The sequence below is a fragment of the Rhizobium indicum genome (genome assembly GCF_005862305.2).
In the GTDB taxonomy this organism is placed as follows: Bacteria; Pseudomonadota; Alphaproteobacteria; order Rhizobiales; family Rhizobiaceae; genus Rhizobium; species Rhizobium indicum.
Genome location: NZ_CP054021.1, coordinates 3,373,653 through 3,431,323 on the forward strand (window position 1 = coordinate 3,373,653; position 57,671 = coordinate 3,431,323).

Genomic DNA, 57,671 nt, shown 5'->3' on the forward strand with positions numbered 1-57,671 from the left:
AATCGCGCCGAGTACGGCGCCGACGAGGATGACGGCATAGGCAAGGCCGCCGGGTATGCCACCGAAGAGCTTGCCGGTGCCTTCGAGCAGGTCCTCGGCCAGGCCGCAGCGCTCCAGCACCGCGCCCATGAAGGTGAAGAAGGGAATGGCGAGCAGGAGGTCGTTGGAAAGGATGCCGAAGAAGCGCAGCGGCAGAGCCTGCAGGAAGACCTCGCCGAAATGACCGGTGACGATGCCGATGATGGCGAAAAACAAACCGACGGCGGCGAGCGAAAAGGCGACCGGAAAGCCGTAGAGCATGAAGATGATCATGCCCAGGAACATGGCCGGCGGGATGATGCCGAAATCAAACAAATCCGTGTCTCCCAGCCCGCGTTACTGCAGCGGCTTTTCGTATTTCGTATCGATGCTGATATAGCCGGTGAGCGCTGCGATCCGCTTGACCAGTTCCGAGAGGCCCTGAAGGGAGAGCAACGCGAAGCCGGCAACGAGGATCAACTTGACGGGCCAGCGGATCAACCCACCGGCATTGCCCGATATTTCCCCCTGATGATAGGAGAGCGCGAAGAAGGGCCAGCACAGCCAGGTGAGATAGACGCACGCGGGAAGGAGGAAGACGATGAGGCCGACGATGTCGATCCAGATCTTCGCCCTGTCGGAAACAGAACCATAGATCAGATCGACGCGAACATGCTCATTGTTGCGCAGCGCATGCGAGGCGCCGAGCATGACGACGAAGGCGAAGAGATACCACTGGATCTCCAGCCAGCCGTTCGAACTGTAGTTGAAGGCATAACGGACGATGGCGTTACCGGCGCTGATCAGGCAGCAGAACAGCACCATATATTCGGAAAGTTTGCCCATGAACTGACTGATCGAATCGATCAGCCGGCTTGCGGCCAGAAGTACCGACATTCGCCTCCCCTTGTTCTTGTCCCGCCGGTTTTCCGGCAGTTTTCCCACTTGCAATCGATGTAGACCACGGCCTTTGAAATTGGAAGGATAAATGCCTCGCGTTGGAGTATAGTCTTAGACGCATCGGCCTCGCCGTAGGGCCGTCAAATATTTCAACAACCCAGGCGTGGATAAATTATTTCAGTAATCTCGCCGGTAGGCTGCATTAACTCGCGTAGGCTGTGCAGTTCACCCTATGGTTTTAGAAAATTTGACCAAATGTTTGATTCCATTGAAATCAATTTTTAAAGGGTTGGGCTTAGAATTCCCGCGCACAGGGAAAGTGTGGATGAAGCCAGATAACCCGAACAGGGTCCCAATAGATGTGTATCTGTCGTTTGTGAGTTCCCTCTCCGGGAATCGCATGACGCTTCTTGTTGGCGTGATTGTACATGTTGCGACGTGCCTTGCCGTGGCTGCCAAGACACAATACTCCATCTACATCCTGCTGTCGGTCGCCTTCCTTCTGGTCTTCGGCGCTCGCATGGCCGTCTTCCGGCAGTTCGATCGTGTCGACAAGCAGAGCCTGTCGCACGCCGGAATCGAACGGTGGGAGCGGGTTCTCGTTGCCAGTGGAGCCTGCACCACGGCGCTCCTCGGCATCGCCAGCGGCTACGCCATCTTCGTCGTGCGCGATTCCTTTGCGGAGCTTGCCTGCATTTCCGTCACCATGGCAACCATGGTTTCCGTCGTAGGCCGCAATTACGGTTCGCGCTTCGCAGTCGACCTCCAGACGTTCTTCTGCTGCCTGCCGATGATCGTCTGCAGCCTGCTGGTGCTAGATTTCTATCGCGGCGTGTTGTCGATCCTCCTCATTCCTTTCTGGCTGACGACGCGGGCCATGGCAAACGGCGTGCGCGATTTTCTCTATGAGAACGTCATTGCGCGCCGGGAAATCACCATCATTGCCGACCGTTTCGATACGGCGCTCAACAACATGCCGCACGGCCTCGTCATGGTCGATGCCGAAAACCGCATCCAGGTGGTCAATCGCAAGGCCTGCGAGCTTCTGAAGATCGGTGCGCCGGAGCGGCTGAAGGACCGCGACCTCGGCGCCGTGCTGCGCTACGGCGCGCGCTACAGCTTCATGGATGCCTCGCAGCCGGAGCTCATCCTGCGCCAGCTCACCCAGGTCGCCGAGGGCAGCCTGTCGCGCACGCTCATTCATTTTCCCGAGAGCCTGTCGCTCGAATTCTCCGCCAGCCGCAGGGCCGACGGCGGCGCCGTGCTGATCTTCGAGGACGTGTCAAGCCGGGTGAAGGCGGAGCAGAAGATCCTGCACATGGTGCGCTTCGACGCGCTGACCGGCCTGCCCAACCGGCAATATTTCGGCCAGTTGGTGCAGGAGTATTTTGCCAAGTATCCGAAGAAGAACGGGCCGCTCGGCTTCATGGTGCTCGATATCGACGAGTTCAAACATGTCAACGACATGCGCGGCCATGTGACCGGCGACCATCTGCTCTGCGCTATCGCCGCCCGCATCAAGCAGGCTTCCGGTAATGCCATCCTCGGCCGGCTGATGGGCGATCAGTTCATTCTGTTCTTCCCGCGTGCGAAGGAGCAGGTCTCGCTCGACCGCGAAATCCGCCGCGTTCATGCCGCGATTCAAGGTAACTACGAGGTCGACGAAGTGACTTTTCTCGTTTCGCTCAGCGCCGGCTACGCGATTCTCGAAAGCGACGCGTTCGCGATGGACGAATGGAGCGTCAAGGCGGATCTTGCTCTGTTCGAAAGCAAGTCGCGCTTCAAGGGCGGCATCTCAGGATTCGAGCGGGAGATGGACGGCCGCTATATCGAGCAACAGAAGCTGAAGGCGGATCTGCGCGACGCGGTCTCGGCGCAGGCGCTGCATCTCGTCTTCCAGCCGATGTTCCGGGCCGACGGCTCGCGGATCGAATGTGCCGAGGCCTTGGCGCGCTGGGTGCATCCGGAGAGGGGCTCGATCCCCCCCGATGTCTTCATCCGGCTCGCCGAAGATATGGGCATCATCTCCGACATCACCCGCTTCGTGCTGTTCAAGGCGTGCAGCGAATGCATGAACTGGCCGGAACATATCGCCGTTTCGGTCAACCTTTCGGCGCGGGATCTGCGCGATGCCGACATCCTTTCGGTGGTTGCCGAGGCGCTTGCCCATTCCGGCCTCGCCGCGGCACGACTGCATCTCGAAGTCACCGAGAGCTGCCTGATCGACGAGCCGGCGGCGGTGCGCGCCATCCTGGCGGAGCTCAGGTCCCGCGGCATCACCATTGCCATCGACGATTTCGGCACCGGTTTCTCCAGCCTCAGCTATCTCGACACGCTGCCGCTTGATATCGTCAAGATCGACCGGTCCTTCGTGCGCAACATCGTCGAGGATGCGCGCCGCCTCAAGCTCTTGCGCGGCACAGTCAATCTCGCCCGCGAACTGGGCCTGAAGATTGTCATCGAGGGCGTTGAGACCGAGGAGCAGCTGGCGCTGCTCAACAAGCACCGCAGCGCCGATCTCGTGCAGGGTTACGTTTTCTCGCGGCCGGTGCCTTCCCAGAACATCACGCTGCTACAAGAGGGCATCGGCCGCCGCACCGTCCAGCGCCGTCGCAACAAGGTCGCCTGAGCCGCCTGCAAGTGACTGGTTATCCAGCCGAAAATCTTGCGCCCCGTTAACCTTAATAATTTAAATCCAACGCAAATTCTTAGATTTTCTTGCCTATATGCCGCCGGTATATGATTAATGATCCGTTAACGAGCGGATCGAGAGAATGTCAGACACACTTTTTACGCGTGGCGATTTCAGCAGGAAAATCCTGGAAATTCTGGATAATGTAGAGTATCGCCGCGTCGAAAGCGGCGAAGACATGGAGGAAGTGGAGCGGCTGCGCTACAAGGCCTACAGGGCCCACGGCGCGCTGTCGCTTGCCCCGGAAGGGCTATTGGATGATGTCGATTTCGACAGCCATGCCTATATCTTCGGTCTGTACTATTATGGCGAACTGGTCAGTACGATCCGAATTCATTATGTGACGCCGGAGCATCGTATCAGCCGGTCCGGAGAGGCCTTTCCCGAGGCGATGGATGAGCTTTTGGACGCCGGGCTGACCTTGATCGACCCGGCGCGTTTCGCGGCCGATCCGGAGTTCACCGCCGACATGCCATGGGTTCCCTATCTGACGCTGAGACCCGCCATCGTTGCGGCAGCGTATTTCCGGGCGGACCGCGTTATTCAGTCCGTCCGGCCCCCGCATGCCGCCTTCTACAAGCGGGTCTTCTATGCCGATACCATCGTGCCCGGCCGGCTGGCGGAGAGTTACGGGGTTGACGTGACGCTGATGGCGACGAACGTGATCGAGGTCGGGCGCAAGCTGTTGACGCGCTATCCTTTCTTCATCTCCAGCGCCAGCGAGCAGCGCATGATGTTTTCGCGCAATCCCAACGACACGCTGCCGCCGCTCACCATCATTCCGACGGCGCGTTTCGTGCCGCCAGGCGAACTTGGCACCGATCTGCCGCTGTGATTTCCCTTTCTCCGCGATAGAGAGGCGATGCCGTCAGGGCAGATGAGGGGTGGACGACAGGCGAAAACCGCATCTGTCGCCGGATCTCCTTTCATCCGACCGTTGAGGTCGTCTTCTCGTCCGGATGAGGTCGCTGCGAGGCGCGCCTGCGGCATTCTCATGCATTGCGCTTTCGCCTGTCATTGTGTAATCCCTGCACGTAGGGATTTCCCTCGCCTAGAGGGAAATTAGGCAGCGCAGAGGCATTTCAGGGAGACGATATTTATGGCCGAACATCATACCGGACCGGTCGAGACCGGCGCGCCGATGGATTACAAAGAACATGAAAAGACCTACGACATGTTCATCGCCAGCGCGAAATACGGCTCGATGCTTCTCATCGTCCTCCTGCTTGCTATGACCGCCGGTTTCTTCGGCGGCGCCGGCCTTCTCGGCGGTCTCTTCGTCTTCATCATTCTACTCGCTGCCGGCATCTTCCTGCTCCGCTGATCGCGTAGATTCAGAGGGTCAGAGCGTCCTTTGTGCGTCCGAAAGGACGCACGGCGCTTTGAGGGGAGGAGAGCTTCTCCGAAGCTTTTTGAATGAGGTGCTTGGCCTGCGCAGGGAAGCCTGCGGCGGTCTGGCTGACCCGGAGGAGGGGGCAGTTGGGCAATATCGTTTTCGTTGCAAGGGAAAACACGGGCGAGGAGACGCGCGTCGCCGCCTCCGCTGAGACCGTGAAGAAGATGAAGAGTTTCGGCTTCGACGTCGTCGTCGAAGCCGATGCCGGTGCGGCTTCGCGCATTCCCGACGGGGAGTTCGAGGCCGCCGGTGCCAGGATCGGCAGTTTTGCGGATGCAGCCTCGGCCGACGTGGTGCTGAAGGTGCGCCGTCCCAGCGGATCGGAAATCTCCGGCTATAAAAGCGGCGCCGTGATCATCGCCATCATGGATCCCTACGGCAATGACGAAGCGATCGCGGCACTGGCAAGTGCCGGGCTTTCGGCTTTCGCGATGGAACTGATGCCGCGCATTACCCGCGCCCAGTCCATGGACGTGCTGTCGTCCCAGGCCAATCTCGCCGGTTACCAAGCCGTCATCGAGGCAGCGGCGGTTTATGACCGCGCCATGCCGATGATGATGACGGCAGCCGGCACCGTGCCGGCTGCCAAGGTCTTCGTCATGGGCGCCGGTGTCGCCGGTCTTCAGGCGATCGCGACCGCGCGCCGCCTCGGCGCGGCGGTCTCGGCCACCGACGTTCGCCCTGCCGCCAAGGAACAGGTCGCTTCGCTTGGCGCCAAGTTCATCGCCGTCGAGGATGAAGAGTTCAAGGCGGCGGAAACGGCCGGCGGTTATGCCAAGGAAATGTCCGCCGACTATCGGGCGAAACAGGCGGTTCTGGTTGCCGAACACATCGCCAAGCAGGATATCGTCATCACCACCGCGCTGATCCCCGGTCGTGCGGCGCCGCGCCTCGTTTCGCGCGCCATGCTCGCCTCGATGAAATCAGGTGCGGTCGCCGTCGACCTCGCGGTCGAGCGCGGCGGCAATATCGAGGGCGTCGTCCCCGGCGAGATCGCCGATGTCGAAGGCGTCAGTGTGATCGGTTTCGCCAACATGCCGGGCCGGGTTTCGGCCAGTGCCTCGGCGCTCTACGCCAAGAACCTCGTGACCTTCCTCGAGACCATGGTCAACAAGGAAACCCGGAGCGTCGTCGTCAATCTCGACGACGAACTCGTCAAGGCGACGATGCTGACCTATGCCGGCGATGTCGTTCATCCCGCCTTCGGCGGCGCGAAGAAGGGAGACATGTGATGGCCAGTGAAGCAATGGACAGAGCGCTGGAGCAGCTCGACCAGGCGGTGACCGCCGTCATCACGGCGGCGGCCCAGGCACCGGAAGCGGCAAGTGCTGCGACCGGCGGGGCGATCGATCCCTTCGTCTTCCAGCTCGCGATCTTCGTATTGTCGATCTTCGTCGGCTATTACGTCGTGTGGTCGGTGACGCCGGCGCTGCATACGCCGCTGATGGCCGTCACCAATGCGATCTCCTCCGTCATCGTCGTCGGCGCGCTTCTGGCGGTCGGCATCTCGACCAGCGGGCTTGCCACCGGCTTCGGCTTCGTCGCCCTGGTGCTCGTCTCGGTGAACATCTTCGGCGGTTTCCTCGTCACGCAGCGGATGCTTTCGATGTACCGCAAGAAGGACCGGTGAGGGACTGATGACCAATATCGCAGCCTTCCTCTACCTCGTCTCCGGCGTGCTCTTCATCCTGGCGCTGCGCGGCCTGTCGCATCCGGCCACCAGCCGCAAGGGCAATCTCTACGGCATGATCGGCATGGGGATCGCGATCCTGACGACGCTGGTGCTGGCAACCCCTGACTTCGGCGGTTTCGTGCTGATCGTCCTTGGCCTTGCCATCGGCGGCAGCGTCGGCGCCTATGTCGCCCGCACCATCCCCATGACCTCGATGCCGCAGCTCGTCGCCGGTTTCCATTCGCTGGTCGGCCTCGCCGCCGTGCTGGTCGCAGCCTCCGCGCTCTATACGCCTGCTTCCTTCGGCATTGGCGAGATCGGCCAGATCCACACCGAGGCGCGCGTCGAGATGGCGCTCGGCGTGGCGATCGGGGCGCTGACCTTCACCGGCTCGATCATCGCCTTCCTGAAACTCGATGGACGCATGTCCGGCAAGCCGATCCTGCTGCCCTACCGGCATGTGATCAATGCGAGCCTGCTGGTGCTGATCGTGCTCTTCATCATCGGGCTTGCCGCCACCGAGAGCCATTTCGACTTCTGGGCCGTCGTCGCGCTGTCGCTGGCGCTCGGCGTTCTGCTGATCGTGCCGATCGGCGGGGCCGATATGCCGGTCGTCGTGTCGATGCTGAACTCCTATTCGGGCTGGGCCGCGGCCGGCATCGGCTTCACGCTCGGCAATCTGGCGCTGATCATTACGGGCGCGCTCGTCGGCTCCTCCGGCGCGATCCTCTCCTACATCATGTGCAAGGGCATGAATCGTTCCTTCGTCTCCGTCATCCTCGGCGGTTTCGGCGGTGAGACGGCGTCCGGCGGACCGGATACATCAGACAGGGCGGTCAAGCTCGGCTCGGCCGAGGATGCGGCCTATCTGATGGCCAATGCATCGAAGGTCATCATCGTGCCGGGATACGGCATGGCGGTCGCCCAGGCCCAGCATGCGCTGCGCGAGCTCGCCGATAATCTCAAAAAGAACGGCGTCGAGGTGAAATATGCAATCCACCCGGTCGCAGGCCGCATGCCCGGCCACATGAACGTGTTGCTCGCCGAGGCGAATGTTCCCTACGACGAGGTTTTCGAGCTCGAGGACATCAACTCGGAATTCGCCCAGGCCGACGTTGCCTATGTCATCGGTGCAAACGACGTCACCAATCCGGCGGCGCGCGACGACAAGACCTCGCCGATCTACGGCATGCCGATCCTCGACGTCGACCGGGCAAAGACCTGCCTCTTCGTCAAGCGCTCGCTCGGCTCGGGTTATGCCGGCATCGACAATACGCTGTTCTACAAGGACGGCACGATGATGCTGCTGGGTGACGCGAAGAAGATGACCGAGGATATCAACAAGGCGCTCGCGCATTGATCTACGCCAATGCAGCCGCCCTTCGGGCGGCTGTTTGATTTATGCGGCACGCCACTGCTGTCTGCCTTCTGGCCGGCCGCTTTTTGTCAGGTCTCTCCCGGCACGAGTGTCATCTTTTCGACGCCGATCGCCAGGTTCAGGCCTTCCTGAGCCTGGACGTTCAATGGCTGCAGCATGAAGGCCTTGTCGGTGCCGCCGGCGATGATCTTGGCGCCGGCGCCTGCACCGATGCTCGCATCGGCGCCGATCCCGTAATATTCGCCGGCAAGGGCGAATTGCGGGATATCCGTGCCGGTCTTTGCCAGCACCTGCCAGATCATGACGCTCTTGCCGGTCTGGCCGATATCGAGGCCGAATTTCTCGATTTTGCCGGCATAGACTGCCTTGGCGCCGCCGGCCGCCGACGTGTAGGTGCAGATAAGGTTCTTCTGCGAGGTGACGATCAGACCCTGGCCGCCATCCGATCCACAAACCAGACGGCCAAGCGTGACATAATTTTCCGCGCCCGCCGGGCTCGCCCAGGCAGCGGCTGTCAGTGCCGCGGCTGCGATCATCGTTTGCTTGAACATGGTCTTTCTCCTTTGGAATGACCTGTCCGAAACGGGTGGAGGTAGCGATTGTTCCGAGGCTTTTATTCCCGCTCCAGCGTGGCGCGCTGCGCCGTCAGCACCCATAACAGGCCTTCCGGCCGGAAATCGATCTCAACCGTGCCGCGGAAGGCGGAGGCGGCATGAGCCTTGATAACGGTCGTGCCGAAGCCCGAGCGCGACGGCTCGGTGACCGGCGGGCCGCCGCGTTCTTCCCAGGTGAAGCGGAGCAGGGCATCCGGCTTGTCTTCCTCGCTGACATCGCGCCATTCGAAGCGGACACGGCCTTGCGGTACGGAGAGCGCACCGTATTTCACCGAATTGGTGGCGAGTTCGTGCAAGGCGAGGCCGAGATTCTGCACGGCATCCGGCTTCAGCACGAAGTCTTCGCCGCTGATGTCGATCTGCTCGCGCGATTGCGGGAAGGCGTGCAAATGGATGTCGACGACCCGCCGCAGCGACACGCCTCCCCATTGTTCGCTGGTCAGGAGCTCGATCGAACGCACCAATCCTTCGAGGCGGTCGGAGACGGCGGCGCGGAAGGTCTCGACGCTGTCGGACTGCTTGGCGAGCTGGCGCATCATTGCCTGGGCAAGCGTCAGAAGGTTTTTGGTGCGGTGGACAAGCTCGTGCATGACGAAACGGAGCCGGTCCTCGGTCTCGCTGCGATCGAAAGAGGCATTCGAAAGGGCAATCGCCACCTGGTTGGCCTCGATGACGCTGGTCTCGACCGGCGAGACGATATGGCCTTCGCCCATGCGGTTCGCCATGTCGGCGATATCGCGGATGGTGGTGCGCACCTGTCTTGCGACGGCATAGGCACCCAGCACGGCGACGAGCACCAGTGCCACGCCGCCGATGATGAGGAAACGCCAGGTGCTGAGGATCGAAGCCTGGGCGATCGGTCCCCAGATCACCGTCTTCCAGGACCAGCCGGGGATCTGGGCATAACCGAGGAGCATGTGCGGCAGGATCGTCTCGTCCTGGAAGACACCGCGGGACGCGATGAGTGCCGGCAGAATGCGCGGATCGAATGGCGTGCCGGGTTCGAGATTGGCGGGGCCGGTGGCCGCGACGACGTGGCCGCTTTCATCGATGACGGCGGCCGACCAGCCGGAGGCAAGACCCTCGGTGGTCACGAGCTTGCCCAGATCCTTCGCGTTTTGCGTGATGATGAGGGCTGCGACGGGCTCATTCTTCCGCGGCAGGGTGACGTTATAGACCCATTCGCCGCTGGTCCGGCCGCGAAAGACGTCGGAGGCTTCGATGCGACCGGACGCCATGACCGCCTCGAGGGCGGGGATGTTCGCCGTCTTGCCGAGCGGTGTGCCGAACGCACGGCGCGTGTTCAGGAGCTGCTGGCCGGTGTGGTCAACGGCGATGACGAAAAGCGTATTGTCTCTGAGGGCCGTTTCGGTGCGCTCGTGGAAGGAGGCGAGATTGCCGTTTTCCAGCTCCGGTGAACTCGAAAGCAGCCGTAGCGTCGTTGCCATATCCTGGAGCTGGCGGTCGATGATGCGCGAAAGGGCGAGAGCATCCTGAGCCGTTTCGCGCCTCAGCGTCGAGCGCTGGTTGTCCTCCAGCTGCAGCAGAAGCAGCGTCACAAAGGCGAAGATCGGCAGTGCGATTGCCACCGCCATGGCGACGAGGTAGGTGCCGATCGAAGCCTTGGGAAAGAACAGCGCAACCAGCTTCATCTGCCGACCCACATGGCAGGCGCCACTGCAAAATCGCTTGAATCGAAACGATTTAAGGGTGAAATTGTGCAGGGATTCAAAATGTGACAGCGCCCTTCGCGCTTCAGAAAAGACGCGCGGCGCTGTAATGCGCGTGGCCCGCAACGGTTTTCGCTTGCGGCCAGGAAAGCAAAGATCCGCATCTCTCGCAAACCGCCCCCAACACGTGTTCGAACATCCGATAGCGGGCTATCGAAGCAGGTCCATGTTAGGGGGAGCAGGAGCAGGTTGCAACACACTATGACAGCCATCGACGATGATGAACGCTTTTTCGGCTTCGCTTTGCAAGGCATTACGGCCGGCTTTGCGGCAGCGTCGTTTCCTCCGCCCGGCAAGGCACGATTCACCGCGATGATATCTAACGGCCGGAAGATTCGTTTAAACCATCAGAGACTTGGCCGCAGCCCCAATGGTTGGCGCGACCGGCAAGAGGCGGTTGCGAGCCGCCCGATGCTTCGGGCCGCCCGATGATGTCCTTAGCCGGCTGGGGCGACGCCGACGCGAGCAAGGCCGTCACGAGCCGGCTGGTACTTGGGATCGAGGCCGATCGCGTGACGATAGGAGCGGGCAGCCTTCGCCTTGTCGCCGCGGCGTTCGTAGACCAGCGCCTGGTTGGCCCAGGATTCGGCGATGTTGCCGTTAAGCTCGATTGCATGGTTGAAATCGGCAAAGGCGTTGTCGTCGTCGTTCAGCGCGATATAGGAAATGCCGCGGCCATTATAGGGCTCGGCCGAATTCGGCGCGAGCGAGATCGCTTTCGAGAAATCGTCGATCGCCTTATCCTGCTGATTGCGCTTCTGATAGATCAGGCCGCGATTGTGGTAGGCGCGGCCATCGGTCGTGCCGAGCTGGATCGCCTTGTCGAAATCGTTGAAAGCCTGATCATCCTGGCCGGCCATGCGATAGACATTGCCGCGGCCGATATAGGCGACGTCGTAGCTCGGATTGATCTGCAGGGCGGCATTGTAATCGGAAATCGCCTGGGCCTGCTGGCCCATGTTGCGATAGACGAGAGCGCGGTTGGCGTAAGCCTGGAAAAACCGCGGATTGATCTGCAATGCCGTGTTGAAATCATTCAGCGCCGGGCGGAACTGGCCGGCGCGGCCATAGGCGGAACCACGGACGTTGTAACCTTCGGGATCCCTCGGATTGGCGTTGATGACCGCCGTCAGCGACGCGATGTTCTCTTCCGAACCCTGCGCCTTGTCGATGCGGATTACGGCATCCGTGGTATTGGTCGTCTCGCAGCCGGCGAGGCCAAACATTGCCGCCAGCGTCAAAGCGGGCAGGAATGCCGTTTTCTGCAAGCGCAAAGCGCGGGACGGATTAAAGGTGTTGACAGCCATTCGGGCTCGCTTTCCCCATGCGGCATATCCGGTGCGCGGATATGCGATCTCTCAGCGGCAAACTAAAAAAGGCGGCGGCGAACCGATCGCCCCCGCCACAATGCATCTGAAAACGTCGAAAAAACGACGGAAACGCTCAGCGTGCTGCGACCAGACCTTCGCGCTGGGCGCGCTTGCGGGCCAGCTTGCGAACACGACGAACAGCCTCGGCCTTTTCGCGAGCACGCTTCTGCGACGGCTTCTCGTAATAGTCGCGCATCTTCATTTCGCGGAAAATGCCTTCGCGCTGCATCTTCTTCTTGAGAGCGCGGAGAGCCTGATCAACATTGTTATCGCGGACAAGTACCTGCACGAGAATCACGTTCCTTTGGTTGGTTGATGCCGGAGGCGGCGCAGCGGCCTGAGGCAAAACAATAACGTCCGCGCGGCCGGAGCCTTGCGATTGGTGATGCGAAATAGCAGATCGGGTACGGGAAGTCCAGATGGATATGGAAGGCGGGCGGAAAAATCACGCTTCGCCTGATCCAGTCATGATCCGGCCGGTTCGGGCGCGGCTTCATCCAGCGCGGCGATTGCCTCCTTGAGAGCCGTCCTGACCCTCAGGCGATCGGCAGACTCAACCCGGCTCATATCCAGGTGCTCGCTGAGGACGCGGCTCTTGTGGTCCGCACCGAGTGTCAGCCCATCCACCATAGGGCACGATCTCGCGCTGTATGCCCTTCATTGTGATCGGCGGCAAGGGGTGAGCGTAGACGATTTCGTTCACCAGCGCATAGGTTTCGTAGCTCAGGATGCTGAAAAGACAGCGTCCCTGATGCATCTGCGAATGGCGTTTGAACCGAAAGCGGCGTAGCCTGTCTGCCGGCAGGTGCGGGCCGTTCTGTCGGCCGTCGGGGGGCAGCCGGTGAGATCATGACGCGCGTGCAGCAAATCGGTGTCGTTATCGGCCTGGCGATCGTGGCTATGCTGACGATCCTCCGGGCAGGCGATCCCGGGATTTTCAAGCTGATCCGGGGCGTGACTTTCGACGAGTATCAGCGGCTGGTTCCCAGGACCTTCGAGCCGATGCCCGTCCGCGTGATCGACATCGACGAGACGTCGTTGCGCGAATTCGGCCAGTGGCCGTGGCCGCGGGACCGCATGGCTCTGCTGGTGGACAGGCTTTCGGAGATGGGTGCCTCAGCCATTGCCTTCGATGTCCTCTTCGCCGAGCCGGACCGGCTGTCGCCGCGCAACGTTGTGCGCGACGTTGCCGGTGTGGATCCTTCCTTGGCCGAGAAACTGCCCGACAACGACGAGATATTCGCCCGTTCGATTGCCGAAAAACCCGTCGTGCTCGGCTTCGGCCTTTCCAACGAGGGCAACTACCGGCCGCCCGTCAAGGCGGGCTTCGCCTTCACCGGCGAAAGTCCTGTCTCGGCTCCGCCTTATCTCGGCGCCTCGACGCCGCTCAGACCGCAATTGGAGGCCAATGCGGCGGGGCTCGGCCATATCAGCCTCAACCCCGGCAATCCCTCGCCGGTGGTGCGGGCGGTGCCGCTGTTCCTGACAGACGGTGAACAGCTCTATCCGAATCTCGCGATCGAGGCTCTGCGCGTGGCGCAGGGGGCGTCGACCTATGTGCTATCGGGCGCGCCCGATCGCGCCGGCATCATGACATCGGCAAAGATAGGGGATTTCGTCGTGCCGCTGACGGCGGCGGGCGAACTCTGGCTTTATGTCAGCCCCGACCGGGCCGAGCGGTACATATCCGCCCGTCAGGTGCTCGCGGTCGACGGGGCCTCTCCCGAGGTCGCGGCCGCCCTCGACGGCAGCATCGTCTTCATCGGCACATCGGCGGCCGGCTTGCAGGACATCCGCGTTACCGCGCTTGGCGAGAATGTTCCGGGTGTCTCGCTGCATGCGCAGGCGGTGGAGCAGATCCTCTCCGGCCATTTCCTGTCGCGGCCCGACTGGGCCGACGGGCTGGAAATCCTGCTGATCGCGGTGCTCGGCTGCCTGCTCGTCGTGGTGACGACCTTCGTCAGCCCCGCCGTCGCTCTGATCTGCGGGCTGCTGATCACGGCCATGGCGCTGGTGGCGTCCTGGCTCTCGTTTCTTTATGCAGGGCTTCTCTTCGATCCACTGGCTCCGATCGTCAGCGGATCGATCATCCATTTTGCCGCGACCTCGTTCAAGATCCTGGTGATCGATCGAGAGCGACGCGAGGTGCGGCGCGCCTTCGGACATTATCTTTCCCCAGCGCTGCTCCACCGTATCGAGCATAATCGCGACGCATTGCGTCTCGGCGGAGACGACCGCGAGTTGACGATGATGTTCGTCGATGTCAGGAATTTCACCGAAATGAGCGAGCGGCTGGCGCCGACGGATGTCGTCGCTTTCCTGAACACGCTGCTCGATGCGTTGAGCCGCCATGTCGTGGCGAATGAGGGCACGCTCGACAAGTTCATCGGCGACTCGATCATGGCATTCTGGAATGCGCCCGTCGATGTGGCGGATCACGAAGTTAAGGCTGTTCGCGCAGCGCTTGCCATGCGCGAGACACTCGCCGAATTGAACGCCGGCGACGCCTTTGGCTTCGGGCCCGATCAGCAAGTCAGCATCGGCATCGGCATTCATACTGGCCTTGCCTGCGTTGGCAATATGGGCGCCAAGACCCGCTTCAACTATTCGGCTGTCGGAGATGCCGTCAACGTTGCGGCTCGAATCGAGTCCTCCTGCAAGGAGGTCGGCTTCGATATCCTCATTTCCGACAGCACGGCACGGTCAGTGCCGGGAATGGCGCTGATCGAGGCCGGCGCGCTCCCGCTAAAGGGGAAGAGCAGCCGGACACAGATCCTCGCCGTTGTCGGCGATGAGCGGGTCGCAGCATCTCTGGAATTTGCCGCGCTCAAGGTCGTCCACAATCAGTTGATGCAGGCCCTGCAATCACACTCAAGGAATAGCCGAAAGCTTATCGGTACGGCAAAGCTCAGGGCTGTGCAGGTGATCGGCGGTCTGGCTGAGTTCTACGAGCGCGTATCCCGCAGAGCCGATCATTTCCGCGAGGTGCCGGAGGAGGTCGAAAAAAGCGCCGCAGATTGACAGGGCTCAGCGACCGCGATTGAAATTATGACCCCTGTCGCGGTTCCGATCGTTGTCGTGATCTCGATCTCGATCATGGTGGCGCTCGTGCCCCCGATGATCCAAACCGTGATTTCCGGGCTTGCCATCATTGTCATGCCGGCCGTGGCCATCATGCTTGTCGGGCCTATCCGGCTTGTCATGATGGGGCTTATCGTGGTGCGGCCTGTCATGATGAGGCTTGTCGTGATGCGGCTTGTCGGGTTTGTTCGGCCGCTCCTTTTGCGGCTCGGCCTGTCTCTGTGGCGGATCCTGCCTTTGCGGAGCAGGCGCAACTGCCGGCGGAGGCCGCGTCCTGTCTTTTCTTTCCGGCGCGGCTGAGGCCATATTGCAGCCGCCGAGCATGCCGATGCCGCCCGCAAGTCGCTGATTGCCGGAGAGGAAGGGTAGGGCGCGCTGATTTCCGAGCGTCGCGAGGATGCTGGGGTCGACCCGGCGTGCCGCGGACATATCGCCATTCGGCTTGGCCACCACGCAATCGCAGCGTTGCTGTAGTTGCCGGCAGCCGCCCGGGCCGCAGAAACGGGCAGCACCATTCAGCAGCACGACGGCGGTCGTACCATCCGGGCCGACGTAGAAATCGAAAGCGGTGCCACGCACGCCGATCGTGCCGGCGGGAGTCAGGATCTGGTAGGCCGAGGAATTGGAATTGCCGCTGACCCAGCGGAATGTGCCCTTTGCCGCCCTGATCGTCAGTTTCTTGACCGATTGGGAATCATCGAAGACATATTTGTCGATCACGACCGACGAACCCCAGCCGACCGCGAGCTTCGTGCCGTCACGAAACACGAATTGGCCAAGCCCCGATTGCGATGTCTTGATGCGTTCGTTGCGATGGACGCGGGTGTCGACCTCGATCGGCCCGCTCTGTCCCGTCACCTGTGTCTTGATGACGACGGCCTGGCCGACCGGCTCGGCGGCGAGCGCCGGCCATGCGCCGTTTAACGCGATGCAAAGCATCGCGACCGATACTGCGCGCCAACCCCACATGATACACGTACCCCCGGGAACAGGCGATTGTTAACATTTTAGCAATTGCTTGTCTTCTAACCCTCTTGGGTTAGGGCCGGGCCGGCGGCTAAGCGGAAATGCAGACGCTTGGGTCATCGGCCTGGAAGGGCATTCTCATCAGCGTGTCGAAAGCAAAGCTCTCGTGCGTCGCAAAAGAACCGTTGTGCCGCATTTGGATTTGCGATTTGTATGAGCGCGGAGAACAGGCCCTTTCCCGAAGGAGAAGAAGGCGGATGCGGAAATATTCGGTTTTTGCCGTGGCACGGGAGGCCCTTCGCGGCCACAAGGGCTGGGAGAAGCAGTGGACTTCGCCTGAGCCGCGCGCCGAATATGACGTCGTCATCATCGGCGCCGGTGGCCACGGGCTGGGTGCCGCCTATTATCTCGCCAAGGAGCACGGCATCACCAATGTGGCGGTGATCGAGAAGGGCTGGCTCGGCGGCGGCAATACCGGGCGCAACACCACCATCATCCGCTCGAACTATCTCTACGAAGAGAGCATGCACATCTACGAGCATTCGATGAAGCTCTGGGAGGGGCTATCCCAGGAGCTCAACTACAATGTGATGTATTCGCCGCGCGGCGTAATGATGCTCTCGCACAATATTCACGACCAGCAGTCCTTCAAACGACATATCCATGCCAACCGGCTCTACGGCATCGACAATGAATGGCTGACGCCGGAGCAGGCGAAGGCCTATTGTCCGCCGCTCGATATCTCGGCCAGCGCGCGCTACCCGATCAACGGCGCAGCCCTGCAGCGGCGCGGCGGCACGGCCAGGCACGACGCGGTTGCCTGGGGTTATGCACGGGCGGCCTCAGACCGCGGGGTGCACATCATCCAGAATTGCGAAGTGACCGGCATCCGGCGCGGTCCGGACGGACGGGTGACCGGGGTTGAGACCTCGCGCGGCTTCATCGGCGCCAGGAAGGTCGGCGTGTCGGCGGCCGGCCATACGACGACAGTCATGCAGATGGCCGGCGTGCGCGTGCCGCTGCAATCGAGCCCGCTGCAGGCGCTGGTTTCCGAGCCGCTGAAGCCGATCTTTCCCTGCGTCGTCATGTCGAACACGGTGCATGCCTATATCTCCCAGTCCGACAAGGGAGAGCTCGTCATCGGCGCCGGCACCGACCAATACAATTCCTATTCCCAGACGGGCGGGCTGCAGATCATCACCCATACGCTGGATGCCATCTGCGAGCTCTTCCCGATGTTCCGCCGCGTCAAGATGATGCGGCAATGGGGCGGCATCGTCGACAATACGCCGGATCGTTCGGCGATCCAGTCGAAGACGCCGGTTCCCGGGCTTTACGTCAATTGCGGCTGGGGCACCGGCGGCTTTAAGGCGACGCCGGGCTCGGCCAATCTCTTCGCCCATCTGATTGCTCGCGACGAGCCGCACAAATTCAATGCCGGGCTGACGCTGGAGCGCTTCCGCAGCGGCCGGCTGATCGACGAGGCGGCGGCGGCGGCGGTGGCGCACTGATGTGGACGGCGGCTCTCCTGACGATCGGGATCAGCGGCGCGGCAATGCCGGCCGGTGACGTCTTTCCCGGCGTCGGAGATTTCCGCCTGCAGAAGATCCACAGGGCCGCCGGCGAAAGCGAATGGCCCTTCGTTGCCGAGAGCGGCACGCTGCTTTGCGCGATGGTCCTGCGCCAACCAGCCGTCTATTTCGTGCCCGAGGTCGCCGGAACGCCGGGACGTGCCTTCGTGATCGACAACGATATCACCATGATGGCTTTTGCGAATATCGGCATGACCGGTGTGCTGGAGCCCTACGACAATTTCGAACAGCTTCTCAAGCGCCTCGTTCCCTATGTGACGATGGGAAAGCGCCTTTGCAATCAACCTCCCGGAACCAATGTTTCCGGATCGGAACTCTAAGACGGGTAACACATGCTGCTGATCTATTGCCCCTACTGTCAGGAAGAGCGCTCCGAGCTCGAATTTCGTGGCGCGGGTGACGCGCATATCGCGCGGCCCGCCGATATCGCCTCGATTTCGGACGAGGACTTCGAGTCCTATTTCTTTATCCGCGACAATCCGAAGGGGCTGATCTTCGAACGCTGGCGGCATATTCACGGCTGCGGGCGCTTCTTCAATGCGGCGCGCGATACGGTGACCGACAAGTTCATCGTGACCTACAAGGCGGGTGAACCGAAGCCTGAGATCGGTGCGGCGGTCCAGCAGCATGGGCCTGTCGAGACATATGAAGCCGTGGAAGGAGAGGCGCAATGAGCGGCGCGAACCGTATCGCCGGCAAGGGGCGCCTGACACCGGCCAGGACCGCGCGCTTCAGCTTCGACGGCAAGAGCTATACAGCGCTCGAAGGTGATACCGTGGCCTCGGCGCTGATCGCCAACGGCGTGCATCTTCTGGGACGTTCGTTCAAATATCACCGGGCCCGCGGTATTCTGTCGGCAGGGGCCGAGGAGCCGAACGCGCTGATCGACGTTTCCCGCGATGCGGCGCGCAAGCAGCCGAACGTGCGCGCCACCGTGCAGGAAGTCTTCGACGGCATGATCGTCAGCTCGCAGAACCGCTGGCCCTCGCTTGCCTTCGACATCGGCGCGGTCAACAATCTGATGTCGCCGTTCTTCGCCGCCGGTTTCTACTACAAGACCTTCATGTGGCCGCGCGCCGCCTGGAAACACGTCTACGAACCGCTCATCCGTCGCGCTGCCGGCCTCGGCGTCGCACCGACGGAGGAGGACCCTGACCATTATGCCAGCCGCTATGCCCATTGCGACGTGCTGGTGGTCGGCGCCGGTGTTGCCGGGCTCTCGGCGGCGCTGGCTGCGGCCGAGACCGGCGCGCAGGTGATCCTTTGCGACGAGCAGGCGGAAGCCGGCGGCGCGTTACGCTACGATCTCGGGGTAAGGATCGACGGACAGGACGGCAATAGCTGGGCACAGAAGGCTGTGGCGCGTCTGAAGGCGATGGACAATGTCGAAGTGCTGGTCCGCACGACCGCCTTCGGCTACTACAACCACAATTTCGTCGGTCTTGCCGAGCGCGTCACCGATCATATCGCCAAGCCTTCGCGCGATCTGCCGCGCGAGCGGCTTTGGCAGGTCCGGGCCAAGCGGGTCATCCTTGCCACTGGCGCGATCGAGCGGCACATGGTATTTCCGAACAACGACCGGCCGGGCATCATGCTCGCCTCGGCGGGGCGGATGTATCTCAATCATTACGGCGTTGCGGTCGGGACCAAGGTCGGCATCTACACGGCGCACGACTCGGCCTATGAGGCGGCCTTCGATCTGAAACGATCAGGTGTTTCGATCGCTGCCATCGTCGATAGCAGGCAGGCGCCGGGAGCGGCAGTGCTGGCAGAGGCGCGGGCGCTCGGCATCGATGTCCTGGCCGGCCAATCGGTCGTCAACACGTCGGGGCGACTGCGCATCTCGTCGATGACGGTGGCGCGCAACGGCGGCGGTTCGCCGCGCAAGATCGCGGTCGATGCGCTGCTGGTTTCGGCCGGCTGGACGCCGTCCGTCCATCTGTTCTCGCAGTCGCGCGGCAAAGTGGCCTTCGATGCAGAAAGCCAGCGTTTCCTGCCCGGCTCCTATGCGCAGGACTGCCTCTCGGTCGGTGCCTGCAACGGCACCGACGATCTGCAGCGGACGATCGAGGAATCGCTTGCCGCCGGCGAGCTGATGGCGCAGGCTACCGGCAGAAGCAGCGGCGAGAAGATCGCAATTTCGGCCGAACAGGCCTATGACTGGACGGGCGGGATGATCGGCGCTGCCGAAGGCGCCGGGCCGAAGACCAACGCCAAGGCCTTCATCGATTTCCAGCATGACGTCTGCGCCAAGGATATCCGCCTTGCCGTGCGCGAGGGCATGCATTCGATCGAGCATATCAAGCGCTTCACGACCAACGGCATGGCCTCGGACCAGGGCAAGCTCTCCAACATGCATGGCCTGGCGATTGCCGCCGAAATGCTCGGCAAGGAAATCCCGCAGGTCGGGCTCACCACTTTCCGTGCGCCCTATACGCCGGTCACCTATGGTACGCTGATCGGTCATTCACGCGGAGAGCTGTTCGATCCGACACGCAAGACGCCGCTGCACGGCTGGGAAGAAGCCCATGGCGCGGTCTTCGAGGATGTCGGCAACTGGAAGCGTGCCTGGTTCTATCCGCAGGCCGGCGAGACCATGCACCAGGCGGTCGCTCGCGAATGCCGAACGGCACGCGAGGCGGCCGGTATCTTCGACGCCTCGACGCTCGGCAAGATCGAGGTGGTGGGGCCGGATGCTGCGGAATTCCTCAACCTCATCTACACCAATGCCTGGGATACGCTGAAGCCCGGCAAGGCCCGCTACGGCATCATGACCCGCGAGGATGGCTTCGTTTATGACGATGGCGTTGTCGGACGCCTGGCGGACGACCGTTTCCATGTGACGACGACGACCGGCGGCGCGCCACGTGTTCTCCATCACATGGAAGATTACCTGCAGACGGAATTCCCGCATCTGAAGGTATGGCTGACCTCGGTGACCGAACAATGGGCTGTCATCGCTGTGCAGGGACCGAAGGCGCGCGAGATCGTCGCGCCGCTGGTCGAAGGGCTCGATCTTTCGAACGAAGCCTTCCCGCATATGAGCGTTGCCGAGTGCACGGTCTGCGGCGTGCCGGCGCGGCTCTTCCGCGTCTCCTTCACCGGCGAAACTGGTTTCGAAATCAATGTGCCGGCCGATTACGGTCAGTCGGTGCTCGAAGCGGTCTGGGCCAATGCCGAGCCGCTCGGTGCCTGCGTCTACGGAACGGAGACGATGCACGTTCTTCGCGCCGAGAAAGGCTACATCATCGTCGGGCAGGATACGGATGGGACCGTGACCCCCGATGACGCCGGACTTTCCTGGGCGGTTTCGAAGAAAAAGACGGATTTCGTCGGCATTCGCGGGTTGAAGCGGCCGGATCTCGTCAAGGACGGGCGCAAACAGCTCGTCGGCCTCGTCACCACGGACCCGAAGCTGGTGCTCGAAGAAGGCGCGCAGATCGTCGCGAGCCCGAACGAGCCGAAGCCGATGACCATGCTCGGCCACGTCACGTCAGCCTATTGGTCGGAAAATTGCGGCAGGTCGATCGCCTTCGCGCTGGTCGCCGGCGGCCGGGCGCGGATGGGCGAGACGCTCTATGTGCCGATGCCGGACCGGACGATCGCCGTCGAAGTGACGGATCTGGTATTCTTTGACAAGGAAGGGGGCCGCATCCATGGCTGATGTCGCAATTCGCAAACCGGCGATTGCCGGACGTCTCGGCGGCTCCGCAGCGGTACGGCTGACGACCGCTCCCACTGCCAGCCGGGTGGCGCTGCGCGCGCCGGCGGGATCGCTGGCAGCACTTTCCTCTGCTCTCGGCCTGCCGTTGCCGGATGCCCCGAAGACATCCGGCCGGGCCGGCGCCCGATCGGCGCTCTGGATTGGCCCGGACGAGTGGCTGGTGATCGACGGGGCCGGCGCCGATCTGATGGCCGCACTTTCCGGCGCCGGTACGCTGCATTCGGCGATCGACGTTTCCCACCGCAATGTCGCGATCATCGTCTCGGGACCGGGTGCCGAGGCGACGCTTTCGGCCGGCTGCCCGCAGGATCTGTCGCTTTCTTCCTTTCCGATCGGCGCCGCATCGCGGACGATTTTCGGCAAGGCGGAAATCGTGCTTTTCCGTACGGAAGAAGACACGTTCCGGGTGGAGTGCTGGCGGTCGTTTTCGGATTATGTCTTCGGGCTGCTGAACGAGGCGGCTGAAGACGCCGGTCATTGAGTCTCAGCAAATCGCGAGCGTGCGCTCATTCAAGAGGTAAGCGAATGCTGCACCATGCCTCCCTCGGCGTTTCCGACATTGAGCGGTCGGCGGCATTTTACGATGCCGCCCTTGTCGCGCTCGGTTATATCAGGGTCTGGGACGATATCAGGCCGGGGCAAACAGGGCAGGCGGTCGGCTACGGCCCTCCTGGCGGCGGGGACAAACTGGCGATCAAGCATCGCCCGGACGGCCAGCGTGCGCCCGGCCCGGGTTTTCATCTGGCGTTTGCCGCGCCGAGCCGCAAGGCAGTCGATCAGTTTTATGTGGCGGCAATCGCGCAAGGCGGCAGTGACAATGGCCGTCCCGGCCTGCGGTCCCATTACGGTGAGCATTATTATGCGGCGTTCGTCATGGATCCCGACGGGCACGCTCTCGAAGCCGTGTTCAATTCGGCTGAGTAACAAAAGCAGTTTTGCTTAGACGTCCTCGGGACGGTCCTTTGGGTCGAATTGGATGATGGTGATCCATTTTGCCGTCAGTGCCGGCTTCTTCTCGTTTTCGATCTCGATCGTGACGTCATAGGTGGTCATCAGCATGCCGGCGCCGCGGAAGCGGGCTTCGGAAAGCAGGAAGCGGCCGCGGACGCGGGCGCCGCTTTTCACCGGCGTCATGAAGCGGACGCGATCGAAGCCGTAGTTGATGCCGAGGGTCTGCTCGCGCACTTTCGGCAGGCAATTGTAGTTCATCGTCGACAGCAGAGACAGGGTCAGGAAGCCGTGGGCGATGGTGCCGCCGAACGGGCTCTCGGCCGCCGCGCGCTCAGGATCGACGTGGATGAACTGATGGTCGTCGGTCGCCGACGCGAAGGCGTCGATCATCGTCTGGTCGACGGTGACCCAATCCGAAAGGCCCGTTTCCATGCCGATCAATCCCCGCACGTCGGAGAGTGAAATTTCCGTGACCATGAATTCCTCGTGAAACAAGCCGCCGCGGCAAAGCCTTATCGTGCATTTGTGACGATTGCGACAAGGATTTGCGCGAGGGAGGGGAGGCGGTCAATTTTCTACGAAAAAGGCAATCGAGCGCGGCTCGACGGTTGCGCGGCCACCGGTTTTATTTGCTCCATCAGGGGTCAACTGGCGCCAGCCCGGTTCGCCCTCAGAAGGCAGCGTGAAAAATTGGCGGCTCCCCGAGCGATTGAAAAGCACGCCGAGCCGGGTCTGCCTGCCGCGAGAGGAGCGGTCACCGGTCGATAACAGCATGCCGAGGGTGGAAAGCGACGGCGTCTCCCATTCGGCAACGGTCATCGGCTCGCCGGAGAGCGAAATCCATTCGACATCGCCGTTTCCTGACAGGAAGTCCGTTTCAGAGAAGACGGTGAAGCGGCGACGCAACCCCGCAACGAAGGCGGTGTGGGCGATGAGATCCCCGTCCAACGCTTTCCAGTCCAGCCAGGTGATCTCGTTGTCCTGGCAATAGGCGTTGTTGTTGCCGTGCTGGCTGCGGCCGCCCTCGTCGCCCGCCGTCAGCATGATGCTGCCGCGGGTGGCAAAGAGCGTTGAGATCAGCGCCATCACATCGTCCCGGCGACGCTTGCGGATCGTCGGATAGACGGTTTCCCCCTCGACGCCGTTGTTCCAGGAGTGGTTCTCGTTATGGCCGTCACGATTGTGTTCGCCATTGGCGTCGTTGTGCTTTCCAGCATAGGAGACGAGATCGATCAGCGTGAAGCCGTCATGGGCGGCGAGGAAATTGACGCTGCGCGTCTCCTTGCCGTTGTTGCGGGAGAAGATGTCGGAGGAGCCGGCGAGTGCGGTTGCAAGCGCGCCGGTCTTCCAATCGTCACCGCGCCAGTAGCAGCGCAGGTCGTCGCGAACCCGGTCGTTCCATTCAAGGAAGGGCGGCGGGAAATTGCCGAGCTGGTAACCACCCGGGCCGATATCCCAGGGTTCGGCAATCATGATCCGGTCGGCAAGCACATCGTCGGAGAGGATCGCGGCCAGTGTTCCGTCGCGTTCGAAGCCCGTCGCGGTGCGGCCAAGCACCGGGGCGAGATCGAAGCGAAAACCGTCGACGCCGGCGTTGAGCACGAAATGGCGCAGGCTGTCGATGACGAGGCGGCGAACCTCGGGATGATCGCAGGCGAGGGTGTTGCCGGTGCCTGTGTCGTTGACGAGTTCGCCCGGGCAATTCTGGGCGTGGCGATAATAATGCAGGTTGTCGAGGCCACGCAGCGACAGCGTCGCGCCGTAACGGTCGCTCTCGCCGGTATGGTTGAAGACGAGGTCGAGGATGACGGCGATGCCTTCGGCATGGAGGGCCGCGACCGTCTCGCGCAGCTCCGTCATGCCGCCGGGGACGAGCCGCGGATCGAGCGCCATGAAGGCGACGGGATTGTAGCCCCAGCCGTTGGTGAGGCCGAGCGGCGGCAAATGGCGTTCGTCGATCCAGGCAGTGATCGGCATCAGTTCGACGGCATCGACGCCGATCCGCTTCAGATGCGCGACGACGGAGGGATGGGCAAGGGCTGCGACCGTGCCGCGCTCAGCCTCCGGCACGTCGGGATGAAGAATGGTGAAGGGCCGCACCGCCACCTCATAGATAAAGCCGCCCGGCTTGAACAGCGGCTTGCGGATCGCGGCTCGGGTATCGGTGGTGACGATCGCCTTCGGCATCAGATCCTGGCTGTCCTCGCCATAGATGCCGAGGCGGGGATCGTAGCGGAACGGCCTGTCGATCTCCTTGGCGTAGGGATCGATCAGCAGCTTGGAGGGATCGTACCAGAGGCCGTTATCGGGTGCATATATACCGTCGGCGCGATAGCCGTAGCGCGCGCCCTCCTTCAGTCCGTCGACAAAGAGACGATGGAAGTAGTTGCTGTCGCGCGCCATCGGCAGGCGCGCGAATTCCCTGTTGCCGTCATCCTCGAAGAGGCAGAGTTCGATTTGTGCTGCATGATGCGACCACACGGCAAATTCGACGCCGGTCTCGAAGACGATCGCGCCGGCTTGCGCCGAACTGTTCCCCCGCATGTTCCCCCCGGATCAGGTGATCACGGTTGGCGCATCGCGTCCCGTGCGTTCACGAATGCTGGCAATGCTTTCGGCGGCGGCGATCAGATCGGCGAGCGCTTCCTGCGTTTCGATGTTGTGGCGAGTCGAATCCGGCTCGTAACGCTCGATATAGACACGCAAGGTTGCGCCAGACGTGCCGGTGCCGGACAGGCGGAAGACGACGCGGGAGCCGCCCTCGAAGAGCACACGGACACCTTGATGCTCGCTCACCGATTTGTCGATCGGATCGTGGTAGGCGAAGTCGTCGGCCTTTTCCACCTTCAGGCTGCCGAAGCTCTTGCCGGGCAGAGTGGGAAGCTGGCTGCGGAGATTGTCCACCAGGCCGTTCGCCGCATCGGTGTCGAGGCCTTCGTAATCATGGCGTGAATAATAATTGCGGCCGTAGGTCTGCCAGTGCTGCGTGACGATGTCGGCGACGCTCTCGCCGCGTACGGCAAGAATGTTCAGCCATAGCAGCACGGCCCAGAGGCCATCCTTTTCGCGGACGTGGCTGGAGCCCGTGCCGGAGCTTTCCTCACCGCAGATCGTCGCCATGCCGGCGTCGAGCAGGTTGCCGAAGAATTTCCAGCCGGTCGGCGTTTCATACATGCCGATGCCACGCTTTTCGGCGACGCGGTCGGCAGCACCCGATGTCGGCATCGAACGGGCGATGCCGGCAAGGCCGCCGGAATAGCCGGGGGCGAGATTGGCGTTGGCGGCGAGAATCGCCAGGCTGTCGGAAGGCGTAACGAAGATGCCGCGGCCGATGATCAGATTGCGGTCGCCGTCGCCGTCGGAAGCGGCGCCGAAATCGGGCGCGTCATCGCCCATCATCTCATCGAAGAGTTCCTTGCAATGCACCGGGTTCGGGTCCGGGTGATGGCCGCCGAAATCCGGCAGCGGCATGAAATTGCGCACCGAACCCGAGGGAGCGCCGAGACGATTTTCGAAGATTTCCTTGGCATAGGGACCGGTGACGGCGCTCATCCCATCGAAGGCAATGCGGAAGCCGAGGCTGATCAGATTGCGAATGGCGCCGAAATCGAACAGCTCTTCCATCAGCGCGGCATAGTCCTCGACCGGGTCGATGACCGAGAGGATCGTGCCGCCGGGAAGCTCGTCCTTGCCGATGCGGTCGAGATTGACGTCGGCGAAATCGGCGATCTTGTAGCTGTCGATCGTCTTGGAGCGCGCATAGATCGCGTCGGTGATCTTTTCCGGCGCCGGGCCGCCATTGTTGATGTTGTATTTGATGCCGAAGTCTTCGGTCGGGCCGCCGGGATTGTGGCTGGCGGAGAGGATGATGCCGCCGAAAGCCTTGTATTTGCGGATGATGTGGGAAGCGGCCGGCGTCGACAGGATACCGCCCTTGCCGACCATGACCTTGCCGAAGCCATTGGCCGCGGCCATCTTGACAGCCTTCTGGATCACTTCGCGATTGTAGTAGCGTCCGTCGCCGCCGATGACCAGGCACTTGCCCTGATAGCCTTCCAGCGAATCGAAGATCGACTGGATGAAGTTCTCCGCATAGTTCGGCTGCTGGAAGACCGGAACCTTCTTGCGCAGGCCCGACGTGCCGGGTTTCTGATCCAGATAGGGCGTGGTGGGGACGGACTTGATCATTTTAGGTCACATGCCTTTCGAGACGAGGCTTGAATAGAGGGCAGCGTAGCGTTCGGCGCTCTTCTCCCAGGAGACATCCGATTTCATGCCCTGCTTTTGCAATTGGGTCCAGAGTTTTCGGTCCTGATAAAAATGCATCGCACGGCGGATTGCCTGTAGCATGCCTGTTTCGGTCACGGGGGCAAATTGTATGCCGGTTGCGACTTTCGCCGCAAGTGCGGCGTGATTGGCGTCGATCACGGTGTCGTTCAAACCGCCGGTGCGGGCGACGATCGGCACGCAGCCGTAACGCAGGCCGTAAAGCTGGGTCAGGCCGCAGGGTTCGAAGCGTGAGGGGATGATGATCGCATCGCAGCCGGCCTGCATCAGGTGCGACATTGGCTCGTTATAACCGATCGAAACGCCGATGCGGCCGGGGTGGCGGCTGGCGGAGGCGAGCAGCGCGCCTTCAAGGGCGGCTTCGCCGGAGCCGAGCACGACGAGCTTGCCGCCCATGGCGACGATCTCATCGGCGATGTTGGCGACGATATCCATGCCCTTCTGCCAGGTGAGACGGCTGATGACGCAGAAGATCGGGGCGTTGTCATTGTCGAGACCGAAGAATTCGGCGATCGAGCGCCGGTTCTCCTCGCGATTCTTCAGCGTCGTCTGGCCATAATGGGTGTGGACGACAGGATCGGTCGCCGGGTTCCAGATATCGGTGTCGATGCCGTTGACGATGCCGTGCAGATCGTCGATGCGGCTGGCGATGACGCCCTCGAGCCCCATGCCGAATTCCGACGTGAGGATCTCATCGGCATAGGTCGGGCTGACCGTCGTGATCGCATGGGCAGTCTTGAGGCCGCCCTTGAGGAAGCCGACAGTGCCGTAATATTCGATGCTGTCGGTGGCGAAGGCATGGGCGGGCAGACGCAGGCCGGGAAAGATCTCGGAACCGAACTGACCCTGGAAGGCGATGTTGTGGATGGTCAGCACGCTCGGCAGTTCCGGCGTCGGGTAATAACGCATATAGACCGACGTCAGCGCCGCCTGCCAGTCGTGGGTGTGGACGAGATCCGGCCGCCAGCCGGGCAGCAGGCCGGCGGCGATCTCGGAGGCAGCGAGCGACAGGGCGGCGAAACGACGCCAGTTGTCGGGATAGTCCTTGCCGAGCGGATCGAGATAGGGTCCGCCCGGCCTGTCGTAATAGGCCGGCGCATCGAGGATGAGCAGATCGAGGCCCTCGTGCTGGACCTCCAGCACGGTCGCCCGCTCACCGAGCAGGTCGGGGAATTCGAGCCTGACGACGGCGTCGCGAATGACCTTCATCACGGCGGGATAGCCGGGGAGAAGGGTCTTGGTCTCGACTCCGAAGGCTTTCAGAGTAATCGGCAGGGCGCCGGACACATCGGCCAGACCCCCTGTCTTGATCAAAGGGAAGACTTCGGACGAAACCGAAAGAACTTTCATAAGTCAGATATCCAGCTTGTCGATCATCGGTTGCGTGATCAGGCAGATGCCGCTTTCCGTCCGCCGGAAGCGCTTGGCATCGAGCTCGGGATCCTCGCCGACGACCAGGCCTTCCGGAATGACGACACCATGGTCGATCACCACATTCTTGAGCTGCGCGCGCCGTCCGACCTTCACGTTCGGCAGGACGACCGCCCCTTCCAACTTGGAGAAGGAGTTGGCCCTGACGCCCGTGAAGAGCAGGCTGTTGTTGAGCATGGCGCCCGAGATGATGCAGTCGCCCGACACAACGGAGGAGGTGGCCGAGCCGCGACGATCCTCGTCGTCATGGACGAATTTCGCCGGCGGGGTGATCTCGGCATAGGTCCAGATCGGCCAGGACTTGTCGTAGATGTCGAGCTCCGGAACGATCGCCGTCAGGTCAATATTGGCCTGCCAATAGGCGTCGATCGTGCCGACGTCGCGCCAATAGGGCTCGTGCTCGAAATCGGAACGGACGCAGGACTTGGCGAAGCGGTGAGCGACCGCCTTACCGTTCTTGACGATATAGGGGATAATGTCCTTGCCGAAGTCGCGGCTCGAGGTCGGGTCGGCTGCGTCGCGGCGCAGCGCATCGAGGAGGAACTTGGTGTGGAAGACGTAGATGCCCATCGAGGCGAGGGCGAAATCCGGCTTGTCGGGAATGGGCGGCGGATCGGCCGGTTTCTCGACGAAGGCGATGATCTCGTCCTTCTCGTTGACATGCATGACGCCGAAGCCGACCGCTTCCATGCGCGGCACTTCCAGGCAGCCGATGGTGACGTCGGCGCCGGAATCGACGTGCTGCTGCAGCATCCACTCATAGTCCATCTTATAGACGTGGTCGCCTGCAAGAATGACCATGTATTCGACGCCGTAATCCTGGATGATGTCGATGTTCTGATAGACGGCGTCGGCCGTGCCTTCATACCATTGCGTCTCGGAGACGCGCTGGCTGGCGGGCAGAATATCGAAGCTCTCGTTGCGCTCGGGGCGGAAGAAGTTCCAGCCGCGCTGCATGTGGCGGATCAGCGAATGCGCCTTGTATTGCGTGGCGACGCCGATGCGGCGGATGCCGGAATTCAGGGCGTTCGACAAAGCGAAATCGATGATGCGGGCCTTGCCGCCGAAATAGACGGCCGGCTTGGCACGCCGGTCGGTGAGTTCCTTGAGACGGCTTCCCCTACCGCCCGCCAGAACATAAGCCATTGCATCGCGGGCAAGTGGCTGAACGCGCTTTTCTACCATTTTCTCCTCCCACCAGTCACTAATTTTCAGGTTCAAGCATGATTGTCGCCAAGGGCGGCAAGGTGATCGAGCAGGTGATTTCGCCGCCGGCATCGACGGCCTGCACGCGCCCGCCATTGCCCTTGCCGCTGCCGCCGTAGATGTCGGCATCGGTGTTCAGGATTTCCCGCCAGCGACCTGCGGACGGCAGGCGGATCGAATAATTCTCGCGATAGACAGGGGTGAAATTGGTGATGACGGCGACCGGCTTCTGGCCCGGCGCCTTGCGCAGCCAGGCAAAAACGGAATTCTGGTGGTCGTCGGCGACCAGCCATTCGAAACCTTCGCCCTCGCAGTCACGCGCATGCAGCGCCGGCTTGCTGCGATAGGTAAAATTGAGGTCGCGCACCAGGCGCCGCATGCCCTCGTGCATCCGATATTGAAGCAGGTTCCAGTCGAGTGCCTTCTCTTCGCTCCACTCGCTCCACTGGGCGAATTCCTGGCCCATGAACAGCAGCTTCTTGCCGGGATAGCCCCACATATAGGCGTAGTAGGCGCGCAGATTGGCGAACTTCTGCCAGTCGTCGCCCGGCATCTTGGCGATCAGCGAGCCTTTTCCGTGCACAACCTCGTCATGCGAGAGCGGCAGCACGAAATTTTCCGAATAGGCGTAGAGCAGGCCGAAGGTGAGTTCGTTGTGATGGTGCCCGCGATAGATGGGATCGCGGCTCATGTAGCTCAGCGTGTCGTGCATGAAGCCCATGTTCCACTTGAAGCCGAAGCCGAGGCCGCCCTCATGGACGGGTTGCGAGACCTTCGGCCAGGAGGTCGATTCCTCGGCGATGGTCATGACGTTGGAATTTTTGCCGTAGATGCGGATGTTGAGATCCTGCAGAAAACGGACCGCTTCGAGGTTCTCGTTGCCGCCATATTCGTTCGGGATCCATTCGCCGTGCTTGCGCGAATAATCAAGGTAGAGCATCGAGGCGACGGCATCGACACGCAAACCGTCGAGGTGGAATTTTTCGGCCCAGTAGAGCGCGTTGTTGACGAGATAGGAAACGACCTCGGTGCGGCCGAAATTGTAGATCGCCGTGCTCCAGTCCGGGTGGAAGCCCTTGCGCGGGTCTTCGTGCTCGTAGAGTGCCGTGCCGTCGAACCAGCCGAGGCCGTGTTCGTCGGTCGGAAAATGCGCCGGCACCCAGTCGAGGATGACGCCGATGCCGACCTTGTGGCAGCCGTTGACGAAACGGGCAAAACCCTCCGGCTCGCCGAAACGAGCGGTTGGCGCATAGAGGCCGGTCGTCTGGTAACCCCAGGAGGGGTCGTAGGGGTACTCGGTGATCGGCAGGAATTCGATATGGGTGAAGCCCATATCGGCGCAATAGGGGATGAGGCTGGAGGCGAGCTCGTCCCAGGACAGCATCGTGCCGTCCTGCCGGCGTTGCCAGGAGGCGGCATGCACCTCGTAGATCGAGATCGGCTGGCGGCGCTTGTCGGTCTCGCGCCAGTGCTTCAGATGGGCCTCGTCTTCCCACTCCTGCTCCAGCTCGGCGGCGGTGACGGAGGCGGTCTTCGGCCGCAGCTCGCTGCGGCGCGCAAAGGGATCGGCCTTCAGGGGCAGCAATACGCCGTCCTGGCCGCGGATCTCGAACTTGTAGGCAACGCCGATCGGTACGTCAGGGGCAAAGATTTCCCAGATGCCGCTATCGGAGCGGAAGCGCATCACGTGGCGCCGGCCGTCCCAATTGTTGAAATCACCGACGACGGAGACGCGCTGTGCGTTCGGCGCCCAGACGGCGAAATGGATGCCCTGGGCGCCGTCATGCTTGATGAGGTGGGCGCCCATCTTGTCGAACAGGCGCAGGTGCGAACCCTGGCGGGCGAAATAATCGTCCATCGGTCCGAGCACCGGACCGAAGCTGTAAGGATCGGTAACAGCCCATTCGGCATCGCCGCGGCGGGCGCGATAACGCACCGGCTGGAGCTTTGTGAGGGAAACCGGGCCGGCGAAGACGCCATCGGCATGGAGCTGCTTCAGTTCGCCGATGACGCCGCCGTCGAGCGTCATGGCGGTCACTTCCTCCGCGCCCGGGATGAAGCACCGGGCGACGAAAGCGTCGTCGGCCTGGTGCACACCGAGGACGGCAAAGGGATTGGAATGCGAGCCGGCAAGGATTGCCGTGATTTCATCTGCCGAAATTTCCCAGGAAAGCTTTACTTCAGGGACGGTTTTCGGCGTTTTCATCCGGCTCTCCAGATTTCGTCTGCATATTGCCTGATCGTACGGTCGGAAGAGAACCAGCCCATCCGTGCCGTATTGTTGATCGTCTTGGTGTACCAGGCGGACTGGTTGGTCCAGATCTGGTCGACCTCGCGCTGGGCCTGGGCGTAGGCGTCGAAATCGGCGGCGACCATGAACCAGTCGTGCGAATAGATGCCGTCGATCAGCGCTGTGTAGCGGTTGCGGTCATCGGGCGAGAAGACGCCGGAACTGATAGCGGCCAGCGCCTGGGCGAGTTCGCGCGATCCTTCGATGATGGCGCGCGGATTGTGGCCATCACTGCGGACTTTCGACACCTCGTCGGCCTTGAGGCCGAAGATGACGATGTTGTCCTCGCCGACATTGTCGCGCATCTCGACATTGGCGCCATCGAGCGTGCCGATCGTCAGCGCGCCATTGAGGCCGAACTTCATGTTGCCGGTGCCGGATGCTTCCATGCCGGCAGTCGAGATCTGCTCCGAGAGGTCGGCCGCCGGAACCATGACTTCGGCGAGCGAGACATTGTAGTTCGGGACGAAGACGATCTTCAGCAGGCCGCGTACCGACGGGTCGTTGTTGATCGTGCGGGAGACGTCGTTGATCAGCTTGATGATGAGCTTGGCATTGTAATAACTCGGCGCCGCCTTGCCGGCGAAGAGTTTCACGCGCGGCACCCAGTCGAGCTCGGGATGCGAGCGGATCTGGTCGTAGAGCGCGACGGCCTCGATGATATTCAGCAGCTGGCGCTTGTATTCGTGGATGCGCTTGATCTGGATGTCGAACATCGCCGACGGGTCGAGCTTCACGCCCATGCGGCTGGCGACGAGGTTGGAGAGTGCCACCTTGTTGGCGCGCTTTATCGCTGCGAATTTCTGCTGGAAAGCCGGATCGGAGGAATGCACGTCGAGCGCACGCAGCTTCTCGGCATCATCGAGGAATTCGTCGCCGATCGCCTCACGGATCAGGCCGGTGAGGCCGGGATTGCACTGCTGCAGCCAGCGGCGCGGCGTGATGCCGTTGGTCTTGTTGTTGATGCGGTCGGGATAGAGCTTGTGCAGATCGGCGAAGACCGTGACCTTCATCAGGTCGGTGTGCAGGGCCGAGACGCCGTTGATCGAATGCGAGCCGACGAAAGCGAGGTTGCCCATGCGCACGCGGCGGTCGCCGCTTTCATCGATCAGCGAGATCGAGCGGATTTCCCCATCGGAGAAGTTCTTGCCCTTGCGGGCGTCGATCAGGATTTTGGCATTGATCGCATAGATGATCTGCATGTGGCGGGGCAGCAGACGTTCGAACAGCGGCACCGCCCAGCTTTCCAGCGCTTCGGGCAGCAGCGTGTGGTTGGTGTAGGAGAAGGTGCGGCGGGTGATGTCCCAGGCCTGGTCGAAATCCATCCCGTGTACGTCACAGAGCAGACGCACGAGTTCGGCGACCGAGACGGCGGGGTGAGTGTCGTTCAGCTGGATCGCCACCTTGTCCGGCAGCGAGGTGAAATCGTCATATTGCTGCAGATGGCGGCGCAGGATGTCCTGCAGCGAGGCCGACGAGAAGAAGAATTCCTGGCGCAGGCGCAGCTCCTGGCCGGCCGGGGTGGCGTCGGCAGGATAGAGAACCCGGGTCAGGCTTTCGGCCTTGTTGCTTTCGCGCAGCGCCCCGATGTGATCGCCGGCGTTGAAGGCATCGAGCAGGATCGGATCGATCGGCTGCGCCGACCAGAGGCGCAGCGTGTTGACACGTTTGCCGCGCCAGCCGACGGCCGGCGTGTCGAAGGCGGCGGCGATGACGCGCTCTGCCGGTTTCCAGACGTAGCGCGGCTGGTCGTCATGGGTGGTGATGAATTCGACGGCGCCGCCGAAGCCGATTTCATAGGCGCTTTCGCGGCGCTCGAATTCCCAGGGATTGCCGTGGGCGAGCCAGTTTTCCGGCAGTTCCACCTGCCAGCCGTCGGCCAGCTGCTGGCGGAAGAGGCCGTGGACATAGCGGATGCCGTAGCCATAGGCCGGAACCTCGACCGTCGCCATGCTCTCCATGAAACAGGCAGCCAGTCGGCCGAGGCCGCCGTTGCCGAGTGCGGCATCCGGCTCCAGGCCGGCGATGACGTTGACGTCGACGCCGAGCGAGGCGAGCGCATCGCGCACTTCCTCCATCAGGCCGAGGTTCGAGATGGCGTCGCGCATCAGGCGGCCGATCAGGAATTCGAGAGAAAGATAATAGACGCGCTTGGCGCCGGTCGCATAAACCTCGCGGGTGGAAGCCATCCACTTGTCGATGATGCGGTCGCGCACCACCAGGATCGTCGCGGTCAGCCAGTCATGCGGCTTTGCCACCTTGGCATCCTTGCCGATGCGGTAGGTCAGACGTTCGATAATTTCTTCAGCGAGAATTTCCGGCCTTGAACTGCGAGGGGCGGGGGAGGGGATGATCGGCTTGGAAACAGTGTTCATCGTCAGGTCTCGCCAATTTTAATTTGGTTTCAGGATGTTATGCCTGATTCAATCAATTTGTCGCTTGCGCCGGCAACAGTTTATGCATCGTTACTAAGCACTTGCAACAAAGGATTTGGACAAACGAAAAATTTGCGAAACCTTCATATTCACGCGGGCCGAGGGGGTTGATTTCAATCGCTTTTCCCGATCTGATGCGTCGAACGAGCACAACGAAAAGCCGCTCCGGTTTGTTCCGGAGCGGCTTTTTTATCGACCTCGCAGCCGATTCCGTGACTTAGTTGGTGAGACGGGTAATCGAGCTCGTAGCCTTTGCGGCGATATCGCCGAAATCTTCGACCAGTTTGGCCATGTTGTCAGGAGCATAATAGTTGGTGGTACTGCTTGCGCAGGCCTGCAGCAGATCCTTACCCTTCTGCGGAGCCATGAAGGCAATGGTAAAGATGGTAATCCCATCGCCTTTTACCGCAGTGCAGAGATCGCGGACGTCTTTGTCAATCGGCTGGCTCCACGAACTACTGTCGCCCGTCATTTCACCGTCGGTCATCAGGATAATATATCGTTGGAAACTGTCGTGATTCTTGGATTCGTGCGCCTTGGTCTCCGTATCGGTGCCGTCGGTCGAGGACTTCAGAGCCTTGTAAGCCGTATCGAGGGCATCACTCGCATCTGTGCCGCCGGTCGGCTTATAGGGGAGAGCCGAGACGTAGTTCGCGGCGTCCGCGGTGCCCCAATTGATCGCCTTGGCCGCCTGTTCTTTGTCCGTATAGGAGACAGCGCCGACACGGACGAGTTCGTGCTCCGGATCGGCTTTGTTAAGTTCGGTGAAAAGCCCGGCAGCCGCTGTCTGCAATGCTTCGATCTTGCGGGTATAGCAATAGGACTTCAAATCGTTGTCCGGATTCGGCCAACTTTTTTGTGTGTAGTTGTCACATTTCGACGGCTTCGTTTTCTTCTGATCGGTTATGAAAGACATCGAACCGGAGCGGTCGAGGACCAGATACATCGAGAGTGCGCCCTGTGTATCGGTCTGGCCGTTCTCGCCTGTGCTTGCCGCGCTGATGGTCTGCGTCGTCTTACCGAAGACGCGCATCAGGGGACTGAGCGGAAGGTTGATGGACGTGTTGACATCGACCTTGAAGATCTTGCTTTTCGTGCCGTTCGCCGTGGTGGTGACGCTGACGTTCGTTGTGTCCTTGATCGAGCCTTGGATGGAATTATTTGCAAGAACCTGTGCCATCTGTCCGGCGACAAAATTCTTGGCAAGGCTTTTCGCGCCGGCCTCGTCAGTTTTCTCATTGGCGAGCGCGGTCGCTGCCGCGAGAGCCGCCGAGTCCGTGGCTTCCTGCAGCTCGCGCTTTGACAGCGCCATGTTCGAATAGTCGATCGCCAGGCCGGCGGCACCGAGCAGAACGGGTATCATGATCGCCGTCATCATGCCGAAGTTGCCGCGGCGGTCGTCAAGCAAACGACGCAAGCAGGAATTGTAAAAGTAGGAGGTGCTCATCATGTTCACCCGTATAGGAGGCCCTGTGAGGTGATTTACGCACGCTCCTCCTTTCCGCCGTCCTTACGGCGTCAATACAATTTTAACGAATCGTCGAATTTTTCCAGTTTTGGGATTATTTCAGCGGGATCACGTCGACCGCCTGGACGGCGCGTTGGCCGCCATAGCTTTTCAATACGCCGATGACGGGAACGACGTCGGAATAGTCCCGGCCATAGGCGACGACGATGTGGTCGGTGCCGGCGGGGATGTCGTTGGTCGGGTCGAGCTCGATCCAGCCGTTCGTCTCACCGCACCAGATCCTGACCCAGGCATGCATGGCGTCTGCGCCTTCCAGCCGTTCCTTGCCGGGCGGCGGGATGGTGCGCAGGAAACCGGAGACGTAGCCGGCCGGAATGCCGAGGCTTCTAAGCGCCAGGATCATGATGTGGGTGAAATCCTGGCAGACGCCGCGCTTCAATCTGAACGCCTCGAGCGGCGTCGTGTCCACCGTCGTCGCGTCGGGGTCGTAGGTGAAATCCTTGTTGATGCGGGTACAGAGCGCATGGGCGATCTGCATCGCCGTCAGATCAGGTATGGCGCTGTTTCGCGCATAGTCGGCGATCTCGCGGGCTTGGGTCAGGCGCGGGCTTTCACCAAGGAAATGGTGCGGCGAATCCGGCGCCAGAGACCAGATGCCGGCGACCTCCTCCGGCAGGTCGGCAAGCAGCGGCGAGAAATCGGCGGCGATCGGCTGGCTTTCCACTTGCACGCGGGCTTGCATGCGAATGTCGAGCGTCTCGTGCGGCGCGCGCAGCATGAAGGAGGTGGTGGGATGATGGAAGAAATCGACGAAATGCGACTGCTCGTCCGGCGTCGGCGAGATGGTGATCGAGCCGGCGACCAGGCGCTGTCGATTGGTCAGCGACAGCGGCATCAGGCGCATGACGTGGCGGGCGCCGGAGGCCGGCACGTCATAGATGTAACCCATGCGGAGGGAGAGATCGTAGAGCATCGCCGTCACCCGAGATAGGTCTGGGCGAGCAGATCGGAAAGCTGCTCCAATTCGCGCTCGAGCCGTTGATAGACCTCGACCCCCATACCCTCCGGCGTCATCACCGCCAGGCCGGAATGGAGCCGCATCGCCTCGCGGTAGAAGGGCGACATCTGGCCGTTGATCAGGGCGTTCGGCAGTTGCTCGACCTCGTGGTGGATCTCGTTCACCTGGAAGAGGACCGAGCGGGGGTTCAGGGGGTCGAGCGCCAAGAGGTCGGTGACGGTCAGCCGCGCCGTGTTGACGTTGTAACGGCGACGGTGGGTCATGACGCTGTCGCCGATTTCGAGCAGCATGTCGAGTGCGCCGTCCGGCGCGTCCGGGCCGGACATATGGCCGAGCAGGCGCGTCATGTGCAGGCCGCGCTCGATATAGCGGCCGAGCGAGAGGAAGCGCCAGCCGGTGAAGCGATACATGTTCTCGTGCACGAGGCCGGCGAAGCCCGCAAGCTTGCGCAGAAGGATGGTCATCGCATGGCTGGCGTCGTCGCCGGCAGCGACGGTGACGTGGAAGCGGCGGGCAGTCTTGGCGAGATCGTTGAGTGCCAGCCAGCCGTCCGGCGAGAAACGGTCGCGGATGTTGCTCGCCGAATAAACGGCGCTGTCGATGTTACGCAGCAGTGTTTCCGGCACGGCCTCGGCGGTATCGATATCGACGGCTGTGAGATACTCGGAGACATCGGCGAGCAGCGGCTGGCTCGGATCGGCAGCTTCGGCGTAACGCGCATGCCAGGCGCGCAGGATGCGCAGCGCCCCTTCGGCACGTTCGATGTAACGGCCGAGCCAGAACAGATTGTCGGCTGCCCGGCTTGGCAGGCTGCCCGGCATGTTGCGGGTAAAGCTGCCCTCGGCCGGCAGCAGCGTGTGGCGCTCGACCGGCTTGTCGCTGACGATCCAGACGTCGGCGGCCGCTCCGCCCGACTGCATGGCGATCGCCGCGACATCGGCGCCGGAGCCGATGCGGGCAAAACCGCCGGGCATAATCTGCCAGCCGTCTGCCGTGCGGGCAGCGAAAACGCGCAGTGACATCGGCCGCGGCACGAGCTTGCCGTCCACCCAGGCGGGCGTCGTCGACAGCGTGACGACCTCCTGGCCGACCAGTTTCGGGCCGTCCGAACTCAGCCAGTCGGTGATGGAATCCTTGGCGGCCGCACGCAGCGAGGAGCCGAGTACGGACTCGCCGTTGTCATCGAAGAAGGGTGCCCGGGAATAGGCCGGGCCGATCACCATCTTCTCGATGTTCTTTGCGACGTGCTCGCGCTCTTCCTTCTGACCGCACCACCAGGTGGCGATCGAGGGCAATTGCAGATCCTCCCCCAGCAGACGGTGACAGATGGTCGGCATGAAGGCCAGAAGCGCCCGGGTTTCGAGAACGCCGGTGCCGAGCGCATTGACGATGGTGACGCTTTCGGCGCGCAGCGCTTCCACCAGGCCGGGCGTGCCGATATGCGAATTCTGGTTCAGCTCCAGCGGGTCGGCAAAGGCCGAATCGAGACGGCGCCAGAGCACGCCGATCGGCTTCAGGCCGGCGACTGTGCGTACCATGACGCGGCCCTTGACGACGGTCAGGTCCTCGCCCTCGAGCAGCATGAGACCGAGATAGCGGGCAATGTAGGCGTGCTCGTAGTAGGTCTCGTTGGCGGGGCCTGGCGTCAGCACGGCGATGCGGTCATCGCCCGAATGTTTCATGCCCTGAAGTGCGTCGCGGAAGGCGCCGAAGAAGGAGGCGAGGCGGTGGACCGGGGTTTCGGCGTAGATATCCGAGAAGGCCCGGGTCGTCGCGACGCGGCTTTCCAGCGCGAAACCGGCGCCTGACGGCGCCTGCGTCCTGTCGGCCAGCACCCACCAGTTGCCGTCAGGTCCGCGGCCGATCTCGAAGGCGCAGAAATGCAGATAGTGCCCGGAGCCTGGCCGGATGCCGGCGAGCGGGCGCTGGAATTCGGGATTGGCGGCCATCAGCGCCGGCGGCAGCACTCCTTCCTCCACCAGCCGGTTGTCGCCGTAGATATCGGCAACGATCGCCTCCAGCAGGTCGGCGCGCTGGACGAGGCCTGCCGACAGCGTCTTCCATTCGCGCTCGTCGATCAGCACCGGGATATGCGAAATCGGCCAGGCGCGTTCGCCGGTGCCCTTGCTGCCATAGGCGCGGTAGAAGACGCCGGCATCGCGCAGGTAGCGGTCGGCGCGGGCAAAACGCTCAGTGAGATCCTTTTCCGGCATTGCGCTCAGATGCGAGAGAAAACGCTGCCAGACCGGGCGGACCGCGCCTTTGTTGTCGACCATCTCGTCAGCGGTGCCAGGAAGCGGTGCATAGTCGAAGGCCGCACCCTTGCCGATGCGGTCCTCTGCCTCTCCCCTGCGCTCCGCTGCCGGCCTCTTACCCATCAAAACTGAAACCCTAACCCCCCGGCCCTAACCTTTGGCCTTAAATTCCGGCGGGCCGCCGCAGATCCAGCGTCAGCGGGAATTCCGGCGAACCCGTCTCAACGCGCGGAATGTATCCGCCCGCCGTATGCCCCCACGGCTCGAAGCGGGTGAGTCGTCTTGCCTCCGCCTCGTTACCGTTGACCGGGAAAGTGTCATAGGTCCGGCCACCCGGATGGGCAACATGATAGATGCAGCCGCCGATCGAACGGTTCGACCATGTATCATAAATGTCGAAAGTCAAAGGCGTGTTGATCGGCAGGACGGGATGCAGACCGGAGGACGGTTGCCACGCCTTGTAACGGACGCCGGCGACCGACACGCCAGCGGTGCCGGTCGGCGTCAGCGGCAGGGTGCGGCCATTGCAGGTGACGGTGTAACGCGCGGTATTGCTGGTTTCGAGTCGCACCTGAAGGCGCTCGACGGAGCTGTCGACGTAGCGGGCGGTGCCGCCCGGCGCGCCTTCCTCGCCCATCACATGCCATGGCTCCAGCGCCTGGCGCAGTTCCAGCTTCGAGCCCTCATATTCGACTTCGCCGCAGAAGGGGAAGCGGAATTCGAGCTGGGCCTTGAACCATTCCGGGCTGACGTCGAAGCCGTTTTGGCGAAGGTCGGCGAGCACGTCGAGGAAGTCGGCCCAGACGAAATGCGGCAGCATGAAGCGGTCGTGCAGGGTCGTGCCCCAGCGGACGAATTTGCCGTCGACGGGGTTGACCCAGAAGCGGGCGATTAGCGCGCGCACCAGCAATTGCTGGGCAAGCGACATGCGCGCGTTCGGCGGCATCTCGAAGCCGCGGAACTCGATGAGGCCGAGCCGTCCGGTCGGACCGTCCGGCGAGAACAGCTTGTCGATGCAGATCTCGGCGCGGTGGGTGTTGCCGGTGACATCGGTCAAAAGGTTGCGGAACAGGCGATCGACAAGCCAAGGCAGCGGCTGCTGGCCGCGGCCGGGGGCTCCGATCTGCGCCATGGCGATCTCCAGCTCATAGAGGCTGTCGTGGCGAGCCTCGTCGATGCGTGGCGCTTGGCTGGTCGGGCCGATGAACATGCCGGAGAAGAGGTAGGAGAGCGAGGGATGGCGCTGCCAGTGGAGGATAACGCTCTTCAAGAGGTCGGGACGGCGCAGGAAGGGGCTGTTGTTCGGATTGGCCGCGCCTACGACGACATGGTTGCCGCCGCCGGTGCCGGTATGGCGACCGTCGATCATGAACTTGTCGGCGCCAAGCCGGGTGGCGCGCGCCTCCTCGTAGATCGCCGTTGTGATGTCGACGCAGTCCTTCCAGTTCGAGGCCGGATGAATGTTGACCTCGATGACGCCGGGATCCGGGGCGACGCGGATGACGTTGATGCGCTCGTCCTGCGGCGGCGGGTAACCTTCGATATGGACGGGAAGCTTGAGCTCGGCAGCGGCGTTTTCGGCAGCGGCGATCAGCTCGAGATAATCCTCGATGCGTTCGACCGGCGGCATGAAGACGCAGAGCCTGCCGTCGCGCGGCTCGACCGACATCGCGGTGCGCACGGCGCCGCGAAGTTCGCCGAGCGTCTGTTCGATCCGGCCGCGATTGCTCTCGTCGGCATGGAAAGAGGCTTCCGGCATGGCCCGCCCGGCCGGTACGAAGACATCAGGCAGCGGTTCGCGCGGGATCGTCGGATCGGCCGGGTGGATATAGGGATAACGCGCCGGGGGAACATAGGGCAGCGTGCCGAGCGGCAGGCGGTAACCGATCGGACTGTCGCCCGGGACGAGGAAGATCTTGCCGCGGCGGGTGCGCCATTTCTCGCTGACCCAGACTCGGCTTTCCGCTGCCTTGGTGTTCCATGCCTGGACCGGAAGGATGTAACCGGTCGCGACGGTCAGGCCGCGGGCGAAGACGCGGGCGATGCGGTTGCGTTCCTCAGGATCCTTCAGCTTCGAATTCGCCGGATCGACATTTTCGGGAAGGTTGCCTTCCTTGATGATCCAATCGGCCGGATCCTCATAGGCCGGCTGCACCATGTCGGGCTTGATCGCCAGTTCCTTAGCGATCGCCGTCAAGAGCTTCTCGGCATCCTCGGCGGTGACGCCGGTATCCTTGCCTTCGGCGGCGACCAGATCGAGGTTCTGCCAGACCGGCTTGCCGTCGCGGCGCCAGTAGAGCGAGAAGGTCCAGCGCGGCAGGCTTTCGCCCGGATACCATTTGCCCTGGCCGTAATGCAGGAAACCGCCGGGGGCGAAGCGTTCTTGCAGCTTGCGGATCAGGATGTCGGCCTTTTCGCGCTTGGTCGGGCCGACGGCGGCGGTGTTCCACTCCTCGGACTGGAAATCGTCGATCGAAACGAAGGTCGGTTCGCCACCCATCGTCAGATGTACGTCCTCGGCTTCGAGGATACGATCGACCTTCTCGCCGAGTTCGTTGAGCTCCTCCCAGCTTTCATCGGAAAAGGGTTTGGTGATGCGCGGGTGCTCGGCGACGCGCGAGACCTTCATGTCGAAGGCGAATTCGGTTTCGGCCTCGCCGAAATAACCGCCGGAAATCGGAGCGGCGTTGCGATAATGCGGCGTGGCGGCAAGCGGGATGTGGCTTTCGCCGGTCAGCAGGCCAGAAGTCGGATCCAGGCCGACCCAGCCGGCGCCGGGCAGATAGACCTCAGCCCAGGCATGCAGGTCGGTGAAATCGACTTCGGTGCCGGAGGGACCGTCGAGCGCCTTCAGGTCCGGCGTCAGCTGGATGAGGTAGCCGGAGACGAAACGGGCGGCGAGGCCGAGATGGCGAAGGATCTGAACGAGCAGCCAGCTGGTGTCGCGGCAGGAACCCTTGGCGCTTTCCAGCGTCTCCTCCGGCGTCTGCACACCGGTTTCCATGCGGATGACATAGCCGATCTGCCGCTGCAGGCGGGCATTCAGGCCGACGACCATGTCGACCGTCGGCTGGTCGGGTGACCAGTCGAGCGTCGGCAGCAGCGCCTTGAGGCGCGGACCGGCCGGCTCCGGCGTCATGTAGATCGACAGATCTTCCTGGATCGTTTCAGGGTATCCGAAGGGCCACTTGGTTGCCTCTTCCTCGACGAAGAAGTCGAAGGGATTGTAGACCGTCATGTCGGCGACGAGATCGACCTCGATCTTGAATTCGGTCACCGGGTCCGGAAAGACGTAGCGGGCAAGGTAATTGCCGTACGGATCCTGCTGCAGGTTGACGAAATGGTTGGAGGGCGTGACCTTCAGCGAGTGGCTGAGCACCCGTGTCTTCGAATGCGAGGCAGGTTTCAGCCGGATGATCTGTGGGCCGAGGCGGACCGGCTTGTCATAGGTATAATGCGTCAGATGATAGATGCTGGCTTTGATCGACATATTTCTCTTTTTATCCGGCTCGCATCGTCGTGCGGCTTGCTGTTCCCGAAAATCAGTGTGTGCAATGCAGCGAAAGAAAGCAAGGCGGAAAGGTCGACGGTTCTTACGCTGCCTTGGCAAAGGTGACTGCCGCCTTCAGGCCCTTGCCACCGGTGCCCGGCCCCAGCGTCAGGTCGGCGTTGAAAAGATTGGCGATTTCTTCGACGATCGGCAGGCCGAGGCCGGCGCCGGGCGCACCGGACTCATTGCCGCGCGAAAAGCGCCTGCGCACCGCCTCCAGCTTCTCGGGCGGGATGCCGGGACCGTTGTCCTCGACTTCGAGGCGGATCGTCTCTGACGCGGCAATGATACGGACGGTGACCTCAGCTCCCTTGCCGGCATAGGCGATGGCATTGCCGGCAAGGTTGCGCAGCATTTCGCCGATCAGCAGCGGCTCGGCGCGAACCATCGCCGGGCTCTCGCCCTCGAAGCCGAGATCGATGCCGGCGACGGCGGCCGTCGGGATCTGCTCGCCGGTGATTTCCTGGGCGATGGCGGCGAGATCGATGGCGGAAGCGGTCAGCGCCTCCTTGGCAGTGGCAGCGTCGATCTTGGCCATCAGGAGAAGCTGGGCAAGGATGCGCTCGGCGTGCGCTACCGCCTGGTCGCCCTTCAGTGCTGCCGCCTGCGCCTCATCAAGCGAGCCGGCACGGGCGGAAAGGGCGAGCTGGGTGCGGATGATCGCCAGCGGGGTGCGCAGCTGATGGCTGGCATTGCCGGTGAAATGGCGGAGCGCATCGAGCGCCGACTGCAGGCGGACCATGAAGGAATTCACCGTATCGACCAGCGGTTCGACCTCGCTCGGCACGGTCTGCTTAATCGGATGCAGGTCATCGGGGCTGCGTTCACCGATGGCGTCGCCAAGCTTGTAGAGCGGGCGCAGAGCCACCGTGACCGAGATCCAGACGATAACGGCCGCGCCCGCGATCATGAAGGCGAGGCGGAGTGCGGATCGGACGAGGATCGCCTGCGCCAACTGCCGGCGGGCGATGGTGGTTTCGGCGACCGTCACCACGAAGGGCACGGAGCGGATGCCCGTCGAGGCCGAGCGCTCGAGTGTGGCGATGCGGATCGGCTCGCCGCGGAAGCTATCATCGGCGAAGGCGGCGGCATCGCCCGGCGTCTTCTTGAGGACCGGCAGGGACTGGTAGCCGGTGATGAATTGGCCCGGCGGTCCGTCGACGCGGTAGAAGACGCGATCCTGCGCGGCCGAGGTCAGCATCTCAAGTGCTACATAGGGGATATCGACCTGTAGCGTGCCGTCCTCGGCGACGACGACGCGCTCGGCGATCGCCAGCGCGGAACCGGCGAGCACGCGGTCGGAGACGATATTGGAGGTCTGGACCGCCTCGCGATAGGTATCGGCGAGTGCCAGCGTGCCGATGACGGCGGTGGAGACGAGCAACCAGAAGAGCAGCCGGCGCCTGAGGGAATAGGCGGCTTTCATGAGGCCTCGGGCAGCTTGTCGAGATAATAGCCGATGCCGCGGGCGGTCTTGACGGTCAGGCCGTGCGGCGACAAGCGCTTACGCAGGCGGCTGACATATTGCTCGATGGCGTTTGCGGAAATGTCGTCGTCGAAGGCCGTCAGCGATTGAATGATCGCCTCCTTTGCTACGACCTTGCCGGCCCGCATGAAGAGGATTTCGAGCAGGCCGAGCTCGCGGGCGGGAATATCGAGCGGCGTGGCGCCTGATGAAAAGGTGCGGGAATTGAGATCGAAGGAGATGCCGCCGAAGCCGACGGTCGCCGAGCGCAGCCCGGCCTGGCGGCGCAGCAGCACGCGCACGCGGGCCTCGAATTCGGCGATATCGAAGGGCTTGATCAGATAATCGTCAGCGCCGAGATCGAGCCCTTTCACCCGCTCTTCCGGCGTGCCGCGCGCCGTCAGGATGAGGACGGCCGCCTGGTTCTGCCGGGCGCGCATGGCGCGCAGCACGTCGAGCCCGTCCATCTCGGGCAGATTGAGGTCGAGGATCACCAGATCGAAATTTTCCGCTGCGATGACCGCATTGGCAGACGCCCCATCATGGACGACATCGACGGCATGGCCCGTGCCGCGCAAGATCGCCGACAGGCCGTCGGCCAGCGCGATATTGTCTTCGGTGAGCAGGATGCGCACGGATGTTTCCCCTGTTTTTCAAGGGAGATTACAGAGATGAAGCCGGGATGTCACAGCGATTTTCAAGCTTACAGCGCCGCGCGTCCTTCAGACGCGCAAGGACGCTGTAACACTTTGAATCTACGCATCGTGCTTTCCGAAAATCGATTCCGATTTTCGGGCCGATGCGTCAGTGAACGGCCGGGAAAGGTCCGACCTCAGCTCCCGGTCCTTTCGATCCGTTCGCGCTGCATCATTGCGGCGGTGAGCAGCTTCCGGAAGCGGGGATCGTCGCGGATGTTGTCGAGATCGGAATCATTGTCGAACCATTTGATATGGTAGACGGAGCTGTTCGGCAGCAGCTTCTCCAGCAGATCGATCGCCTGGTCGACGTCGCCGAGAACGGAATAGACGCAGGCGAGATTATACTGCGCGACGATGTCGTCGGGATCGATGGCGATCGCACGGGCCGCCCAGTCGCGTGCCCTTGCCGCATCGCCCATATGGGCGAGCGCCAGCGCGCCGCGATGGGCAGGGCCGGAATTTTCCGGGTTGAGGTTGAGGGCGCGTTCGGCGCGCAGCAGGCCGAGGCGCGCCCAGTTTTCTGTATCCAGCACCCGGCCGAGCGAGCGATAGGCGGACATCAGATGAATCGGCGAGACGTAGTCATCAGAGCGGATTGCGGCGGCGCGGGTGAAATATTGCACGGATTCGGCGAAGTTGCCGTGCATGAAGAAGAACCGGGCATAGTGGAAATTCGCCTCGAAGAGGTTCGGGTCGAGCGCCAGGGCACGTTCGAAGGCTGCCGCCGCCCTGTCGTCATAGCCACTCTGATGCAGGGCGAGACCATGGGAGGCGTGTGCTTCGGGAAGGTCAGGATCCAGCGCCAGGGCGCGGGCGCTCATCTCGAGGATGCGCCTCAGCGGCACGTCGTCAGGCGCCCAATCGCGGATCGCCGCGTCGCAATCGGCGATGCCGGCATAGGCGCGGGCATAATCCGGATCGAGCTCGACCGCCTTGCAGAACATGCGCCTCGCGAGCTGCAGATAGGATTTGGTCCAGGTGTGGGAGAGCTGGCGGCCCCTGAGATAATAGGTATAGGCCTCGACATTGGCGGTCGGCTCAGTCGCGATCGCCTTCTTCTCTTCCGGCAGCAGGCGCACCTTCAACTGGCCGACGATCGCATGGGTAATCTCGTCCTGGATGGCGAAGATATCGGTCATGTCGCGGTCGTAACGTTCGGCCCAGAGATGGTCGCCATTGGCGGTGTCGATCAGCTGACCGGAAATGCGCACGCGATTGCCGACGATGCGCACACTTCCCTCGAGCACGTAGCGCACGCCAAGCTCCTGAGCGAGCCGCTTCACCTTTACCGATATGCCCTTGTAGGTGAAAATGGTGTTGCGCGGCACGACGTGCAGGCTGGAGATCTTGGAGAGATCGGTGATGATGTCTTCGGTGATGCCGTCGGAGAAATAATCCTGGTCGGCATCGCCGCTCATATTGGTGAAGGGCAGCACGGCGATGAAGCAGGTATTGCGGTTCTGCGCCACCAATCTGGCGGAGGAAGGCGGCGCCAAGCTGACGGTATAGACCTGAACGGGCTGCCTGATGTTCTTCAGCATATGTTCGCCGATGAATTCGAAGCCGAGATTGAGGCGCGAACCGACCTGGTCGCGTACCGAGGCCGACACGGCGATGCCGCCCGGCGCTGCGATGCGCTCGAGCCTGGCGGCGAGATTGACCCCGTCTCCGAATATGTCACCGTTCTCGACCACGACATCGCCGAGATTGATGCCGATACGGAATTCGACGCGCTCGTCCTTGGGCACGTTCTCGTTACGGGCCGCCATGCTGCGCTGGATTTCGGCGGCGCAGGCGACCGCATTCACCACGCTCTGGAATTCGGCAAGGATGCCGTCGCCGGTGAGTTTGACGATCCGGCCCTTGTAATCCGAAATACGAATGTCGACCAGCTCGCAGCGATGGCGGTTCAGCGCCTGCAACGTGCCGGATTCATCGATGCCCATCAGTCGGCTGTAGCCGACGACGTCTGCAGCAAGAATAGCGCTCAGTCGTCGTTCCATGACCCCTCCCATGGATCTTCCTAGTTTAGTCTAGCTTTTTATAGAGTTTTTGTCGCGTAGAGTCGTCCCCCGAATAATAATTCGGGCGGTCTCGACGTTTTTAACGCGGCGGCGCGACCATATAACGTCGTCGATCTTCATCAATACTCTAAACGGGTGAAGGGTGGAGCCAATCCCTAATCCTTTGTGATGAAAAGACAATTCACATCGGAGAAAACGGAGTGTTCTGCTTGGGCCGACACTTTCTGAATCGACATCATAAAACCGATCGCCCACCGATTTAAGGCTTGAGCCGGACCCAGGACATAGCTTGGAAGACGAATCGCCAGGCTATCCAACGCGGTATGGAATGTGATTCGCTGCTGCTTGGGAGATTGCCGTGAGGCCAGCGAAGGGTATTGTGGCGACGGTTTCAAGCGCAACGAGGGTTGGAATGACAGGTTCGGCCCGGAATTTTCTGGAGTTTCATGACATTCCGGAGGCCGGGCTTCGGTCGATCATCGGTCGCGCCGGTGAGCTTGCCAAAGCCTGGAATGAGCGTGCGATGCCGCAGAGCCTTGCGGGCAAACGCGTCGCGCTGATTGTCGATGACGGCGGCTGGCGTAATACCACCGCCTTCGATCTCGGCATCCAGGCGATGGGCGGTATCTGCGCGCATGTGCCGATCGGCTTCAATGCCAGGGAGGAAACCGGCGATATCCAGGGTTATCTCGGCAACTGGTTCGACATGCTGGTGATCCGCACCAGGGAGCTCGCGACATTGAAGGCGGTGGCGGCAGCCTCGCCGGTGCCTGTCATCAATGCGCGGACACGCTCCAACCATCCCTGCGAGACGCTCGGCGACCTTGCCTATATCAAGAGCCGGCGCGGTTCGATCGACGGATTGAAGGTCGTTGGCGTGGCGGCGGACACAAATATCCTCCGCTCCTGGGCCGAAGCGTCGATCGCATTGCCGATCGAGGTGGTGCAGGTCTATCCCGAACGCTGGCACATCAGCGACGCCGCGTTGCTCAATGGACGCTTCCGCGTGAGCACCGATATGGGCGAGCTACCGAATGCCGACGTCGTCATTACCGATTCATGGCCGGGCGATGCCGCCTCGGACGCGCTCGCCGGCTACCGGATCGGGGCCGATGTGCTCGATCGTTTGCGGGAGGATGCGATCTTTCTGCCGTGCCCGCCGGTTACGCGCGGCCAGGAGGTGACGGCGGAGGCGATGGCGCATCCGCTCTGCCAAAGCCGCGTCGCCAAGGCCTTTCTGTTGCATGCGCAAAATGCGCTGATGGAGTGGGTCGCGACCTAGAGCGATTCAACTTTTAACGGAAGCGCAGAACCGCTCTATCCTTTTGTCTTTACGCAATTCCCGGCAAAAGCGCTTCGCGCTTTGCCTGGGAAAACCGCTACACACTTTTCCTGCCTCGTTGAGCGATGGCGTTGGATATGATTTTGCCATCTTGGCTCTTGCGTGCTGTGTTGAGAACATCCATCGGATGCGATGGCCCTTTCGGTGCGGCGTCGCAGCCAGGTCCGGACCTCGGTTTCAAGGCTGTCGCGACTGGCGATGCGGCGGTCAAGACATTGGCGGCACAGGACGCCGATCTCGATCTCGACCATATTGAGCCAATTGGCGTGCTTGGGCGTGTAGTGGAACTCCAGACGTCGCAAAATCCGGCGCTCCTCGGCGGCTGGGAAGGTCTGATAGACGGCGGAGGTCGTGTGGGTTGATAGGTTATCCATCACGACACGAACCTTGTCGGCGCCGGGATAGTCGACGTCGACAAGGCGCGCATGCAGATGGCCAAGTCCTCATTGGCGCGGCGGCACCGCCGTCTTCTGGAGCCCATCGGCAACATTCCACCAGCCGAAGCTGAAGAACGATACTACGTCATGCTGGACGCGCCAGCCATGGCCGCATAGCTTAAACCAAACGGTCTCCGGCAAACCCGGGCGGTTCCCCTTGAACGAGAGAACACACAATGCTTGGTTTCCTACGACGCAAAGCAGAGCCGGACCCATCACCCAAAATCCTGCGGGTTGCGTCGAAAAAGTTCAACGCCGCTGTGGGTGCTGCTATGGCGGCCATTCATGAGTTAGAGGAGATCACGACACGCGCAAAGTCTCGGATGAGCGATCAAAAGAGACCAATCGGGCAAGGAGACCTTGAGGAAGTCCTACGAATGCTGTCCGATGCAAAGCGGCGAATTGATAGTGAAATGGAAGATGAAATAGCAAAATCTGACGATCAGGGTGACACTGAATGGAACAAGGACGGATATGATCTACTTGTGGCTCCAACTTTTCGAATGGCCAACTCACCCCAGGAAATAATTGATCTTACGTTGAGAGCTTCAGACGGTGGCGCTAAGAGTGCCCGATTGGTGTATCAACTGGTAATTGCAGAGATGGATGTTGCTGTTGCGCGTTATTATGTGACGCTAAACACAGGCATCAAAACTGAATAGGAGCAAACCAGCACCTAGGTCGCGAAGTTGGGTCGCCTAGTAGGTAAAGTGCTCCCCGACCCCAAATGCCACTCAGCCCGCCCGCGTTCGCCCAGAGAATGGCTTCCTCCGTCGGCCCAATCCCGCTCCTTGAGCTCCCGGATGGCGATGGACGCCTTGTCGGCCAATGCAGTGAGTTTGTCGATCAGGGTATCTGCTCGATCGTTTGTCGGAGGGTGCGATCTCCCTGCCGTGCCCGCCGGTTCGGCGCGGCGAGGAGGTAACGGCGGGGGCGATGGAACATCCGCTCTGCCGAAGCCGTATCGCCAAGGCTTTTCTGCTGCATGCGCAGAATGCGCTGATGGAGTGGGTCGCTGCCTAGTCCGGCGCCCTTGCTCCTCTGGGCGCGCTCAGGCATTGTTGCGGCATGAGGAGAGTTTTCATCTTGCTGCTGGCGTTCTGGCCGGGCTTCGCGCTAGCCGATCAGGCCTTCTATCCGGCGAAGTCGGGCAATGCCGATGCGCCGGTGCTGACGGTTTATTCCTCGCTCGACGAGCCCCTGGCGCAGCCGATGATCCGGGGTTTCCTGGACGCCAATCCCGATATCGCAGTCAAATATGAGGACATGCTGACCGGCGACATCTACGACCGGATCGTCCGGGAGACGGATGACGGCAAGAAGACGGCGGATTTCGCCTTCTCCTCGGCGATGGACCTGCAGGTGAAGCTTTCCAACGACGGATATGCACAGGTCAGCAACCTGCCGATGAGTGCTGCATGGCCGAAATGGGCGAACTGGCGCAACACCGCCTATGCGCTCACCTTCGAGCCGGCGGTGTTCGTCTATCACAAGCCGAGCTTTGCGCATGAGCCGGTGCCGAGTTCGCGGGCTGAATTCGTCGACTATCTGAAGCGCAAGGGCAACGAGGTCTATGGGCGGATCGGCACCTACGACATCGAGCGTTCCGGCGTCGGCTTTCTTTTCATGGCGCGCGACCAGGAGCAGTTCGGCGATATCTGGTCGGTGATCGGGGCGATGGGGGCTGCCGGCGTCAAGCTTTATTCGACGAGTTCGGCGATCCTCGAACGCGTTGCCGACGGGCGCTTCGTGCTCGGCTACAATATTCTCGGCTCCTATGCGGCCGATTGGGCCTCGCGCTATCCCGATGTCGGCATCGTGCTGCCGAAGGATTATACCGTGGTGATGTCGCGGATCGGGCTGGTGCCGCAGGCCGCCGCCGAGCCGGAGCTTGGTCGGCGTTACCTCACCTTCTTCATGTCGAGGGAAGGGCAGACGATCATGGCGCGCGAGCTGCAGATCCCGGCCGTCAGCCCCGAGGTGGCAGGAGAGAATACCGCCAATACGCTGCAGGAACTGCTCGGCGCCCAACTGCGACCGGTGCCGGTCAGCCCCGGGCTAATGGTCTATCTCGACCAGGTGAAACGGGCGCGGCTGATTGCGCACTGGAATGAGGTTCTGCGGACGCAGTGAAGGCGTCAGCTTTCAGCCGGTTCACCCTCCTTGCAGAGCTTTGGATCGCTCCGCCTGTAGCTCTCGCCAGATGAGGCTCGCGGCCATACTTCGTGGCCGCTGGAAGTACTGGTCATCCGGCAGCGAACAACCGGGATTTAGATCCGCGCCTGCCAATTACGGCAAAAAAGTGTCGTCTCCTTCTGGATATCTCGCCGATGTCAGCTAAATGACAGGGTGTTGTGGTCGCTTTGGCTACTTCTTCTCCGTGGAGGCGGAGAGTTGAAGCCTTGGGAGGTTTTCCGCTCGTCATTCAGGACGCTTGCGTCCGCTGGCCGGCCATTCCTCCCGATTCCCTTGAGAATAACAGGCGGTTTGCTCAGCCGCCGACGGAGGACACATCGTGAAGCATACGTTCATCGCAACCCTTCTTGCAGCGACCATCGCGCTGCCGGCCTATGCGGCCGATTACACCATCATCGCGCCCGCCGCTCCCGGCGGCGGCTGGGACCAGACGGCCCGTTCGCTGCAGACCGCGCTGCAGCAGGAGAAGATCTCCGGCAACGTGCAGGTCCAGAACGTCCCGGGCGCCGGCGGCACCATCGGCCTTGCGCAGTTCAGCAGCCAGGCTGCCGGCAACCCGAATTCGCTGATCGTCGGCGGCTATGTCATGGTCGGCGCGATCCTCACCAACAAGTCGCCGGTGACGCTCAAGGATGTCACGCCGATCGCCCGCCTGACCGGCGAGTATGAGGCTGTCGTCGTTCCTGCCGCGTCCGAGATCAAGACCATGGCCGATCTGGTCGCGGCTCTGAAGAAGGATCCGGGTGCGGTTTCCTGGGGCGGCGGCTCTGCCGGCGGCACCGACCACATCGCCGTCGGCCTGATCGCCAAGGCTTCCGGCGTCGATCCGACGAAGATCAACTATGTCGCTTTCTCCGGCGGCGGTGAAGCGCTCGCCGCTATTCTCGGCGGCCAGGTCACGGCCGGCGTCTCGAGCTATAGCGAGTTCGAATCGCAGGTGAAGTCAGGCACGCTCCGTCTTCTCGCCGTATCCAGCGAAAAGCGTATCGACGGTGTCGATGCCCCGACACTGAAGGAAGCCGGCACCGACGTCATCATCCAGAACTGGCGCATGGTTGCTGCTGCCCCCGGCCTGTCGGCAGAGCAGGTGGCAGCCGTCACCGCCGATTTCGAGAAGCTGCACAGCTCCGCCACCTGGCAGGAAACGCTGAAGACCAAGGGCTGGGCCGACACCTATCTGTCCGGCGATGCCTTCAAGGCGCAGCTCGAAAAGGATGTCTCGGCCACTGAAGGCATTCTCAAAGACATCGGACTTGTTCAATGAGCGAGGATAACGCCTCCTCGGCAACCGAACGCCGCCCTGATTGGGCGGCGTTCATCATTGCCGTTTTCCTCTTCGCCATCGCCGGCGTGATGGCCTGGGATGCGTCGCATCTGAAAACGATTGCGCAGTACGACCGCATCGGTCCGGCGACAGTGCCTCAAGTGGTGGCGTTCGGCCTCTTCTGTCTCGGGATCTGGACCGCCTTCGAAGCCTGGCGCGGCGATTTTCCCGAACGTGACCGGCAGGAAGTCGCACCCGTCATCTGGATCGTTGCCGGTCTTGCCGGCCAGATGCTGCTTTTGCGCGTCGCCGGCTTCTCGATTGCGACAGGCGTGCTGTTTGCGCTGACGGCACGCGGCTTCGGCAAACGCAAGCTCTGGATCTCGCTGCCACTTGGCATCGTCTTCAGCTTCGTCGTCTGGGCGATCTTCTCGCAGCTGCTGCAGCTGACACTGCCGGCCGGCCCGCTCGAACATCTGTTCTTCTGACCGCGCGGGACGCGCTGTCAGCTCTTTTGATTTTGCGCGGCGCCCGGTTGCGAAACGCACGGCCGGAAATGCCGCTTGGGACACCAAGATGAGCACATTCGAATTCCTATGGCAGGGTATCCTGGTTGCGATGCAGCCGATGAACCTGATTTATGCGATGGTCGGCGTGACGCTCGGCACCGCCGTCGGCGTGCTTCCCGGCATCGGCCCGGCTCTCACCGTGGCGCTGCTGCTGCCCGTCACCTACAAGCTCGATCCGGGCGGCTCGCTGATCATGTTCGCCGGCATCTATTACGGCGGTATGTATGGCGGTTCGACGACCTCGATCCTGCTCAACACGCCAGGCGAAAGCGCCTCGATCGTCACCGCACTCGAGGGTAACAAGATGGCGCGCGCCGGACGCGGCGGACCGGCGCTGGCGACAGCGGCGATCGGCTCCTTCGTCGCCGGCCTGATCGCCACGCTCGGGCTTGCCTTCATCGCGCCTTACATCGTCAAGCTGGCGCTGATCTTCGGGCCGCGCGAGTATTTCGCGCTGATGGTGCTTGCCTTCGTCACCGTTTCATCGGCCTTCGGCGATTCGGCATTAAGGGGTCTGACCTCGCTGTTCATCGGCTTTGCGCTCGCCATGGTCGGCATCGATCAGCAGACCGGGCAGGCCAGGCTTTCCTTCGGCATTCCCGACCTGCTCGACGGTATCGAGGTGACGACGCTGGCCGTGGCGATGTTTGCGATCGGCGAGACGCTTTATATCGCGGCGCAGGGCAACCGGATCGCCGAGAAGGTCGAGGCGGTCAAGGGTTCGCTCTGGATGAACGCGGAGGACTGGTCACGCTCGTGGAAGCCGTGGCTGCGCGGCACGCTGATCGGTTTCCCGATCGGCGCGATGCCGGCGGGCGGCGCCGAAATCGGCACGTTCCTCTCCTATGCGACCGAAAAGCGGCTGGCGAAAAACCCGGAAGAGTTCGGCCATGGCGCGATTGAAGGGGTAGCCGGTCCCGAGGCGGCGAACAACGCATCTGCCGCCGGCACGCTGGTGCCGCTTCTGACGCTCGGCCTGCCGACGACGGCAACGGCGGCGATCATGCTTGCCGGCTTCCAGCAATACGGGCTGCAGCCGGGGCCGCTGCTGTTTGCCACCAATCCGCAGCTCGTCTGGGGGCTGATCGCCAGCCTGCTCATCGCCAATGCGATGCTCTTGGTGCTGAACCTGCCGATGATCGGGCTCTGGGTGCGGCTGCTGACCGTTCCGAAGCCGTGGCTCTATGCCGGCATTCTGCTGTTTGCGACGCTCGGGACGATCGGCGCCAATCCGTCAGTGTTCGAGCTCGGCATGCTGCTCGCCTTCGGTCTGCTCGGCTATGTGATGCGGCTCTTCGGCTATCCGATCGCGCCTGCCGTGGTCGGCCTGATCCTCGGGCCGCTTGCCGAACAGCAGCTGCGCCGGGCGCTGGCGATCAGCCAGGGCGACGTCACGACGCTGGTGATGTCGCCAATCGCGGCAGGCCTGCTTATCGTTGCAGCGGCCGCCTTCCTCATCCCGCTGATCCTGCGGTTGCGCGGCAGGGGACAGGTGCTCTCGCAGCTGGCGGCAAACGAAGACTAAAAGAAAAAGACGACCCACCCCCTCCCTCGAGGTCGGCCATGGAGACATGCGCCGGCCTCCTGTTTTTGCATGGCTGAGGTGATTTTCTGAGCATTGTGGAGGTCTATGCGCGATGCCATCTATGAATAGTCAATCATAGAGCAAGAGGAAAAGGACAATGTCCGCACTTCGCAATTCAGTCCGTACTGGCTTCTTTGGCCGCGCATTCGCCGTCCTTGGTGCAGCAAACGCCGTCAGCGCTGCTGTCGAAGCCGGCCGCCGCCCGCGTGCCAATGACCTCACCACACTCGGTATCGACCCAGCCTCCTTCGGTCAGGTCTCCCGCTAAGACCTTCAAGCCATGCATGAATGAATTAGCCCGCAACCGGATGGTCGCGGGCTTTATTTTTAGCTGCATGGGCGTGGCGCACTGCGGCTTCTTACATCGTCAGGCGCGAAGCTCCTCCTGCCGGGCGCCGTGATCCTCCACCCTTTCGCGTCTGTTGTGGCGGATGGACGACCAGAGGGACAGGCCGATCAAGGCCGCGCCGCCGAGCCCGGTGATAACCTCGGGGATATGCACCAGGGTCTGCGCATACATGATCACCGAGAGGATCAGGATGGCGTAGAAGGCGCCATGCTCGAGATAGCGGTATTCGGCAAGCGTTCCCTTCTCCACCAGCATGATCGTCATCGAGCGCACGTACATGGCGCCGATGCCGAGGCCGATCGCGATGACGAAGAGGTTCTGCGTCAGCGCGAAGGCGCCGATGACGCCGTCGAAGGAAAAGCTTGCATCCAGCACCTCCAGATAGATGAAGGCGCCTAGACCGCCCTTGGCGGCGGCACTCATCGTCTTTTGCGAGGCATCGAGCAGCCCGCCGACCACCTCGACCGCGAGGAAGGTGAGCAGGCCGTAGAGGGCGCAGTTGACGAAGACGGTCGCTTCCTCCCCGCCGATCAGCCAGGAGAAAACCAGCATCAGCGCCAGCACGACGGCGATTTCGATACCCTTGATGGCGGCCGAACGCGCCATCACCCTTTCCAGGCCGGGAAGCCAGTGGATTTCCTTCTTGTAGTCAAAGAAGTAGTTGAGGCCGACCATCATCAGGAAAGTGCCGCCGAAGGCTGCGATCGGCAGATGCGCGTCGTTCATGATACGGGCATATTCGGCCGGCTCGCGTGCGGCAAGCACCAGAGCATCCCAAGGGCCGATCTGTGCCGCGATCGCGACGATTGCCAGCGGGAAGACGATGCGCATGCCGAAGACGGCGATGATGATGCCCCAGGTAAGGAAGCGCTGCTGCCAGACCGGCGTCATCTCCTTCAGCTTGTTGGCGTTGACGATGGCATTATCGAAGGAGAGCGAGATCTCCAGCACCGCAAGCACCGTGCAGATGAAGAAGACGGTCGCCATGCCGCCGATCGTACCGGTCGTCTGCCAGCCGAGCACCGCGCCGAGAACGAGGCCGAGGGCAGTGACGATGAAAGCCCAGCGGAAATAGCTGAGCGAGGATTGGGTCACGGGTTGATTCATGGCCGCACCTCGCGGCCGCAAATCGTGTTGAAGAGGGTCGATTTAGTGGAAAAACGCGGCACGCCACAACGGGCACGCGGGTCAGGCATGGTGAGCTTGTTCATCGATGAAAAATCCGCCGGCTAAGCTGCAGGCGGTACCGACATCACGAGAGCGCCGTAAAACTCTCGCCAGAGGGGCCCGGCACCAAAGTTCCCCGTCAGCCGATGTCTGGAAGGCTGCGGGATAGGCACTAGGTAATGAACTTCGCGGGCCAGTCAAGGTCGGTCGTCACACTGCGATTGGGTGATTTTTTTGGAACCATCCTGATGCCCGCCCGTTAGGCCCTGGTTGAGCTTAAAAAAGGAGGCCGATGATGCACACTTCGACCCATCTTCCCGATAAACGCACGGAGGCGTCCGACCGCATGAAGCGGGCGAAGCCGAACCGCATGCAGAAGGCGCAGGTGCTGCCGCCGCATCATGTCGACCTGACGCTGACGCCCGGCGTCTACCACGACATTCACGTCCCGGCCCATGTTACCGGCGCCGATCTTTCCAAGGGTGGCCCCGACATCAAGGGCAATGCAGAGACCAAGAAATAACGGGCATTCCGGAAGTCTCCGGCGCTGACGGTAGATTTGAAACAGGGTGAAAAACATATGACGATCAACTTTGTGCCCCGCGAGATCTTCATCCGGCACGAAAATGAATGGCAGGCCATACGCGAGGCGGCGGACGAGCGCGTCGATATCGGCAAACGCCAGAAGCCGCTCTTCGCCATCGGCGGCACGGCTTCGGTTGGGAAAAGCGATCCTTCGGCAACACGCGCTGAATGACCGACAGACAATGACGCCGACAACACTAGCGCCCGGCATGGTACCGGGCGCTCTGTTTTTCTATTTGTGTTCATCGCGATCGACACGCTGTCCGGAATTAAAGCCGAATCGTTGTTCGAGTTTACCGAAGGCGAAGAGTACGCAGATGGCGACGATCGTCGTGAAGAAAGCAATCGGCCAATAGCCGAAGCCCATGGCGAGGCCGATGGCGCCGGAGAGCCACATGCCGGCGCCCGTAGTCAGCCCGTGCACCCGACCTCTTGCAAAGACGATCATGCCGGCGGCAAGAAAGGCGACGCCGGCGGTCACGGCCTCGATGACACGTAGCGGATCGATGCGCACCTGCTCGTCATCGGTAAAACCCGGCATGTGCACTGCCTCGATCGAGATGATGGCGAAGAGGGCAGCGGCAAGACTGATCAGAATATGGGTGCGGAAGCCTGCCGGGCGGTCGCGGGCCTCACGCTCGAAGCCGATCAGCCCGCCGAAGACGATGGCGCCGAAGAGGCGGGCGAAAATGACGGGATAGTGGATACGCGACTCCGGTATTATGTCGGCGATAATAAGATCCATGGATTTTTCCCCCAGAAAGATGGAATTTTTCGCTGGCTAACGTCTGAGCGCGGAATTTGTTCAGCTTTTTCCCCGCTGCGTTTCGGTAGTGCCGTTAGCCTTTCCGGTGCGCGCCGGCGTGTTCATGTCATTTTAGGGAAAGTTTGGCGAACCAGGCATCATCCTGTCGCCGCGCCAACCTTTCGGAAAGGATTGGGCAGCGATAATCCCGGCCTCACGGGAATCGGACAGATGGCCAAGACAGCGACACGCGGCCGCCGCAAGGCGCCGGCGAGAGGAAAGAGCAAAGCGCGCAGCAGCGGTGGCGGATTGCTGCCCTGGGCGGTGATCGGCATTGCCGCGATCGGCGGCATCGTCGCCCACGACCATTGGAAGAGCATCCAGCCGATGCTTGCAAGACCATCGACGCCGATCACACGGGACACGGCGGAGCCGAGGCCTGTCGTCAGGAAGGACGCGCCGCCGAAGCAGGTAGCGCTTGCCGCACCCACGCCGAAAGTCGCAGTACCGCAGCCGCTGCCGCCGGCCGCGATCCCGACGCCGATGATCCAGCCGATAAAGGCAGTGCAGCCGCCGGCTTCCGATGCCGTTTCGCAAACCGGGACAGTCGCCTTCGGCTATTGCGGGCAGGGCGCCCATATCAATTGTGTCGGCGACGGTGGCGTCTTCTGGTACAAGGGCGAGAAGATCGTGATTGCCGACATGGCAAGCCCGGTGGTCGACCAGGCGCGCTGTGACGGCGAGCGCCGGGTGGCCTTTGCCGCCAAGTCGCGGCTGCTGGCGCTTCTGAACGCCGGACCCTTCACCATGAATGCGGCGGGTAAGGCCGAGCCCTCTGGCGCGCCGCGCGTCGTCTCGCGCGACGGGCGCTCTTTCGGCGCGCAACTGATCAATGAGGGCCTGGCACGCAAGCCAGGGGCCGCCGGCAGTGCCTGGTGCGCTTGAGGGCGGCTACTTACCCTTGTTCACCAGCTTGCCGCCAGTGCGGAAGCTGCCGGTGAAGGAGGAGTCCTTGCTTTCGGCGGTGCATTCGACCGCGATCGGCTTGCCGGCATAGGGATTGCCGAAAGTGCAGAAGCCGGCGACCTTGACCTCTCCGGTCATCTTGTTGCCGACACCCGTGGTGACGAGGCTGAGCGGCAGGCGGGCATTGCCATTGGAGGCAGGCTTGATGCCGCTGCCGTCGCCCTGGAAGCCCAGCGCCTTGCCATCCGAGGTGAA

The 57,671-nt window shown here is 62.0% G+C and carries 48 protein-coding genes and 3 pseudogenes (2 of these 51 cut by a window edge); 25 read left to right on the plus strand and 26 right to left on the minus strand.

What is annotated here, in order from left to right; all coding sequences use genetic code 11:
* A protein-coding gene (locus FFM53_RS16470) for a TRAP transporter large permease (protein WP_011653546.1) crosses the window boundary here: on the minus strand, positions 1-354 show its 5' end (the start). It extends 1,140 nt beyond the left edge of the window; only the first 354 of its 1,494 coding nucleotides appear in the window; the start codon lies at positions 352-354; its stop codon lies off the left edge, out of view.
* 21 nt (positions 355-375) lie between these two features.
* On the minus strand, positions 376-915 hold the full coding sequence (locus tag FFM53_RS16475; RefSeq protein ID WP_029871859.1) for a TRAP transporter small permease subunit: 540 nt from the start codon (positions 913-915) through the stop codon (positions 376-378).
* Between the two features lie 328 nt (positions 916-1,243).
* On the opposite strand from FFM53_RS16475, the gene FFM53_RS16480 reads away from it, so the two are divergent.
* The 6 genes from FFM53_RS16480 (at position 1,244) to FFM53_RS16505 (ending at position 8,038) form a co-directional block, all read left to right on the plus strand.
* Positions 1,244-3,547: a putative bifunctional diguanylate cyclase/phosphodiesterase gene (locus FFM53_RS16480; RefSeq protein ID WP_138390585.1), complete on the plus strand. Its 2,304-nt coding sequence runs from the start codon at positions 1,244-1,246 to the stop codon at positions 3,545-3,547.
* Positions 3,548-3,692: 145 nt separating this feature from the next.
* The gene (locus tag FFM53_RS16485) at positions 3,693-4,445 is read left to right on the plus strand and encodes an N-acyl amino acid synthase FeeM domain-containing protein (RefSeq protein WP_138390584.1); all 753 of its coding nucleotides are present in this window, start codon (positions 3,693-3,695) and stop codon (positions 4,443-4,445) included.
* Positions 4,446-4,709: 264 nt separating this feature from the next.
* Positions 4,710-4,934: an aa3-type cytochrome c oxidase subunit IV gene (locus FFM53_RS16490; RefSeq protein WP_003542954.1), complete on the plus strand. Its 225-nt coding sequence runs from the start codon at positions 4,710-4,712 to the stop codon at positions 4,932-4,934.
* Positions 4,935-5,089: 155 nt separating this feature from the next.
* Positions 5,090-6,238, plus strand: a complete 1,149-nt coding sequence (locus tag FFM53_RS16495; RefSeq protein ID WP_138390583.1) for a Re/Si-specific NAD(P)(+) transhydrogenase subunit alpha — start codon at positions 5,090-5,092, stop codon at positions 6,236-6,238.
* On the plus strand, positions 6,238-6,636 hold the full coding sequence (locus FFM53_RS16500; protein ID WP_003542949.1) for a proton-translocating transhydrogenase family protein: 399 nt from the start codon (positions 6,238-6,240) through the stop codon (positions 6,634-6,636). The genes FFM53_RS16495 and FFM53_RS16500 overlap by 1 nt, the downstream gene beginning before the upstream one ends.
* A 7-nt stretch (positions 6,637-6,643) precedes the next feature.
* Positions 6,644-8,038: an NAD(P)(+) transhydrogenase (Re/Si-specific) subunit beta gene (locus tag FFM53_RS16505; RefSeq protein ID WP_138390582.1), complete on the plus strand. Its 1,395-nt coding sequence runs from the start codon at positions 6,644-6,646 to the stop codon at positions 8,036-8,038.
* An 86-nt stretch (positions 8,039-8,124) separates the two neighbouring features.
* Here FFM53_RS16505 and FFM53_RS16510 read toward each other — a convergent pair whose 3' ends face one another.
* Complete coding sequence (locus FFM53_RS16510; RefSeq protein WP_138390581.1) at positions 8,125-8,607, minus strand: DUF992 domain-containing protein; 483 nt, start codon at positions 8,605-8,607, stop codon at positions 8,125-8,127.
* 62 nt (positions 8,608-8,669) lie between these two features.
* Positions 8,670-10,322, minus strand: coding sequence for a sensor histidine kinase (locus FFM53_RS16515; protein WP_138390580.1), 1,653 nt, complete (start codon positions 10,320-10,322; stop codon positions 8,670-8,672).
* 279 nt (positions 10,323-10,601) lie between these two features.
* On the opposite strand from FFM53_RS16515, the gene FFM53_RS16520 reads away from it, so the two are divergent.
* Positions 10,602-10,832 (plus strand): hypothetical protein, encoded by a 231-nt coding sequence (locus tag FFM53_RS16520; RefSeq protein WP_138390579.1) that lies wholly within the window; start codon positions 10,602-10,604, stop codon positions 10,830-10,832.
* A 5-nt stretch (positions 10,833-10,837) separates the two neighbouring features.
* Here the strand turns inward: FFM53_RS16520 and FFM53_RS16525 are convergent, their stop codons facing one another.
* The 3 genes and pseudogenes from FFM53_RS16525 to FFM53_RS36355 form a co-directional block, all read right to left on the minus strand.
* Positions 10,838-11,707 carry a tetratricopeptide repeat protein gene (locus tag FFM53_RS16525; RefSeq protein WP_138390578.1) on the minus strand — a complete coding sequence of 290 codons (870 nt, stop codon included), beginning with the start codon at positions 11,705-11,707 and terminating at the stop codon, positions 10,838-10,840.
* Positions 11,708-11,843: 136 nt separating this feature from the next.
* Positions 11,844-12,059, minus strand: a complete 216-nt coding sequence (gene rpsU, locus FFM53_RS16530) for a 30S ribosomal protein S21 (RefSeq protein WP_003542939.1) — start codon at positions 12,057-12,059, stop codon at positions 11,844-11,846.
* A 176-nt stretch (positions 12,060-12,235) separates the two neighbouring features.
* A pseudogene (locus tag FFM53_RS36355) lies at positions 12,236-12,500 on the minus strand (adenylate/guanylate cyclase domain-containing protein); the annotation flags it as partial.
* Between the two features lie 119 nt (positions 12,501-12,619).
* Here FFM53_RS36355 and FFM53_RS16535 point away from each other — a divergent pair.
* Positions 12,620-14,791: a CHASE2 domain-containing protein gene (locus FFM53_RS16535; protein ID WP_138390577.1), complete on the plus strand. Its 2,172-nt coding sequence runs from the start codon at positions 12,620-12,622 to the stop codon at positions 14,789-14,791.
* Between the two features lie 6 nt (positions 14,792-14,797).
* Here the strand turns inward: FFM53_RS16535 and FFM53_RS16540 are convergent, their stop codons facing one another.
* On the minus strand, positions 14,798-15,820 hold the full coding sequence (locus tag FFM53_RS16540; RefSeq protein ID WP_138333317.1) for a FecR family protein: 1,023 nt from the start codon (positions 15,818-15,820) through the stop codon (positions 14,798-14,800).
* A 254-nt stretch (positions 15,821-16,074) separates the two neighbouring features.
* On the opposite strand from FFM53_RS16540, the gene FFM53_RS16545 reads away from it, so the two are divergent.
* Genes FFM53_RS16545 through FFM53_RS16570 form a run of 6 tightly spaced genes read left to right on the plus strand, consistent with a single transcriptional unit; the run spans position 16,075 to position 22,057 of the window.
* Complete coding sequence (locus tag FFM53_RS16545; protein ID WP_003542921.1) at positions 16,075-17,328, plus strand: sarcosine oxidase subunit beta family protein; 1,254 nt, start codon at positions 16,075-16,077, stop codon at positions 17,326-17,328.
* Positions 17,328-17,729, plus strand: a complete 402-nt coding sequence (locus tag FFM53_RS16550) for a hypothetical protein (protein ID WP_138333318.1) — start codon at positions 17,328-17,330, stop codon at positions 17,727-17,729. The genes FFM53_RS16545 and FFM53_RS16550 overlap by 1 nt, the downstream gene beginning before the upstream one ends.
* Before the next feature lie 12 nt (positions 17,730-17,741).
* Positions 17,742-18,083: a sarcosine oxidase subunit delta gene (locus FFM53_RS16555; protein ID WP_138333319.1), complete on the plus strand. Its 342-nt coding sequence runs from the start codon at positions 17,742-17,744 to the stop codon at positions 18,081-18,083.
* Positions 18,080-21,073 carry a sarcosine oxidase subunit alpha gene (locus FFM53_RS16560; RefSeq protein ID WP_138390576.1) on the plus strand — a complete coding sequence of 998 codons (2,994 nt, stop codon included), beginning with the start codon at positions 18,080-18,082 and terminating at the stop codon, positions 21,071-21,073. Before FFM53_RS16555 ends, FFM53_RS16560 begins: the two co-directional genes overlap by 4 nt.
* Positions 21,066-21,614, plus strand: a complete 549-nt coding sequence (locus FFM53_RS16565) for a sarcosine oxidase subunit gamma (protein ID WP_138390575.1) — start codon at positions 21,066-21,068, stop codon at positions 21,612-21,614. Before FFM53_RS16560 ends, FFM53_RS16565 begins: the two co-directional genes overlap by 8 nt.
* 44 nt (positions 21,615-21,658) lie before the next feature.
* Entirely contained in the window at positions 21,659-22,057 is a 399-nt protein-coding gene (locus FFM53_RS16570; RefSeq protein WP_138390574.1) for a VOC family protein, read from the plus strand.
* A gap of 15 nt (positions 22,058-22,072) precedes the next feature.
* On the opposite strand, the gene FFM53_RS16575 is transcribed toward FFM53_RS16570, so the two are convergent.
* The 14 genes from FFM53_RS16575 to FFM53_RS16640 all read right to left on the minus strand — a co-directional run bounded on the left by FFM53_RS16575 (position 22,073) and on the right by FFM53_RS16640 (position 46,190).
* Entirely contained in the window at positions 22,073-22,561 is a 489-nt protein-coding gene (locus tag FFM53_RS16575) for a MaoC family dehydratase (RefSeq protein ID WP_027667785.1), read from the minus strand.
* 90 nt (positions 22,562-22,651) lie between these two features.
* Positions 22,652-24,628: a glycogen debranching protein GlgX gene (gene glgX, locus FFM53_RS16580; protein ID WP_138390573.1), complete on the minus strand. Its 1,977-nt coding sequence runs from the start codon at positions 24,626-24,628 to the stop codon at positions 22,652-22,654.
* A gap of 12 nt (positions 24,629-24,640) precedes the next feature.
* Positions 24,641-26,272 (minus strand): alpha-D-glucose phosphate-specific phosphoglucomutase, encoded by a 1,632-nt coding sequence (locus tag FFM53_RS16585; RefSeq protein ID WP_029871878.1) that lies wholly within the window; start codon positions 26,270-26,272, stop codon positions 24,641-24,643.
* A gap of 6 nt (positions 26,273-26,278) precedes the next feature.
* Entirely contained in the window at positions 26,279-27,721 is a 1,443-nt protein-coding gene (gene glgA, locus FFM53_RS16590) for a glycogen synthase GlgA (RefSeq protein ID WP_138390572.1), read from the minus strand.
* A 3-nt stretch (positions 27,722-27,724) separates the two neighbouring features.
* Positions 27,725-28,987: a glucose-1-phosphate adenylyltransferase gene (glgC, locus tag FFM53_RS16595; RefSeq protein WP_012758982.1), complete on the minus strand. Its 1,263-nt coding sequence runs from the start codon at positions 28,985-28,987 to the stop codon at positions 27,725-27,727.
* A 19-nt stretch (positions 28,988-29,006) separates the two neighbouring features.
* Complete coding sequence (gene glgB / locus FFM53_RS16600; protein WP_138390571.1) at positions 29,007-31,214, minus strand: 1,4-alpha-glucan branching protein GlgB; 2,208 nt, start codon at positions 31,212-31,214, stop codon at positions 29,007-29,009.
* Complete coding sequence (locus FFM53_RS16605; RefSeq protein ID WP_138390570.1) at positions 31,211-33,673, minus strand: glycogen/starch/alpha-glucan phosphorylase; 2,463 nt, start codon at positions 33,671-33,673, stop codon at positions 31,211-31,213. The genes glgB and FFM53_RS16605 overlap by 4 nt, the downstream gene beginning before the upstream one ends.
* Before the next feature lie 277 nt (positions 33,674-33,950).
* A complete protein-coding gene (locus FFM53_RS16610; RefSeq protein ID WP_425504943.1) occupies positions 33,951-35,180 on the minus strand; it encodes a vWA domain-containing protein in 1,230 nt (409 codons plus the stop codon).
* Positions 35,181-35,295: 115 nt separating this feature from the next.
* Positions 35,296-36,174, minus strand: a complete 879-nt coding sequence (locus FFM53_RS16615) for a transglutaminase family protein (protein WP_138390568.1) — start codon at positions 36,172-36,174, stop codon at positions 35,296-35,298.
* A gap of 5 nt (positions 36,175-36,179) precedes the next feature.
* A complete protein-coding gene (locus tag FFM53_RS16620) occupies positions 36,180-38,597 on the minus strand; it encodes a circularly permuted type 2 ATP-grasp protein (protein WP_138390567.1) in 2,418 nt (805 codons plus the stop codon).
* A 40-nt stretch (positions 38,598-38,637) separates the two neighbouring features.
* Positions 38,638-41,964, minus strand: coding sequence for a transglutaminase family protein (locus FFM53_RS16625; RefSeq protein WP_138390566.1), 3,327 nt, complete (start codon positions 41,962-41,964; stop codon positions 38,638-38,640).
* Between the two features lie 103 nt (positions 41,965-42,067).
* Complete coding sequence (locus tag FFM53_RS16630) at positions 42,068-43,450, minus strand: sensor histidine kinase (RefSeq protein WP_138390565.1); 1,383 nt, start codon at positions 43,448-43,450, stop codon at positions 42,068-42,070.
* Complete coding sequence (locus FFM53_RS16635; protein WP_003542898.1) at positions 43,447-44,124, minus strand: response regulator; 678 nt, start codon at positions 44,122-44,124, stop codon at positions 43,447-43,449. The genes FFM53_RS16630 and FFM53_RS16635 overlap by 4 nt, the downstream gene beginning before the upstream one ends.
* Positions 44,125-44,321: 197 nt before the next feature.
* Entirely contained in the window at positions 44,322-46,190 is a 1,869-nt protein-coding gene (locus tag FFM53_RS16640; RefSeq protein WP_138390564.1) for an adenylate/guanylate cyclase domain-containing protein, read from the minus strand.
* Positions 46,191-46,623: 433 nt separating this feature from the next.
* Between FFM53_RS16640 and FFM53_RS16645 the strand changes: the two genes are divergently transcribed.
* The gene (locus tag FFM53_RS16645) at positions 46,624-47,493 is read left to right on the plus strand and encodes an ornithine carbamoyltransferase (RefSeq protein WP_138390563.1); all 870 of its coding nucleotides are present in this window, start codon (positions 46,624-46,626) and stop codon (positions 47,491-47,493) included.
* A gap of 123 nt (positions 47,494-47,616) precedes the next feature.
* Here the strand turns inward: FFM53_RS16645 and FFM53_RS16650 are convergent.
* Positions 47,617-48,010: pseudogene (locus FFM53_RS16650) on the minus strand (transposase); the annotation flags it as partial.
* A gap of 156 nt (positions 48,011-48,166) precedes the next feature.
* Here FFM53_RS16650 and FFM53_RS16655 point away from each other — a divergent pair.
* The 7 genes and pseudogenes from FFM53_RS16655 to FFM53_RS16680 all read left to right on the plus strand — a co-directional run bounded on the left by FFM53_RS16655 (position 48,167) and on the right by FFM53_RS16680 (position 53,872).
* Positions 48,167-48,652 carry a hypothetical protein gene (locus FFM53_RS16655; RefSeq protein WP_138390562.1) on the plus strand — a complete coding sequence of 162 codons (486 nt, stop codon included), beginning with the start codon at positions 48,167-48,169 and terminating at the stop codon, positions 48,650-48,652.
* A 193-nt stretch (positions 48,653-48,845) separates the two neighbouring features.
* Positions 48,846-49,013, plus strand: a pseudogene (locus FFM53_RS36360) (ornithine carbamoyltransferase); the annotation flags it as partial.
* 63 nt (positions 49,014-49,076) lie between these two features.
* Positions 49,077-50,123, plus strand: coding sequence for an ABC transporter substrate-binding protein (locus tag FFM53_RS16660; RefSeq protein ID WP_029871889.1), 1,047 nt, complete (start codon positions 49,077-49,079; stop codon positions 50,121-50,123).
* A gap of 382 nt (positions 50,124-50,505) precedes the next feature.
* Positions 50,506-51,450 (plus strand): Bug family tripartite tricarboxylate transporter substrate binding protein, encoded by a 945-nt coding sequence (locus tag FFM53_RS16665; protein WP_011653512.1) that lies wholly within the window; start codon positions 50,506-50,508, stop codon positions 51,448-51,450.
* The gene (locus FFM53_RS16670; RefSeq protein WP_138333351.1) at positions 51,447-51,938 is read left to right on the plus strand and encodes a tripartite tricarboxylate transporter TctB family protein; all 492 of its coding nucleotides are present in this window, start codon (positions 51,447-51,449) and stop codon (positions 51,936-51,938) included. Before FFM53_RS16665 ends, FFM53_RS16670 begins: the two co-directional genes overlap by 4 nt.
* A gap of 88 nt (positions 51,939-52,026) precedes the next feature.
* A complete protein-coding gene (locus tag FFM53_RS16675) occupies positions 52,027-53,544 on the plus strand; it encodes a tripartite tricarboxylate transporter permease (RefSeq protein ID WP_138390561.1) in 1,518 nt (505 codons plus the stop codon).
* A 157-nt stretch (positions 53,545-53,701) separates the two neighbouring features.
* A complete protein-coding gene (locus FFM53_RS16680) occupies positions 53,702-53,872 on the plus strand; it encodes a hypothetical protein (protein WP_003542890.1) in 171 nt (56 codons plus the stop codon).
* Positions 53,873-53,971: 99 nt separating this feature from the next.
* Here FFM53_RS16680 and FFM53_RS16685 read toward each other — a convergent pair whose 3' ends face one another.
* Positions 53,972-55,060 carry a DUF475 domain-containing protein gene (locus FFM53_RS16685; protein WP_138333352.1) on the minus strand — a complete coding sequence of 363 codons (1,089 nt, stop codon included), beginning with the start codon at positions 55,058-55,060 and terminating at the stop codon, positions 53,972-53,974.
* Positions 55,061-55,412: 352 nt separating this feature from the next.
* On the opposite strand from FFM53_RS16685, the gene FFM53_RS16690 reads away from it, so the two are divergent.
* Together FFM53_RS16690 and FFM53_RS16695 are read left to right on the plus strand one after the other, a co-directional pair.
* Positions 55,413-55,643: a hypothetical protein gene (locus FFM53_RS16690; RefSeq protein ID WP_011653508.1), complete on the plus strand. Its 231-nt coding sequence runs from the start codon at positions 55,413-55,415 to the stop codon at positions 55,641-55,643.
* Between the two features lie 57 nt (positions 55,644-55,700).
* Positions 55,701-55,877, plus strand: a complete 177-nt coding sequence (locus tag FFM53_RS16695) for a hypothetical protein (RefSeq protein ID WP_171600653.1) — start codon at positions 55,701-55,703, stop codon at positions 55,875-55,877.
* Between the two features lie 60 nt (positions 55,878-55,937).
* On the opposite strand, the gene FFM53_RS16700 is transcribed toward FFM53_RS16695, so the two are convergent.
* Positions 55,938-56,450: an MgtC/SapB family protein gene (locus FFM53_RS16700; protein WP_029871893.1), complete on the minus strand. Its 513-nt coding sequence runs from the start codon at positions 56,448-56,450 to the stop codon at positions 55,938-55,940.
* Between the two features lie 231 nt (positions 56,451-56,681).
* Between FFM53_RS16700 and FFM53_RS16705 the strand changes: the two genes are divergently transcribed.
* Positions 56,682-57,395: a hypothetical protein gene (locus FFM53_RS16705; protein ID WP_138333353.1), complete on the plus strand. Its 714-nt coding sequence runs from the start codon at positions 56,682-56,684 to the stop codon at positions 57,393-57,395.
* 6 nt (positions 57,396-57,401) lie between these two features.
* Here the strand turns inward: FFM53_RS16705 and FFM53_RS16710 are convergent, their stop codons facing one another.
* Positions 57,402-57,671, minus strand: partial view of a hypothetical protein gene (locus tag FFM53_RS16710; protein ID WP_138390642.1) — the 3' portion only. The gene runs 243 nt beyond the window's last position; the window shows 270 of its 513 coding nt (coding positions 244-513); its start codon lies off the right edge, out of view; the stop codon is at positions 57,402-57,404.

Coding starts and splice junctions, on each gene's coding strand:
- FFM53_RS16475 (WP_029871859.1), bottom strand. CDS start 915: ATGTCGGTACTTCTGGCCGCAAGCCGGCTGATCGATTCGATCAGTCAG.
- FFM53_RS16480 (WP_138390585.1), top strand. CDS start 1,244: ATGAAGCCAGATAACCCGAACAGGGTCCCAATAGATGTGTATCTGTCG.
- FFM53_RS16485 (WP_138390584.1), top strand. CDS start 3,693: ATGTCAGACACACTTTTTACGCGTGGCGATTTCAGCAGGAAAATCCTG.
- FFM53_RS16490 (WP_003542954.1), top strand. CDS start 4,710: ATGGCCGAACATCATACCGGACCGGTCGAGACCGGCGCGCCGATGGAT.
- FFM53_RS16500 (WP_003542949.1), top strand. CDS start 6,238: ATGGCCAGTGAAGCAATGGACAGAGCGCTGGAGCAGCTCGACCAGGCG.
- FFM53_RS16505 (WP_138390582.1), top strand. CDS start 6,644: ATGACCAATATCGCAGCCTTCCTCTACCTCGTCTCCGGCGTGCTCTTC.
- FFM53_RS16510 (WP_138390581.1), bottom strand. CDS start 8,607: ATGTTCAAGCAAACGATGATCGCAGCCGCGGCACTGACAGCCGCTGCC.
- FFM53_RS16515 (WP_138390580.1), bottom strand. CDS start 10,322: ATGAAGCTGGTTGCGCTGTTCTTTCCCAAGGCTTCGATCGGCACCTAC.
- FFM53_RS16520 (WP_138390579.1), top strand. CDS start 10,602: ATGACAGCCATCGACGATGATGAACGCTTTTTCGGCTTCGCTTTGCAA.
- FFM53_RS16525 (WP_138390578.1), bottom strand. CDS start 11,707: ATGGCTGTCAACACCTTTAATCCGTCCCGCGCTTTGCGCTTGCAGAAA.
- FFM53_RS16535 (WP_138390577.1), top strand. CDS start 12,620: ATGACGCGCGTGCAGCAAATCGGTGTCGTTATCGGCCTGGCGATCGTG.
- FFM53_RS16540 (WP_138333317.1), bottom strand. CDS start 15,820: ATGTGGGGTTGGCGCGCAGTATCGGTCGCGATGCTTTGCATCGCGTTA.
- FFM53_RS16545 (WP_003542921.1), top strand. CDS start 16,075: ATGCGGAAATATTCGGTTTTTGCCGTGGCACGGGAGGCCCTTCGCGGC.
- FFM53_RS16550 (WP_138333318.1), top strand. CDS start 17,328: ATGTGGACGGCGGCTCTCCTGACGATCGGGATCAGCGGCGCGGCAATG.
- FFM53_RS16555 (WP_138333319.1), top strand. CDS start 17,742: ATGCTGCTGATCTATTGCCCCTACTGTCAGGAAGAGCGCTCCGAGCTC.
- FFM53_RS16560 (WP_138390576.1), top strand. CDS start 18,080: ATGAGCGGCGCGAACCGTATCGCCGGCAAGGGGCGCCTGACACCGGCC.
- FFM53_RS16565 (WP_138390575.1), top strand. CDS start 21,066: ATGGCTGATGTCGCAATTCGCAAACCGGCGATTGCCGGACGTCTCGGC.
- FFM53_RS16570 (WP_138390574.1), top strand. CDS start 21,659: ATGCTGCACCATGCCTCCCTCGGCGTTTCCGACATTGAGCGGTCGGCG.
- FFM53_RS16575 (WP_027667785.1), bottom strand. CDS start 22,561: ATGGTCACGGAAATTTCACTCTCCGACGTGCGGGGATTGATCGGCATG.
- glgX (WP_138390573.1), bottom strand. CDS start 24,628: ATGCGGGGGAACAGTTCGGCGCAAGCCGGCGCGATCGTCTTCGAGACC.
- FFM53_RS16585 (WP_029871878.1), bottom strand. CDS start 26,272: ATGATCAAGTCCGTCCCCACCACGCCCTATCTGGATCAGAAACCCGGC.
- glgA (WP_138390572.1), bottom strand. CDS start 27,721: ATGAAAGTTCTTTCGGTTTCGTCCGAAGTCTTCCCTTTGATCAAGACA.
- glgC (WP_012758982.1), bottom strand. CDS start 28,987: ATGGTAGAAAAGCGCGTTCAGCCACTTGCCCGCGATGCAATGGCTTAT.
- glgB (WP_138390571.1), bottom strand. CDS start 31,214: ATGAAAACGCCGAAAACCGTCCCTGAAGTAAAGCTTTCCTGGGAAATT.
- FFM53_RS16605 (WP_138390570.1), bottom strand. CDS start 33,673: ATGAACACTGTTTCCAAGCCGATCATCCCCTCCCCCGCCCCTCGCAGT.
- FFM53_RS16610 (WP_425504943.1), bottom strand. CDS start 35,180: ATGAGCACCTCCTACTTTTACAATTCCTGCTTGCGTCGTTTGCTTGAC.
- FFM53_RS16615 (WP_138390568.1), bottom strand. CDS start 36,174: ATGCTCTACGATCTCTCCCTCCGCATGGGTTACATCTATGACGTGCCG.
- FFM53_RS16620 (WP_138390567.1), bottom strand. CDS start 38,597: ATGGGTAAGAGGCCGGCAGCGGAGCGCAGGGGAGAGGCAGAGGACCGC.
- FFM53_RS16625 (WP_138390566.1), bottom strand. CDS start 41,964: ATGTCGATCAAAGCCAGCATCTATCATCTGACGCATTATACCTATGAC.
- FFM53_RS16630 (WP_138390565.1), bottom strand. CDS start 43,450: ATGAAAGCCGCCTATTCCCTCAGGCGCCGGCTGCTCTTCTGGTTGCTC.
- FFM53_RS16640 (WP_138390564.1), bottom strand. CDS start 46,190: ATGGAACGACGACTGAGCGCTATTCTTGCTGCAGACGTCGTCGGCTAC.
- FFM53_RS16645 (WP_138390563.1), top strand. CDS start 46,624: ATGACAGGTTCGGCCCGGAATTTTCTGGAGTTTCATGACATTCCGGAG.
- FFM53_RS16655 (WP_138390562.1), top strand. CDS start 48,167: ATGCTTGGTTTCCTACGACGCAAAGCAGAGCCGGACCCATCACCCAAA.
- FFM53_RS16670 (WP_138333351.1), top strand. CDS start 51,447: ATGAGCGAGGATAACGCCTCCTCGGCAACCGAACGCCGCCCTGATTGG.
- FFM53_RS16675 (WP_138390561.1), top strand. CDS start 52,027: ATGAGCACATTCGAATTCCTATGGCAGGGTATCCTGGTTGCGATGCAG.
- FFM53_RS16680 (WP_003542890.1), top strand. CDS start 53,702: ATGTCCGCACTTCGCAATTCAGTCCGTACTGGCTTCTTTGGCCGCGCA.
- FFM53_RS16685 (WP_138333352.1), bottom strand. CDS start 55,060: ATGAATCAACCCGTGACCCAATCCTCGCTCAGCTATTTCCGCTGGGCT.
- FFM53_RS16690 (WP_011653508.1), top strand. CDS start 55,413: ATGATGCACACTTCGACCCATCTTCCCGATAAACGCACGGAGGCGTCC.
- FFM53_RS16695 (WP_171600653.1), top strand. CDS start 55,701: ATGACGATCAACTTTGTGCCCCGCGAGATCTTCATCCGGCACGAAAAT.
- FFM53_RS16700 (WP_029871893.1), bottom strand. CDS start 56,450: ATGGATCTTATTATCGCCGACATAATACCGGAGTCGCGTATCCACTAT.
- FFM53_RS16705 (WP_138333353.1), top strand. CDS start 56,682: ATGGCCAAGACAGCGACACGCGGCCGCCGCAAGGCGCCGGCGAGAGGA.